At 37.5% G+C, this 57,671-nt stretch carries 47 protein-coding genes and 2 pseudogenes (2 of these 49 cut by a window edge); 27 read left to right on the top strand and 22 right to left on the bottom strand.

Translation table 11 applies throughout. The annotated features are described in order from the left end of the window. Window positions 1–549, top strand: partial view of a serine/threonine transporter SstT gene (sstT, locus tag H4J73_RS08645; RefSeq protein WP_182180262.1) — the 3' portion only. Its footprint begins 693 nt before the window's first position; the window shows 549 of its 1,242 coding nt (coding positions 694–1,242); the start codon falls outside the window, past its left edge; the stop codon is at window positions 547–549. A 164-nt stretch (window positions 550–713) separates the two neighbouring features. Then, complete coding sequence (locus H4J73_RS08640) at window positions 714–1,283, top strand: alkylphosphonate utilization protein (protein ID WP_182180264.1); 570 nt, start codon at window positions 714–716, stop codon at window positions 1,281–1,283. A gap of 128 nt (window positions 1,284–1,411) precedes the next feature. Here the strand turns inward: H4J73_RS08640 and H4J73_RS08635 are convergent, their stop codons facing one another. Further along, complete coding sequence (locus H4J73_RS08635) at window positions 1,412–1,864, bottom strand: isoprenylcysteine carboxylmethyltransferase family protein (RefSeq protein WP_182223158.1); 453 nt, start codon at window positions 1,862–1,864, stop codon at window positions 1,412–1,414. Between the two features lie 181 nt (window positions 1,865–2,045). On the opposite strand from H4J73_RS08635, the gene H4J73_RS08630 reads away from it, so the two are divergent. Further along, the gene (locus tag H4J73_RS08630) at window positions 2,046–2,492 is read left to right on the top strand and encodes a GNAT family N-acetyltransferase (RefSeq protein WP_259367893.1); all 447 of its coding nucleotides are present in this window, start codon (window positions 2,046–2,048) and stop codon (window positions 2,490–2,492) included. 187 nt (window positions 2,493–2,679) lie between these two features. Here the strand turns inward: H4J73_RS08630 and H4J73_RS08625 are convergent, their stop codons facing one another. The 4 genes from H4J73_RS08625 to H4J73_RS08610 form a co-directional block, all read right to left on the bottom strand. Next, a complete protein-coding gene (locus H4J73_RS08625; protein ID WP_182180266.1) occupies window positions 2,680–4,044 on the bottom strand; it encodes a M20/M25/M40 family metallo-hydrolase in 1,365 nt (454 codons plus the stop codon). 16 nt (window positions 4,045–4,060) lie between these two features. Continuing rightward, window positions 4,061–4,594, bottom strand: coding sequence for a YaeQ family protein (locus H4J73_RS08620; protein WP_182180267.1), 534 nt, complete (start codon window positions 4,592–4,594; stop codon window positions 4,061–4,063). 81 nt (window positions 4,595–4,675) lie between these two features. Beyond that, a complete protein-coding gene (locus H4J73_RS08615) occupies window positions 4,676–5,053 on the bottom strand; it encodes a ribosome recycling factor family protein (protein WP_182180268.1) in 378 nt (125 codons plus the stop codon). 74 nt (window positions 5,054–5,127) lie between these two features. Beyond that, complete coding sequence (locus H4J73_RS08610) at window positions 5,128–5,895, bottom strand: hypothetical protein (protein WP_220460054.1); 768 nt, start codon at window positions 5,893–5,895, stop codon at window positions 5,128–5,130. Between the two features lie 324 nt (window positions 5,896–6,219). Between H4J73_RS08610 and cysB the strand changes: the two genes are divergently transcribed. Next, window positions 6,220–7,194: an HTH-type transcriptional regulator CysB gene (gene cysB / locus H4J73_RS08605; RefSeq protein ID WP_182180269.1), complete on the top strand. Its 975-nt coding sequence runs from the start codon at window positions 6,220–6,222 to the stop codon at window positions 7,192–7,194. Window positions 7,195–7,411: 217 nt separating this feature from the next. Here cysB and H4J73_RS08600 read toward each other — a convergent pair whose 3' ends face one another. From H4J73_RS08600 to pabB, 3 genes are all read right to left on the bottom strand, one after another. Continuing rightward, on the bottom strand, window positions 7,412–8,803 hold the full coding sequence (locus tag H4J73_RS08600; RefSeq protein ID WP_182180270.1) for an L-serine ammonia-lyase: 1,392 nt from the start codon (window positions 8,801–8,803) through the stop codon (window positions 7,412–7,414). A gap of 132 nt (window positions 8,804–8,935) precedes the next feature. Then, the gene (locus tag H4J73_RS08595; RefSeq protein WP_182180272.1) at window positions 8,936–9,505 is read right to left on the bottom strand and encodes a CoA pyrophosphatase; all 570 of its coding nucleotides are present in this window, start codon (window positions 9,503–9,505) and stop codon (window positions 8,936–8,938) included. A 51-nt stretch (window positions 9,506–9,556) separates the two neighbouring features. Continuing rightward, window positions 9,557–10,978: an aminodeoxychorismate synthase component I gene (gene pabB, locus H4J73_RS08590; protein WP_182180274.1), complete on the bottom strand. Its 1,422-nt coding sequence runs from the start codon at window positions 10,976–10,978 to the stop codon at window positions 9,557–9,559. 168 nt (window positions 10,979–11,146) lie between these two features. Between pabB and H4J73_RS08585 the strand changes: the two genes are divergently transcribed. From H4J73_RS08585 to H4J73_RS08570, 4 genes are all read left to right on the top strand, one after another. Beyond that, a complete protein-coding gene (locus tag H4J73_RS08585) occupies window positions 11,147–12,670 on the top strand; it encodes a fumarate hydratase (RefSeq protein WP_182180276.1) in 1,524 nt (507 codons plus the stop codon). Between the two features lie 131 nt (window positions 12,671–12,801). Continuing rightward, window positions 12,802–13,020, top strand: coding sequence for a TIGR02922 family protein (locus tag H4J73_RS08580; protein WP_182180278.1), 219 nt, complete (start codon window positions 12,802–12,804; stop codon window positions 13,018–13,020). A gap of 110 nt (window positions 13,021–13,130) precedes the next feature. Further along, window positions 13,131–14,609, top strand: a complete 1,479-nt coding sequence (locus H4J73_RS08575) for a DNA recombination protein RmuC (RefSeq protein ID WP_259367932.1) — start codon at window positions 13,131–13,133, stop codon at window positions 14,607–14,609. Window positions 14,610–14,652: 43 nt separating this feature from the next. Beyond that, window positions 14,653–15,852 carry a GGDEF domain-containing protein gene (locus H4J73_RS08570; protein ID WP_259366723.1) on the top strand — a complete coding sequence of 400 codons (1,200 nt, stop codon included), beginning with the start codon at window positions 14,653–14,655 and terminating at the stop codon, window positions 15,850–15,852. Between the two features lie 80 nt (window positions 15,853–15,932). On the opposite strand, the gene H4J73_RS08565 is transcribed toward H4J73_RS08570, so the two are convergent. Further along, window positions 15,933–17,270 (bottom strand): sodium-dependent transporter, encoded by a 1,338-nt coding sequence (locus H4J73_RS08565; RefSeq protein WP_182181519.1) that lies wholly within the window; start codon window positions 17,268–17,270, stop codon window positions 15,933–15,935. A 211-nt stretch (window positions 17,271–17,481) separates the two neighbouring features. Here H4J73_RS08565 and H4J73_RS20455 point away from each other — a divergent pair. The 3 genes and pseudogenes from H4J73_RS20455 to H4J73_RS08550 form a co-directional block, all read left to right on the top strand. Continuing rightward, window positions 17,482–17,786, top strand: a pseudogene (locus H4J73_RS20455) (ion transporter); the annotation flags it as partial. A gap of 998 nt (window positions 17,787–18,784) precedes the next feature. Continuing rightward, complete coding sequence (locus H4J73_RS20450; protein ID WP_259366722.1) at window positions 18,785–18,988, top strand: hypothetical protein; 204 nt, start codon at window positions 18,785–18,787, stop codon at window positions 18,986–18,988. A gap of 1,342 nt (window positions 18,989–20,330) precedes the next feature. Continuing rightward, window positions 20,331–21,050, top strand: a complete 720-nt coding sequence (locus H4J73_RS08550) for a hypothetical protein (RefSeq protein WP_182223195.1) — start codon at window positions 20,331–20,333, stop codon at window positions 21,048–21,050. 1,557 nt (window positions 21,051–22,607) lie between these two features. On the opposite strand, the gene H4J73_RS08545 is transcribed toward H4J73_RS08550, so the two are convergent. Then, window positions 22,608–23,402, bottom strand: coding sequence for an ion transporter (locus H4J73_RS08545; protein WP_182181522.1), 795 nt, complete (start codon window positions 23,400–23,402; stop codon window positions 22,608–22,610). Between the two features lie 935 nt (window positions 23,403–24,337). On the opposite strand from H4J73_RS08545, the pseudogene H4J73_RS20770 reads away from it, so the two are divergent. The 3 genes and pseudogenes from H4J73_RS20770 to H4J73_RS08535 all read left to right on the top strand — a co-directional run. Continuing rightward, window positions 24,338–24,433, top strand: a pseudogene (locus H4J73_RS20770) (ion transporter); the annotation flags it as partial. A 15-nt stretch (window positions 24,434–24,448) separates the two neighbouring features. Next, window positions 24,449–24,598 carry a hypothetical protein gene (locus H4J73_RS08540; RefSeq protein ID WP_182181523.1) on the top strand — a complete coding sequence of 50 codons (150 nt, stop codon included), beginning with the start codon at window positions 24,449–24,451 and terminating at the stop codon, window positions 24,596–24,598. 101 nt (window positions 24,599–24,699) lie between these two features. Continuing rightward, window positions 24,700–27,567 carry an ATP-binding protein gene (locus H4J73_RS08535; protein WP_182181524.1) on the top strand — a complete coding sequence of 956 codons (2,868 nt, stop codon included), beginning with the start codon at window positions 24,700–24,702 and terminating at the stop codon, window positions 27,565–27,567. Window positions 27,568–28,022: 455 nt separating this feature from the next. Here the strand turns inward: H4J73_RS08535 and H4J73_RS08530 are convergent, their stop codons facing one another. From H4J73_RS08530 to H4J73_RS08520, 3 genes are read right to left on the bottom strand one after another with little or no spacing between them, the layout of a single operon-like run. Then, complete coding sequence (locus tag H4J73_RS08530; RefSeq protein ID WP_310649676.1) at window positions 28,023–28,331, bottom strand: DUF962 domain-containing protein; 309 nt, start codon at window positions 28,329–28,331, stop codon at window positions 28,023–28,025. Between the two features lie 24 nt (window positions 28,332–28,355). Continuing rightward, window positions 28,356–28,991, bottom strand: a complete 636-nt coding sequence (locus H4J73_RS08525; protein ID WP_182181525.1) for a LysE family translocator — start codon at window positions 28,989–28,991, stop codon at window positions 28,356–28,358. Window positions 28,992–29,022: 31 nt separating this feature from the next. Beyond that, on the bottom strand, window positions 29,023–32,727 hold the full coding sequence (locus H4J73_RS08520) for a hybrid sensor histidine kinase/response regulator (protein WP_182181526.1): 3,705 nt from the start codon (window positions 32,725–32,727) through the stop codon (window positions 29,023–29,025). Between the two features lie 345 nt (window positions 32,728–33,072). On the opposite strand from H4J73_RS08520, the gene H4J73_RS08515 reads away from it, so the two are divergent. Next, on the top strand, window positions 33,073–33,768 hold the full coding sequence (locus tag H4J73_RS08515; RefSeq protein WP_182181527.1) for a pseudouridine synthase: 696 nt from the start codon (window positions 33,073–33,075) through the stop codon (window positions 33,766–33,768). A 160-nt stretch (window positions 33,769–33,928) separates the two neighbouring features. Continuing rightward, window positions 33,929–34,225 (top strand): hypothetical protein, encoded by a 297-nt coding sequence (locus H4J73_RS08510; RefSeq protein ID WP_182181528.1) that lies wholly within the window; start codon window positions 33,929–33,931, stop codon window positions 34,223–34,225. 13 nt (window positions 34,226–34,238) lie between these two features. Here the strand turns inward: H4J73_RS08510 and H4J73_RS08505 are convergent, their stop codons facing one another. The 3 genes from H4J73_RS08505 to mfd form a co-directional block, all read right to left on the bottom strand. Next, on the bottom strand, window positions 34,239–34,526 hold the full coding sequence (locus H4J73_RS08505) for a DUF1244 domain-containing protein (RefSeq protein WP_182181529.1): 288 nt from the start codon (window positions 34,524–34,526) through the stop codon (window positions 34,239–34,241). Between the two features lie 14 nt (window positions 34,527–34,540). Then, a complete protein-coding gene (locus H4J73_RS08500; RefSeq protein WP_182181530.1) occupies window positions 34,541–36,112 on the bottom strand; it encodes a CsiV family protein in 1,572 nt (523 codons plus the stop codon). A gap of 111 nt (window positions 36,113–36,223) precedes the next feature. Continuing rightward, entirely contained in the window at window positions 36,224–39,763 is a 3,540-nt protein-coding gene (mfd, locus tag H4J73_RS08495; protein ID WP_182181531.1) for a transcription-repair coupling factor, read from the bottom strand. 179 nt (window positions 39,764–39,942) lie between these two features. Here mfd and H4J73_RS08490 point away from each other — a divergent pair, with 179 nt between their 5' ends. The 3 genes from H4J73_RS08490 (at window position 39,943) to glnS (ending at window position 44,697) form a co-directional block, all read left to right on the top strand. Next, window positions 39,943–40,599: a DUF1456 family protein gene (locus H4J73_RS08490; RefSeq protein WP_182181532.1), complete on the top strand. Its 657-nt coding sequence runs from the start codon at window positions 39,943–39,945 to the stop codon at window positions 40,597–40,599. Window positions 40,600–40,898: 299 nt separating this feature from the next. After that, complete coding sequence (locus H4J73_RS08485) at window positions 40,899–42,752, top strand: DUF885 family protein (protein WP_182181533.1); 1,854 nt, start codon at window positions 40,899–40,901, stop codon at window positions 42,750–42,752. A 274-nt stretch (window positions 42,753–43,026) separates the two neighbouring features. After that, entirely contained in the window at window positions 43,027–44,697 is a 1,671-nt protein-coding gene (glnS, locus tag H4J73_RS08480; protein ID WP_182181534.1) for a glutamine--tRNA ligase, read from the top strand. 158 nt (window positions 44,698–44,855) lie between these two features. Here the strand turns inward: glnS and trpA are convergent, their stop codons facing one another. The 6 genes from trpA to H4J73_RS08450 all read right to left on the bottom strand — a co-directional run bounded on the left by trpA (window position 44,856) and on the right by H4J73_RS08450 (window position 51,781). Further along, on the bottom strand, window positions 44,856–45,710 hold the full coding sequence (gene trpA / locus H4J73_RS08475; RefSeq protein WP_182181535.1) for a tryptophan synthase subunit alpha: 855 nt from the start codon (window positions 45,708–45,710) through the stop codon (window positions 44,856–44,858). Beyond that, a complete protein-coding gene (gene trpB, locus H4J73_RS08470) occupies window positions 45,710–46,954 on the bottom strand; it encodes a tryptophan synthase subunit beta (protein WP_182181536.1) in 1,245 nt (414 codons plus the stop codon). The genes trpA and trpB overlap by 1 nt, the downstream gene beginning before the upstream one ends. A 93-nt stretch (window positions 46,955–47,047) precedes the next feature. Next, window positions 47,048–48,436 (bottom strand): bifunctional indole-3-glycerol-phosphate synthase TrpC/phosphoribosylanthranilate isomerase TrpF, encoded by a 1,389-nt coding sequence (gene trpCF, locus H4J73_RS08465; protein WP_182181537.1) that lies wholly within the window; start codon window positions 48,434–48,436, stop codon window positions 47,048–47,050. Window position 48,437: 1 nt separating this feature from the next. Then, window positions 48,438–49,469 (bottom strand): anthranilate phosphoribosyltransferase, encoded by a 1,032-nt coding sequence (trpD, locus tag H4J73_RS08460; RefSeq protein ID WP_182181538.1) that lies wholly within the window; start codon window positions 49,467–49,469, stop codon window positions 48,438–48,440. Next, window positions 49,462–50,124, bottom strand: a complete 663-nt coding sequence (locus tag H4J73_RS08455) for an aminodeoxychorismate/anthranilate synthase component II (RefSeq protein ID WP_182181539.1) — start codon at window positions 50,122–50,124, stop codon at window positions 49,462–49,464. Before H4J73_RS08455 ends, trpD begins: the two co-directional genes overlap by 8 nt. After that, window positions 50,117–51,781, bottom strand: a complete 1,665-nt coding sequence (locus H4J73_RS08450; RefSeq protein ID WP_182181540.1) for an anthranilate synthase component 1 — start codon at window positions 51,779–51,781, stop codon at window positions 50,117–50,119. Before H4J73_RS08450 ends, H4J73_RS08455 begins: the two co-directional genes overlap by 8 nt. Before the next feature lie 330 nt (window positions 51,782–52,111). On the opposite strand from H4J73_RS08450, the gene H4J73_RS08445 reads away from it, so the two are divergent. From H4J73_RS08445 to H4J73_RS08410, 8 genes are all read left to right on the top strand, one after another. Further along, entirely contained in the window at window positions 52,112–52,984 is an 873-nt protein-coding gene (locus H4J73_RS08445) for an RNase RNM (protein ID WP_182181541.1), read from the top strand. Between the two features lie 27 nt (window positions 52,985–53,011). Next, window positions 53,012–53,632, top strand: coding sequence for an L-threonylcarbamoyladenylate synthase (locus H4J73_RS08440; RefSeq protein ID WP_182181542.1), 621 nt, complete (start codon window positions 53,012–53,014; stop codon window positions 53,630–53,632). A 72-nt stretch (window positions 53,633–53,704) separates the two neighbouring features. Next, window positions 53,705–54,502, top strand: a complete 798-nt coding sequence (locus H4J73_RS08435) for a ScpA family protein (protein ID WP_182181592.1) — start codon at window positions 53,705–53,707, stop codon at window positions 54,500–54,502. Beyond that, window positions 54,499–55,080, top strand: a complete 582-nt coding sequence (gene scpB, locus H4J73_RS08430) for an SMC-Scp complex subunit ScpB (RefSeq protein ID WP_182181543.1) — start codon at window positions 54,499–54,501, stop codon at window positions 55,078–55,080. Before H4J73_RS08435 ends, scpB begins: the two co-directional genes overlap by 4 nt. Window positions 55,081–55,190: 110 nt before the next feature. Continuing rightward, a complete protein-coding gene (gene rluB / locus H4J73_RS08425) occupies window positions 55,191–56,051 on the top strand; it encodes a 23S rRNA pseudouridine(2605) synthase RluB (RefSeq protein ID WP_182181544.1) in 861 nt (286 codons plus the stop codon). An 18-nt stretch (window positions 56,052–56,069) separates the two neighbouring features. Next, window positions 56,070–57,209: a ribonuclease D gene (rnd, locus tag H4J73_RS08420; RefSeq protein ID WP_182223196.1), complete on the top strand. Its 1,140-nt coding sequence runs from the start codon at window positions 56,070–56,072 to the stop codon at window positions 57,207–57,209. A 52-nt stretch (window positions 57,210–57,261) separates the two neighbouring features. After that, window positions 57,262–57,561, top strand: coding sequence for a YcgL domain-containing protein (locus tag H4J73_RS08415; RefSeq protein WP_182223197.1), 300 nt, complete (start codon window positions 57,262–57,264; stop codon window positions 57,559–57,561). 1 nt (window position 57,562) lies between these two features. Beyond that, a protein-coding gene (locus H4J73_RS08410; RefSeq protein WP_182223198.1) for a lytic transglycosylase domain-containing protein crosses the window boundary here: on the top strand, window positions 57,563–57,671 show its start. Its footprint extends 947 nt past the window's final position; 109 of the gene's 1,056 nt are visible here — the first part of the coding sequence; the start codon lies at window positions 57,563–57,565; its stop codon lies beyond the right edge, outside the window.

The raw sequence follows: 57,671 nt of genomic DNA, 5'->3' as shown, positions 1-57,671 counted from the left end.
ATTATTGCGTTGGTGGTTAATCCTATTATTGTTTATTTTATTATGCGTAAAAATCCTTATCCGTTAGTACTCACGTGTTTAAAAGAATCAGGCATTACTGCGTTCTTTACGCGTAGTTCGGCGGCAAATATTCCTGTGAATATGGAATTATGTGAAAAGCTTAACCTACATGAAGACACTTACTCCGTTTCAATCCCTTTAGGGGCAACTATTAATATGGCGGGAGCCGCGATTACTATTACCGTTTTAACACTTGCCGCGGCGAATACTTTAAATATTGAAGTTGATTTTGCGACGGCTATTTTATTGAGTGTTGTTGCTTCGATATCAGCTTGTGGTGCTTCTGGTGTGGCAGGTGGGTCGTTATTACTTATTCCATTGGCTTGTGGTTTGTTTGGTATCGATAGTGACATTGCGATGCAAGTTGTCGCAATAGGTTTTATTATTGGTGTTATTCAAGATTCTGCTGAGACGGCGTTGAATAGCTCTACAGATGTTATTTTTACCGCAGCAGCCTCACACCATATCACTAAAAACTTAGATCAATAGCTTTTACCCTTAATTTAAAGACGGTATTGTAATGCCTAACGTACTGTCTTTAAATGAAAGGGGAGCGCCATTTACCTTCAGTGATTAATCAGCACTTTTTAAATCACTTCATTAGGAGCATAATGGCGAAAAATTATCTTCCCAAAAATTAGTGAATTAATATTATGCCTACCGAAAATGCATTAAAAGCACGCAGTAACACTCGCTGTGAATTGTGTACCTCAATCGACAAACTAGCGGTATTTCCAGTCCCCCCAACCAGTGATTTAAGTGCTCAGCAGTGTATATATCTCTGTGCTACTTGTATGGCACAAATTAATGGTGAAGCAGAAATAGATGTTAGTCACTGGCGTTGTCTAAATGACAGTATGTGGAACCAAGAACCTGCCGTGCAAGTAATGTCGTATCGACTGCTTCATAAGCTTTCTGCAGAAAGCTGGGCACAAGATGCACTTGAAATGATTTACATGGAAGATGATGTAAAAACCTGGGCAGAGCAAGGTATCGCAGCCGCTGAGCGCGAAGGACCAACACGAGACAGTAACGGCACTGAATTACAAGATGGTGACGATGTTACCCTCATTAAAGATTTAAAAGTAAAAGGCGCTAATTTTACGGCTAAGCAGGGCACTATGGTGCGTGGCATCACACTAACAGATAACCCTGAGCACATAGAAGGTAAAGTAAATGGTACGCGTATTGTTTTAGTTTCAGCGTATTTGAAAAAAGCTTAAACATTCTCATGCTATAAAAAATCCCTTCAAATGGAGGGATTTTTTATGTTCAACTCTTTCTCATACACTCTGTCTTCCGGTGCATTAGTGCATCGAAAACGTAGATAAATTTATTTTTAAGGAATGGGTTATAACCACCGCCTAACTTTTGTCTGGTAATCTTTATACTGCTGACCAAATATCTTCATTAACATCTGTTCTTCTGGAATAATTTGATAACGCGTCATGTAACTTATAAAAATGAGTATCACGGGTAAGCACATCAAATGCTGTAAGTAATAAGTGAGAGATACGAGAGCTATAAGCATGGCTAAATACATAGGGTTACGAGAAATAGCATAAATGCCTGAACTGACGACTGTTGAACTTGTTTCTGGCTTTGTTGGGTTAACCGTTGTTTTATGTTTTTTAAAACTGACTATGGCTGAAATACCCACACCCACCGAAAGTACTAATAACAATAGAGCAACTATCAGGTACGCTGGCCAATTGAATGAAAACATAGGCCACAATTTACTGAAGGTTATCATCAAGATAACAGCGAATAGTACTTGTACAACAGGTATTATCTTCAACTCCATGATTTTCCTTACTGTGAAAATATTTTATTAAACGTTATGTTAGCAGACTGCGTTGCTTGTTAATCATCATTCATCGATAAATTTATCATTAGCCGTTATAGGTTCTTTAGTAGACACGATTAGTGGTTTTTATGTATTGTATTGAGTCGTGGGTAATTCGTGATTAAAAAAACGTAAAAATATGCAAAATGATGGAAAAGTAACAATAGGATTTCGACAAGCACAGCGAAGTGATATTCCCTATTTACTGCAATTAAGAAAAGCCTCAATGGGAGATCATCTTGTAAGCGCGGGACTAAATTTATCTGATCAACAGCACCTCGAACGGATCAATGAGTTCTTTGCTGATTCATCTATTATTTTGATAAATAAACAGCCCATAGGATTGATAAAATTGGGTGTTTTAGCTGATAAATTACATATCAGACAGTTGCAAATATCTCCACAATATCAAGGAAAAGGAGTGGGCAGTAGAGTTTTAGTGTTAGTCAAAAAAAAAGCGAAGGAACTTAAGTTGCCATTAACTTTAAACGTTTTGTTGGCAAATCCGGTGATCTCTTTATATTTACGCCATGGTTTTATTGTTACTGGGCAGAGTGAATTAGAGTACCAAATGCGTTGTGATTGATAAGATCTAGCCAGCTTTTTATGTTCACGATGAACGGTCATTATTTATGTTCTATAAAATCATAAAATCATAAAATCATAAAATCATAAATACCTACATCCTTGTAGGCATCCATTTCTTTACGACAGTATTACATCCTCGTACGTCGATGACAAACAGTGACAATGTTTAGAATGAATGGCAATACTTAGTAAATTTTTCCACTTGCTCGAACGGTACTTACATCGATACGTGTTGGCGTAATACTGCCATCGACTAACCCTTGAGTCGCTACGGATAACGACTCTATAACCTCGTACATCGAATCTAAGTCTAGGCTATTGATATCATCAGATATTTGATGATAATGCTGATCTTTATCAAGTTGTGTGCTACTAAAACTATGGGCTGGAACACCTAGTCTGGCGAGTGTCGCATTGTCTGAACGATAAAATAAACCTTGCTCAGGGTATGGGTCTTTGTAGACTTTCGTGTTTTTTTCCTGCAAGCTGGCGTTAAGTAATTCGCCTAAGTTTGAACGTTCCATTCCTGTCATCCACATTGTACCCGCACCAAATTTTGAAGGTTTACCGATCATTTCAATGTTGATCATTGCCACGACATCATCAGGGTTCAATTGTTGTGAAAAATATTTCGAGCCAAAGCCACCAATTTCCTCAGCAGTAAAAGCGCTGAACATCAATGTTCTTTTATTAGTACCTTGGCTCGCGTAATGCTGTGCAAGGTTAATAACAGCTGAAGTACCTGATGCATCATCATCAGCACCATTAAAAACCTCTTTACCATCTGCGCTTAACCCTAAGTGGTCGTAGTGAGATGAATATAAAACGACTTCTTTTGCCTTGTCTAGATTTTTATCTTTGCCTGGGAGTATCGCAACAATATTGGTTAACGTTTTCTCAGTAATGCTCGTGGCCGCATTAACCACTAGAGAGGTTATTTCACTGTCATCAGCTAACACCATAACAATAGCACCTTGGTGCTTAAGACTAAGCTTAGTTAAGCCTCGTTTAAAGTAACCTTGATAACCGGCAAACGTTTTCGCGTGAGCTGAATGAATAATAACAAAGTGTTCGCCGCCCTCATTATTGATTTTACCTAAAGCCGCACGCATATTGTCAGTTTCGCCAATAATATGGGTATTAACATCTTCTGCACTGTTCCATGCAAGCGTCGCGATGGTGCTTGCCATACCTAATTGGGCGACCTCAATGGCATTACCGTTTAATGTTACCGTTAAACTGCTGGGCATAATGCTGGTGACTTTAAAGGTTTGCTTGAAGTCTTTATTCGTATCAAGTGGAGTTAACCCTATTTCTGTAAAACGTTGGCTAATATAATCAGCGGCTTGATCAATTCCTGGTGAAAAGCTTGCTCGCCCTTTTAGATTATCGCTCGCTAGGTAAGTGATATCTTTCACAACTTGTATTGAGGTCATTTTAGCAATTTTCACCGCAGGTGTTGGTTGTTCACCACAGGCTGAAAGCAAGGTTATTCCAGCGAGCAGCGCTAAGGATAAACAGTTTTTTTTAAGGTTGTTTTTTATTATCATTATTTGTCCTTAGTTATTATTGTAATGTTGTCGTTTCAATTAAAAGGGTTTCATCGCCTGCGGTTAGCCATAACTGGCCATCTTGAATACTGCATTGAAAGTCCATTGAGCGTCCAGCGAGTTTTGCTAATGCCTCACAGGTTTCTTGACTAACCATCTCGACGGAAAGTTTATTCAGTAAGCGCAATTTATTTTGTGATTGTTTCCACCATGTTTCCGCACTACTACCATAGGTGTAAAGAATAACTTTTTGGGCACGATTACATGCTTTTTTAAGACGTTTTTCATCAAGCTGGCCAAGCTCTATCCATAATTCAATGACTTCTGAGTAGTTAATTTGCCAGATAGCGGCTTCCTCTTCGTCACTAACGCCTTTACCAAACTGCAAATTTTCACTTGCGTTTAAAATGAAGGCTAACAGACGAACCATCATGCGGATATCTGTTTCCGAAGGGTGCTGGGCGATGGTTAAATTGAGGGTGTCGTAGTAATTTCTGTCCATATCAGACAGCTGTATACTGGCTTTATTGATTGTTGCTTTTAGTGCCATGATTTTCCATAAAGTAAGTAATGCTAATCTAGCTATAGTACTCGTTCTAATAGAGGGAATACAGCTTGTAAGTCTTTTATTCTACTGCCATTCTAATTCATCTATCACTTTTCTTGCTTCAATAATCGTACAGTCAGTGCGAGCCATTAACTGGTTAACAGTAAGAGGAGACTTTAATTGGGCTATTCGCATAAGTTCATCATGACTGAGGGCTTGTCGTTGGCTCATTAAATAACTGACTAGCCACTGCCAGCTGGGTTCTTCTGAACCTTGTATAAATGCGACAACCGCTTCTAATTGCTCAAAGCTCGCTTTTAGCTGCCAATTACGAGAACGACCAATCCTATAAAGTTCACAGCCACATGCTCTTATACCGGCTTTAAGGGCATAAGCTTTTATAATTTTTCTCAGCAATGAGGGGAGGTTAATGACAGGTATATGACTGGGCGATGTTTTCATGAGTTAAATCGGCTGTTAAAAGAGAATAAAAAACCAGCAAAATGCTGGTTTGAATCTTTACTAAGGGTAGATTGTTACCATTTTTTCTTTGGTTGAAATAACATATCTATATCGTCTTCTTGATCTTTAGCTTTCTTGGCAGCATCTTTAGCGTTTGTGGTTTTAAGTGCATTGGTTATTTCTTCGAGTTTAATCTCAACTTCAGCTTTTTTATTCGTTGTATATTCCGACTGCAAAGGGTGCGATGACAATGTTTGTAGTGTTTTTTCATAATATTGGCGGGCTGAACCTAACATCTCTTTTTCATGAGCGATATTACCACGCTTTAACAAACTTTCCACACCAATTTGAAGTTGCATAGTGTCGAGTTTTTTATCTTCATGAGTGAATGTTTGTGCGTCTAATGCACCTTTGGCTTGCTCTGATTTTAAGGTAAGTCGTAATTTTTTAATAGACTGTAAAATAGCAACAAGTTGTTGTTCATTATCAGGAAGAATGAATTGTTCTTCTTGTTCTGGTTGCGAAGCTGAAAGTTCTTCAGAGGCTTTTAACCTTGATTCTATTTCATTTACCTTATTTTTTATTTGCTTTGATTCAGGTAAAATAGACCTCATCATTTTTGCAGCGGTTAGGCTGCGACGATTAAGAATATTGACAATATTAGGGTTGCTTGGCAAATTAGCAAGTTTAATAATAAGATCTTCACTTTCATCTATAATTGCTTTTTGCTTAGCTGCTTTTGTTCGTTTTTCTTTATCTTGTTTTTCTTTGTGTTGCTGAAATGCACTAACAGCTACAACAATAATGATTAATGCAATAATTAAAGCAATGATAATGCCCATAATATTAACTACTCGTCTATGAAAATGAAAATGTCTTTAACGCAGTCTACAAAAAATGTACACATTAGCATAGCCTTATATGAACCTTTTATCAGTAAGGAGTGTTTAAGACAGTTGATATGTTTTTATTTTTAATTAAAAATGTCATTTGAAAATATCACCGCGGCTTCATGTGACTTTTTGGTATTATTGTTGTAATAATCCTACATTTTTAAAGTTAATCACAAAAATTAGCATATTAATTAAAATTAATATGGAATAAGTTTTCATTTAAGTATATATTTTTTGCATAAGCAATCAGTATAAAAATTTTGAAGTATAATTATGAAACTGCAACAACTGCGCTACATTGTTGAAGTACTCAACAATAATTTAAATGTGTCTGCAACAGCCGAAAGCTTATTTACCTCTCAACCGGGCATAAGCAAGCAAGTTCGTATGCTAGAAGATGAACTCGGTATTCAAATATTTGGACGTAGTGGTAAACATTTAACTCATGTTACCGCGCCAGGTAACGAAGTGATTAACATAGCTACAGAAATCCTCTCTAAAGTTGAAGCCATAAAAGCGGTTGCCCGTGAGCATACTCAGCCAGATGAAGGAAAATTACGTATAGCAACAACGCATACCCAAGCGCGTTACGCCTTACCTGAAGTCATCAAAGGTTTCATGAAAAAGTACTCAAAAGTTTCTTTGCAAATGTCACAAGGTACTCCCTCACAAATAAGTGATGCTGCTGGAAAAGGCGATGCGGACTTTGCGATAGCGACAGAATCATTGCACTTATATAACGATTTAGTCATGTTACCTTGCTATCACTGGAACCGCAGTATTATTGTGCGACCTGATCACCCTTTAGCGAAGAAACAAGGCATCACCATTGAAGACTTAGCAAAGTATTCTTTAGTGACTTATGTTTTTGGTTTTACTGGCCGTTCAGAACTCGATACCGCCTTTAATAGTGTGGGTATGGAGCCTAAAATAGCGTTTACAGCAACTGATGCTGATGTGATTAAAACGTATGTTCGTTTAGGTGTTGGTGTCGGTGTCATTGCAACAATGGCAATAGACTCTCGAATTGATAGTGATTTAGTGGCTATCGATGCAAGTCATCTATTTAATTCAAGTACGACCAAAATAGGTTTTAGACGCGGTACTTTTTTACGGGGATATATGTTTGATTTTATCGAGCGGTTTGCTCCTCACTTAAATCGTGATTTAGTAACTAAAGCTGTCTTATTGAAAAACAATAATGAAATAGATGAAATGTTTGTTGATATTAAATTACCTATTCGTTAATAAACGCGTGATTTAAGCTCAAAAACCCCCAATAAAAAAGCGACTGGTATTAGTCGCTTTTTTATGTTCAGGATGAACGGTATGCCGTGGTGCCATGGATGGCAAGGAACGACGAATGTTCAGGATGAACGGTATGCCGTGGTGCCATCGATAGTAAGGAACGAAAATGCTCTGCCATCAACCCTTTGTCTGTTGACGCTTTGCGATTAAAAATGTCTTAACATTCAGTAATGTTCACCGCTAAGCCGCCACGTGAAGTTTCTTTATATTTAGTTTTCATATCGTTGCCTGTTTCCCACATGGTTTTAATCACTTTATCCAGTGGTACCTTTTGATTCCCCGTTCCGCGTAATGCTAAGCGAGAGGCGTTAATCGCTTTAACCGAGCCCATTGCATTACGTTCAATACAAGGAACTTGTACTAAACCACCAACAGGATCACAGGTTAATCCTAAATTATGCTCCATACCTATTTCTGCTGCGTTTTCTACTTTACTTGGCGTGCCTCCCATAATTTCAGTTAATGCACCTGCAGCCATAGAGCAAGCAACACCCACTTCGCCCTGACAACCCACTTCTGCACCAGAAATTGATGCATTTGTTTTGTACAAAATGCCAATGGCTGCTGCAGTTAGCAAGTAGCGAACACAAGTGTCTTCATCAACGGGTTTAACAAATTTATCGTAATAACACAGCACAGCAGGAATAATACCAGCGGCGCCATTAGTTGGGGCAGTAACTACACGGCTACCGGCGGCATTTTCCTCGTTAACCGCTAATGCAAATAAGTTCACCCAATCCATAGCAATAAGTGGATCATTATTATTCTCAACTGACAATGCTTTAAATAGGGCCGGGGCCCTGCGCGCAACTTTTAAACCACCAGGTAAAATGCCTTCTGTTTTAATACCACGGTCAACACAATCTTTCATTGCTTGCCAAATATCAACTAACTTAGCTCTAACTGTCGCTTCATCAGCTAAGCACTTTTCATTGTTCATCATGATAGTACTGATCCTGAGGTTTTTTTCATTCGCTTCGTTAATCAACTCGGTTGCTGATGAAAAATAATGTGGGCGTTTTATATTATTATGAAGAGATAGTGCTTTGTCTTTTTCTTTTTCAAAGTCGCGTGCGTTAACAATAAAACCGCCACCAATTGAATAGTATGTTTGTTCGAGTAATAAAGTACTTTCTTTCCCTGCAATTTCTGCATAAGCGAATATAGTCATCGCATTAGAGTGAGCCGGCAACGTTTTACGACGATGATAAATAATAGCGTCATTTTTAGGAAATGAAACAACGTGTTCGCCATTAAGTGATATGTGTTGGCTACTAACCACAGCTTCAAGAATTGAATCAATATCTTCTACGGCAATCGTGTCAGGGTTTTCACCAGACAAGCCTAAAATAACAGCTTTACCGGTACCATGGCCAATACCTGTTTGCCCTAATGAGCCAAAAAGCTCGCATTTTACGCGCGTTGTTTGGGTTAATTTATTCTCATTTTTGAGCTGTTCAACAAATAACTTCGCAGCTTTCATTGGACCTACGGTGTGGGAGCTTGAAGGGCCAATGCCAATGGAAAACATATCAAATACACTAATCATACTTAAAACCTGCATTTATTTTGTTAAAATTAACAAAAGTTGGAATTATCTTCGGTAATTGTAACTGAAAGCTATCACCATGAAAAACAATAATAGCTTAATTATAGGTGATATTAGGCATACATTTAAACGTTATGATAATTGAATGGCTAAATCTTTAAGCATGACGGCGGTTGCGCCCCATATGTTATGGTGCTCAAAGGGCGTAAAGTGAATTGAAAATGGTTTTCGATGGCGCTCTATGGTAACGGTATAATGATTACTAATGTTGAGAAAGTGCTGTAAGGGTACGTGAAAAATTTCAGCAACTTCATTTTCATCCATTACATAATGTTGTTTCTTGTCAATAAAAGCGATAATGGGGGTAACCACATAGCCGCTGATTGTTTCATAAGGGAGCAATTGACCGACAATATTTATGTTGTCACTATTTAGGCCTATTTCTTCTTCAGCTTCTCTAATTGCCGCGCTAACGAAACCTGCATCAAAATCTTCCATTTTACCGCCTGGAAAACTAATTTGTCCTGGATGATGCTTTAAATGGCTGGCGCGTTTGGTAAGCACAACAGATAACTGTTTATTTTCTTCAATTAAGGCAATAAGAACGGCTGCAGGTTTAAGCGTCGCATGGTGCTGATATTGATGAAGTGAATCGTTGAGTATTGATAACTGAAATTTTTGCAGAAAATCATGCTTTGTCATTATAAATCCATCCATTGCGAGTAAAGCTAAAACAGCAAAAGGAGCGAAAAATTAAAGTGCTGATAACACAGGTAATATTTTATTTACTTTATCAAAGGTTTCTTGATATTCACAGTCTACCTTTGAATCTGCAACCACACCACCTCCAGCCCAGCAATAGAGGGCGTTTTCTTTTGTTACGATGTTTCTTTCACATAATAAAGTACGAATGGTAATACTCGTGTCCATGTTTCCACAAGCCGAGATATAGCCAACAGAGCCACAATAAATACTGCGTTGATGGGGTTCTAATTCGTCAATAATTTCCATGGCTCTTATTTTTGGGGCGCCGGTAATTGAGCCACCAGGAAATGATGCAGCTAATAAGTCTGTCGCCTGATACTGCGGTGCTAATTCACCTTCAACAGTACTCACTAAATGATGAACCGCAGGAAAGCTTTCAATGTTAAACAACTTAGGAACTTTGACTGAACCGGGCATACAAACTTTACTGATGTCATTTCTGAGTAAATCTACAATCATTAAGTTTTCGGCGCGATCTTTCTCTGAATGCTGTAAATCAATCGAATTTTGCAGGTCAATGGTCGCATCATCGCTACGTGGTTTGGTGCCTTTAATGGGCTTACTTTGTACTTTATTCGCTATTTTTTGTAAGAATCGTTCAGGAGAAATACTTAAAATACTTGCATTATCAAACCGTAAAAAAGCAGAAAATGGTGCTTTGTTTTTCTCACGAAGTGCACAATAAGCGTCAAATTCATTACCTTGATAAGTCGCTTTAAAACGCTGAGCTAAATTAATTTGATAACAATCACCGGACAATAAATAGTTTTGTACTTGTTGAAATTTTTCATCATAACTGGCTTTACTCATATTCGATTGCCACGTTGACGTTAATGAAAACTTTTCAGTTGCTTGTTGGCATTGAGCGGCTAAAGCGAGTTGCTCATTTATAGTAACGGTTAAGCTTTTGCGAAGTGATTGTGGACAAACAAGCCAGAACTGCTGCTGTTTGTGATCAAAAATTAAAGCGTGTAAATAGATGCCAACTGACATTTCAGCTAAATCAATATCATGGGTGGTTAGATTAGGTAGTGCTTCAAAGCGTCGACCTAAGTCATAAGAGAAATACCCAAGACTGCCACCATTAAAAGGCAGATGGCTACGAGTAACGTTAATATCACTAAAACACTGTTGCTGAATATTTTTAATAAGTGTTAAGGGGTTTTCATCACTAATTTCTTTCTTGTTATCTTTTAGCCAATGTATTTCAGTTTGTTCACCGTGTGTGGTTAGTGTGACTTCTGGTTGCCAAACCATAATGTCAAAATTACTATCAACGTGAGAAGGCGCCTTTTTATTCCCACAGGAATCAAGCCACATCGCCCAAGGCTGTTGACTAAAAACTGAGAATAGTGCGGCTACATCAATCGATTTGTCTACAGTAAAGTGCTGGGCAGAAATAGTGAACATGACAGGTTATACTCGATAATATTGTGGTAGCTCGTTAACAAGAAGGGTATGATATCTGCAAATTCATAACTTTCAACCCTTTTTAACGACCCGATATTATCTGTAATTTCAGGGACGTAGGAAAATGCGGTTGGACTACATATGTAGATCTGCATAAAAGAGGCCCTCATGACTATCATTAAACAACAAGATTTAATTGAAAGTATTGCTGATGCATTACAATATATTTCTTATTATCACCCGTTAGACTTCATTCAAGCACTTGAAAAAGCTTATCATAAAGAAGAAAGCACAGCAGCGAAAGACGCTATTGCTCAGATCTTAATTAATTCTAGAATGTCAGCTCACGGGCAGCGCCCAATTTGTCAAGATACGGGCATAGTGACATGTTTTGTAAAAGTCGGAATGGATGTTCAATGGGATAAAACTGACTTAACCGTCCAGCAAATGGTTGATGAAGGTACTCGACAAGCTTATTTAAATCCAAACAACCCTTTACGCGCCTCTATTGTTAAAGACCCCGCTGGTGCACGTATTAACACCAAAGACAATACACCATCAGTTGTGCATATTGATATGGTGCCAGGCGGTGGTGTCGATATTATGATTGCTGCAAAGGGAGGAGGCAGTGAAAATAAATCTAAAATGGTAATGTTAAACCCAAGCGATTCAATTGCTGACTGGGTCGTTAAAACACTACCAACAATGGGCGCAGGTTGGTGTCCACCGGGCATGTTAGGGATAGGTATCGGTGGTACGGCTGAAAAAGCAGGCGTGCTTGCTAAAGAAAGTTTGATGGACCCTGTTGATATTCAAGAGTTAATTGACCGTGGTGCAGAAACAGCAGAAGAAAAGCTCCGTTTAGAAATTTTTGAACGCGTAAATAAACTCGGCATTGGCGCACAAGGCCTTGGTGGTTTAACAACGGTTGTTGATATTAAAATCATGTCGGCGCCAACGCACGCCGCATCAAAACCTGTGGTCATGATCCCTAATTGTGCAGCAACTCGTCACGTACACTTTCATTTAGATGGTTCAGGACCCGCTAATTTAACGCCACCTAAGTTAGAAGACTGGCCAGAAATTACTTGGGAAGTGGGTGAAAACGTTCGCCGTGTTAACGTTGACGATTTAAAGAAAGCCGATATAAGCTCATGGAAAACCGGTGAAACCGTTTTACTGAGCGGTACGATATTAACTGGACGTGATGCTGCTCATAAGCGTATTCAAGAGATGTTAGCAAAAGGCGAAAAATTACCTGTAGATTTTACGGATAAGTTTATTTACTACGTAGGCCCAGTCGATGCTATACGTGATGAAGCCGTTGGCCCCGCCGGACCAACAACAGCAACACGTATGGATAAATTCATGGAAATGATGCTTGCTGAAACAGGTTTACTTGGCTCTATTGGTAAAGCGGAACGTGGTGCGGCTACGGTTGAAACAATTAAAAAGCATAAGTCAGTGTATTTAATGGCTGTAGGCGGCGCAGCATACCTCGTATCAAAGGCCATCAAAAAAGCTAAAGTGGTTGCTTTTGAAGATATGGGTATGGAAGCTATCTATGAATTTGAAGTTGAAGATATGCCAGTAACAGTTGCTGTTGATACTCAAGGCGAATCTGTTCATGTTACTGGACCGGCTATTTGGAAAGCTAAGATTGAAGTACAAGATGCTCAGTCAAAAAGCTAATTGATGGCGATTTTGTGGTAATCAATTTATAGAAAGCGCCTCAGGGCGCTTTTTTATTACCTACAGTAATGTTCGCTTTTTCAACTACACTGATATAACACTGAAAAATAAAGCCTGAAATATCCTTAATTATGACTAACACTAAGCTACGTACCGTTACTATTATTTATTATTGTGATAACTCACTTGAATTAATGCACTTTATTGGTCAGTTTCCACAAAATGCCAGTGGTCGCGTGATTATTTCAGAAAAATTTAAGGAGGAAAAATCAATTATTGCTGTTTGTGATGGCGAAATTACTATTCTTAATAAAATGGGGGATCGTATTCATTTAATAAATGATTATTAAATGATTATTAAATATTCACTGTTTAATGATAACGCTAGAATAAACTTAACCTGAGTATATTTCTATGCTTTAATACTGATAATATTTACAGTGTTACTGATGTGTTCCTTATGTTTTATATGATACTACCTGCTTTTTTAGAAATAATTCCTGCTGAGCTTTTTATTTTTTTGAGCGTTATTTTATCGGTATTTTGTTTTTTAATTAGTTTGATCTTATTGTTTAAAATAAAAAAAATGTCATTGCGACTGACCGCTCAAAATGAAAAATCCCAACTCTTATTTGAAAAATTATCGGTCGATAGTGAAGTTTCAAAGAACTATCAACAACAACAACAACAACAATTAAGTTTTAATCACCAACAGCTAGCAAATCAGCAAGCCGAGCTAAAAACTTATTTTGAACAACAAATATCTGATTTTAAAATTAAACTCTTGTACCAGCATGCAGAGCAGGGTGAAAAACAAACATCGAGTTTGCATGCGAGTAGTGAGAAGTTAAATAAAGCGCTACATGAACACCAAGTGGTTTTTAATCAAAACCAACTAAAATCGGTTGATCAACTTGTAGAGCATCTAAATAGAGTGACTCAAGTAAGCCGAGAAGACTTAACGAAGTCATTGCAGGCATCGAGTGAGCAAATGGCTAAACGCATTGATGAATTAACGGTATCAACAGACAATCGTCTGAAAGAAATTAGTGGACAAGTTGAAAAACGATTGGCGGAAGGTTTTGATAAAACAACAAAAACCTTTAATGACATATTACAGCGTTTAGCATTGATTGACGACGCGCAAAAGAAAATTACCGAACTTTCATCCAACGTAGTGAGCTTACAAGAAGTATTAAGTGATAAACGTTCGCGTGGTGCTTTTGGTGAAGTGCAGCTAAATAGTCTCATTCGTAATGTTATTCCAGAGCAAAATTTTTCCTTACAGCATACGTTGTCAAACGGAAAAATAGCTGATTGTATTTTATTTTTACCTGAGCCAACGGGTAATGTCGTCATCGATTCTAAGTTCCCGTTAGAGAATTATAAAAAAATGTTAGATAACCAACTGGGCGATCATGACCGAAAAGCTGCTGAACGCCAGTTTAAAGTTGACATAAAAAAACACATTAATGACATTAGTGATAAGTACTTAATTGAAAAAGAAACGGCTGATGGCGCAATCATGTTTATTCCTGCAGAAGCTATCTTTGCTGAAATTCACGCCCATCAAGGTGATCTTGTTGACTACGCGAATAAAAAACGTGTTTGGTTGGCGTCTCCTACGACATTAATGGCGATATTAACAACCTCAAGATCTGTGCTAAAAGACGAGGCTACTCGAAAGCAAGTTCATGTTATTCAAGCACATTTGTCACATTTATCTCAAGACTTTGGCCGTTTTAAATCTCGATTTGCGAATTTGGCAAAACATATTGATCAAGCTGCGACTGATGTTAAACAAATTCATACTTCGGCGGATAAAATATCATCACGCTTTGACAAAATTGAACAAGTTGAGTTGAAAAAAGAAGACGATGCTGTGCCAAGTGAAATTGAAAATCAAAAAGAAAACAATGAAGCATTACCTGTTGCGTAAATTATTTAATTGCTCAAATATCATCTAATTTAAGGAGCTAACGTTGTATCAAAGAATTAAGACGCTAAAAACATTGTTTTTTAGTGTTGTCACTTTTACTTTCGTTTATTTTTTGGTGGTGCAAAGCCAAGTATTTTGGCTAAAGCAAATCGCTATTATCGCCCCCTTGCTGATTGTATTACTGGTAGTGGTTACTGTTTTTGCGAGTTATTTTAATCGAAGCCGTTTAGCTTATTTATCGTTATTGTGGTTGCTTTACTATGGCAGTATCACTTTTTCTCCCCCTTGGGCGAATTGGTTAGCAAAACAAAATGATTGGCTAACAATATTTGGCTGTTTTACTTTACTGCTCTTTTCATTAACAAAAGACCGTGGTGTGATTTCAATTCATGGTGTTTATCGCTTGTTCTCTATTTTTTTAGCAGGCGTGGTTGCATTGTTTTGGCTGGAGATTAGCGGATCAGTTATCGCTTTTATTGAAGGCTTTGCTAATACCGAACTGCTTAAAAAAACGATCCGTTTAGAATTACCTCTTCTTGTGTGCAGTGTAGTGATTGTTCTGCGGGCAATGATTAAAGCAGATTTAGTGACCTCAGCTATTTGTATTTCCTTGCTTTTTTGGCTTTGTAATCAATACCAATTAACCCCGCTACCAATAATGTTAATGCTGATATTACTCAGCTTGTACTATGTGTTAGTGATTACTATCGATGCTTATTTCCTTGCTTATCGCGATGATTTAACCGGACTACCATCACGGCGCGCACTAAACCAATTAGCGCTGTCACTTGGGCGAAAGTATACTGTCGCCATGTTAGATATTGATCACTTTAAGAAATTTAATGACACTTATGGCCATGATATAGGCGACCAAGTATTAAAATTAGTCGCGAAAAAAATTGGCGGTGTTAAAGGGGGAGGTAAAGCGTTTCGTTATGGGGGAGAAGAGTTTACGGTAGTATTCCCCCGTAAAAATATTGACCAAGCATTGCCTGAATTAGAAGCTGTCCGTGAAGCTATTGAAAAATATAAAATTGTTATTCGACACCCTCAGCGTAAAACAAAGCAAGCGCGAAAGGTAAAAAAAGGCAACAAGCAGAGTGATTTTAAAACGGTGAATGTCACTATATCAATAGGTGTGGCGGCTAGAGAGAACAAGCAAAGCTTTGATCAAGCGTTAAAATGCTCAGATCAAGCGTTATATAAAGCGAAGAAGAAAGGTCGGAATAACGTGAGCTATTAAGGTGAGGTGCATTGGCTTTGGTCATACACACAGAAACGTAGTATGACAAAGCCAATATTAGTATTATGTTAATAACAGTCTTAATTTAAAATTGCCACATTAACAAACACAACGGTTAGTAACAAAGGGCAAACAAAACGGAGGTAATTTCCCCAAATTGGCAACCACTTCCTTCCTTCTTGTAACGACTTATCACGCAGCTTATTACCACGATTCCATAACCAACCAACAACGATAAAGTAAAATAAACAACTTAATGGTTGTAAAATAGTCGTTAATAACCGAATAACTAAGCCAAACAATTCATCGAAAAAAGCAATTAACAACATGCTGGCACAAAGCACAACGAATGAGACTAACCAAGTCGCTTTTGAACGAGTAAAGCTTTTATCTTCCATTAAATAAGAGACGGGGACTTCCGTTGAGGATATGGTTGATGTTAATGCGGCAATTGACAATAATAAGAAAAAACAACTTGAAACAATCAAGCCAACATCACCCATAGAATTAAATAATTCAGGCAAAATTTTGAAAATTAACTGCCCCTCCCCAATTAATTCATTATTACTAAAAACTTTAACACCTGCTTCTTGAGCAACAAAAAGCGCAGGAATAATTAAAAGACCCGCCATAAAAGCGATAAAGGTATCTAGTGCGGTGATTGACAGTGCTAATTTACCTATATCTTTACCTTTTTGCATATACGAGCCATAAACCATCATGCCGCCTACGCCAATAGACAATGAAAAGAAGGCCTGTCCCATGGCTGATATAATGAGTTTGGGGTTGGTGACTTGTGAAAAATCAGGAATTAAATATAGCGCTAAACCTTTCTCAGCCCCAGGTTGACGTAAAATATAAATAATTAAGCCAATAAGCATCACTAATAATAAAGGCATTAAACGTGCTGACCACTTTTCGATACCTGCATTAACACCCTGATGAATAATAGCTGCACCGAGTAAAATAAAAAGTGGAGTGAATAATAAATTACGCTCGGTACTTGATGTCGCTAACCATTGCGAGATACTGCTTAAGCCTAAGAGTTCTGTAAATGCAGAAAGTGCATGCGCTAACATCCATCCCGCAACGATAGTGTAAAAGCTGAGCATCATAATCGCGCCGCATAAACCGATTATCCCTGCGTATTTCCCTACTTTTGGCAGGCTGTTTTGGCAAGCGTCTTTTAAAGCGGCAACCGGATTTTTTTGTGCTTGGTTGCCAATATATATTTCTGCGTACAATGCAGGAAGTGCGAGAAGTAGGGTGACTAACAAATAGACAAACAAAAATGCACCGCCCCCATTATTAGCTGCCTGTGTAGGGAATCCCCAAATATTCCCTAAACCAATTGCTGAGCCTGCGGCGGCTAATACAAAACCGATACGGGAATGAAAGGAATCTCTAGTGTGTGTCATATATTATTGAATGCATATTGTTTTTATTTGCACAAGAGCTTACCGAGTTCAGATCATATAGCAACGATTTTTTAAAAAATTGTTTTTAAGAAAATATAAACTGTGTAAACCGCACAACTAATAACCTAATAAATTTGCTTTCAACAATATCATCCCGATATATGTTGAAGTTAAATTATTTGTAATGATAAGTTTTTCTAAAAATGCTCGAATTGTCATTGGTAGTTTAATACCTAATCGCAGCTCAGGGGTATTATTAGCACGTTTATTAAAAGTATGTAGGGTTTTACGTTTAGTTTCTCTGTTAACAGAGTTAGGCTTGCTGATTAACTCTCTCCTAAGCGCTATCACACGCATGGGATCTTTTGCGTAGCTCATGTTTGTTATTTATTATCTTTATGTTGCATTAGGCAGTATGGTTTTTAATACTATTAATAAAGAGCTTTGGGGGATGTTTCAATCTCCATGCTGACATTGTTTCGTTTCGCGATGTTTGAAGATTGGACAGATTATCTCCCTTGTTCTTTTTAGTATTTTTTGTTGATAACACTTATAAATATCATTGTATTTTATGACTCTGAAATATCAATGTATTTCATGGTGTTATCAGTTTTTTGAGGTGTAAACGCATTGTTAAGTTACTTTCGCTTTTGAGTGGTCGCTTATTTATTTTGTGACAAAAGAATAAAAATTTTCAATTTATAGATGTAGTTATGTGGAGAGAATGTTTACTATTTTCTTCTGCAAAAATGCTGTAGAAGTAAAATAAAGATCAAAGCAAAATTCTATGCAAGCCTACTTAATGCCGTTGAGAAAAAATGGACCTTTGTGAATAAAAATAGAAATAAATGTGGCAGTAAGTCTTATTTATTAAAAAAGGATCCAAACACTTCAAATAAAGTTGGAACCTGACTTCAACGGGTATAAGTGAACCTTCATCATTATTCGAAACATATCATGAAATGACGGTGTAATGTTTTTTGCATGCGCTCAGTGGAACTCCTTATTTGATAGTGTCAGTTTTTTTATAGTCTGCTATGGGATAATAAGCAGACTGAGCACTTTATCTTTTATGTTTAGCGACAATAAGCATAAACTTTGGTCTGACAAGTGCACATTCAAAAAGCTAATTTTTTAAGTTACAGGATTTTTATACCTATTACCGCTTTGCTGAGAAACAGTCGTTCGAGCTATTTGAATTACAACCGTATAGCCCCCAAAATCGGTTATTAAGGCAGTGTTGAAGTCAAACGTATTTAGGGACCAATTACGTCATTTAAAGGGGGGTAATAAATCAACCATATTCTACGCGTAGCGACGGTCATCAATACTAAATGAGCTATTACCCCCCGCATTAATAGACGCCACGCTTACTCGGCTAAGTAAACAACGCAAATGACCTATATCTAACGAATTACTTAGCATTTTGGTGAAGCTCACTCATATGCTGGTATGCCTGCCGTTTTTTTTCATAATTTTATGATGTTAAAAATAATCTTACGATAGATTTACTGGTGAAAAGCTATTCAATAAAAGAGCGTGAAATGGCGCTAAAGCATTTAAATAAAACCCAAATAGGCGATTTAGCCGTTTATGACAGAGGTAATCCTGCCGTTTGGTTTTATAAATATCATGGGCTAAAGAATGTTGATTTCTGCATGCGCATTGTTAAAGCTTTCTTAGAAAGTGGGAAATATACTGATATCGTTAATTTTTGATGTATTGAGAAGTCTCTTCGTTGATGGAGAAAAGATAAAATATCGATTGGAACACTACATTTAAGATTAGTGCTAGTTGACCTACCATCTGGTGAATCAGAGATTTTAGTTGCATCATTAACAGATTTGAAAGCTTATCCTACTTCTATTTTGGCTGATTTATATCATCAACACTGGGGAGTTAAAGAGGATTATAACGTATTGTAAAATCGTCTCAATATTGAGAATTATTCAAGTGTTTGTGTCGAAGGTGTTTTACAAGACTTACACGCTAAACTATTGACTAAAAATCTGCCGCTTGAGCGATCCATGATGCAAACAATAAAGGATCCTAAAAATAATAGAGTCTATGAATATAAAATAAATTTCACCTTTGTGATAAATCAGTTTAAAGATAATGTTGTCAGGTTCACGTCAAACAAGTCTCCTATGAGTTATAAACGTATGTGTTAATTTCTTAAGTTAATGACATTGCTTCGCTCATTGCGCTCTTTGCGATCGTTCACAGCAAAACGTTGACTGAGTTAGTCGAACGTAAAGGGAAACAACAAATAAAGCTCGTTCGATGGTCTGCACTACTCACAAAGTAGGGAGTCAGGGTTATCGCATAATTTATAAATTTTTTAGATACTGGGTAGCGATTTATATTGTCGTTATTGCCGCCATGGCGAGTATGAGAATATTCAAGCATTTTAATCTTTTAGTCACCGGTCCTGACTTATAGAGGCCACTGGGTTGGTCATCTATTCTTGTCCATGCGCCAACGCTATATAAACAGTAGACTCAGTAGGCTTGTTTCTCTCTCAGGGGCGAAGACGCAGAAGAAAATTGATAAGTAACATCGACTTTCCTTCACTTATTAACTTGTTCGGAGGGATAGGGTGCAGTGTCAGGATTTTTTACACCTAGCACAGAGTGAACTTGGCTTTTTAAAATGATTTGCCCTTGGTAATAGCAAAGTCAAATATATCGCCATCACTGTCAAGGCATTTGCCCAATAGGCTTGTAAGCACCACAATGCAAGCCTTGCAGGGTTGCAATGATGTTTTTGTACGTCAAAGTGGATTCAGTCTTATGTAACGCTTTACTTACATTATCTCCTTCAATGTCGATGGCTATTTTCATGCTTCAGTGTTGTACAACACTGATATTTAAGTGATTAATAGCTAAATTTAAAAATATTAATGTCATTTTTTATAAGTTAAGAAAATAGTTTTTTTAACTTACTGATATTATTGTATATAACTATTTGGCTCAATTATTGTTTAAGACCATTCAAAAGGTGATATTTAACTTTTGAGTTACCATTTTCAATTTTGGGAGTGGGTAAAAGGAATAACGCATGACATTTAAATTTTTAAAAAGGGTTTTAACAACTTTCAGATACGCAATGTTCATAATCTTCGGTGTACTGAGTGTTTCTGGCACAGCATCGGCCACACTAATAGAGGCAATAGCGAACCTAAATGAGGGTGACAATTACAGGGTGGTGTTTGTTACGAGCACCGGTCGAACTGCCACTTCGACCGACATCAACGTTTACAACAATTTTGTGAGTAATGTAGCTCGAAATGGCTCGGTCACGAGTACCTTAGGTTTAGAGTGGGCAGCGTTAGCGAGTACATCGACTATAAACGCACAGGTAAACACCGGCATTAGTAGTTTGGATAATAGAGCTGTTACGATATTTAGCACTTTTGGAGACATAATTGCGACATCGGGTCAGGATTTATGGAACGGTACTTTAATGAACCCGATTATTTACAACGAGGCAGCGATTCGAGGACGAGGTACATACGTTTGGACGGGCATTAACAGCATTGGTGCTTTTATGTCTGATTACGAACTTGGTTCACTATACCCAATGAGTGGCGATTCTGGTGAGGATCATCACGTTTGGAGCTCAACTTATAGGTTTCATCAATTATATCCATGGAGTCTTTACGGCATATCAAATGAGATCACGAAGCCAATCGTTAATGTACCCTCACCAGGAACAATTATTTTGTTATCAATGGGCTTAGCTGGCTTGTCATTTACTCGATACCGAAGACAATCTTAATTGGCTTGTCATCCATCCCTGCAAGTACCCATCGTAACCAGCGGGTAATATAGTACATCAAGTACAACGGCTCTTTTGGGAGCCGTTTGCTTTTACTCTCTCTTCATAAATAAAGAGGCTCTCAGTAAAATTGAACAAAGTCAGCGTGATCAAAAAATATTACATAAACTGACTGTTAGTAGCAAAACAGAAAAAAACCACAACCACTTGACCGTGATCGTAAAAAGGCAGCGAGGGGTCAATCGAGAGTACTGGCCCTAGTGTAAAAAATAGTTGAACTCAAGGCTAAGCTAGCATTTAAAAAAGTAAAATAGGGTGCTTCTCAGAGCTTATTAGCGTTTATGAAAAACTGAAAAAAATTGAATGAATACAGTTTATGAAATAGAAACAACTGTTCGCATAACAAAAACATTTCATAATTATAAAAAAGTGACAAATCTATCCATTTTAGTAGAGTAGTTAGTCGATTCCATCACTCACATCGTCACTAGCAAGATTGACTTTTATACCATAAAACCCCTAACACTTTTTCACCAGAGCCATGTGTAGAAAAAGTATAGGGCTAAAAGGGAATGCAACAGTTGAACGTCTAGAAAGCTTTTGTGGACGTTATCTTATAAATATGTTGTTGATACAGCAGAATAGATATCGTCTAAAAATCTTGTGGATTTTATGTCTTTTCTCGCTAAGAAGTCTCATTTTTAGACGTTGGATATTCATTAGACGACAAGATGTGGAGGGCTTTTAATAGCGATATCTACAATACCCTAAAGTATAAGGATATTGAGAAATTACTTACGATCAAAGTTATGTGGTAAGCGTCTGCTGAAAGTTTGATCTCTGGTTACGATAAATTCTCTTATGTAAAATATTCAACATTTTACCGAAAAGAAGACCCCGGTCCCAATCCAAAATAGAATTTACAAACTTAACAAAGGAAATAAAGGCGGAATTAAATACGACACCAACCCTGTGAGCATGATCAATCCAAACCCACTATGCATTAAGCACCTTCGGCATCACATTTGAAGATAACGACATAATCGCAATGGGTTGCTTTGATATACAATAAAACGATCCACGGCGTTTTACTGCGGCGATCACTCAATGCCTTAAAAAAGTAGGAAAGAATAGGAATACGTAGCAATGCATAAGAAAATAGCTAAGGGGTTGAAGGAGCTATTGGTTGATAAAAATTTAGTAACCAAAAAATTAGCTGGAGGGGGTGATAAAAGAAACTTCATCATCTACCCTACATCAGGCATTTATTAATTTACACTTACCTATATAATAATGTAAAACCTAGTTGTTAAGCGACTAGTGTCTCTACACACAGAGGGTTAGGTCTTTAATGAAGTAGAGAATAAGGCCTGTATTGACGCCTTTAAGCTAAATAAATTTGTTCTTCGGCCTTAGCAAAAAAAAGCTATAATGACCTCAGTCAGTTATGTAGCAAACCCTAAACCTCACACTCTGCTGGACCTTTTTTCTATGCTTGATTTTTGTTCAAACAATTCAAAACAGTTGTATGAATAGCCGCTTAGAAGCAATTTTTTATTACTTTTTTTGTGCAATAAGCAAGGCTTTTATTTCTTTCAATTCTTGTTGCAGTTCAATAAGAGTAGGTTGTTTTTCAGCTTTTTCATCTCTGGCTGCTTGGTGTTCTTCTTCCATGACATTAACAACAATACCAATCACCATATTTAAGAATGCAAAGGCGGTAAAGAAGATAAATGTTAGATAAAATATCCAACTATAAGGATAGACTTCCATTGTTTCGTATTGAATGTCAGTCCAATCCTCGAATGTCATAACTCTAAATAGTGTTAACATTGATATTGCTATATCACCCCAGAGTTTTGGATTGATCTGACTAAACATGAAGCTGCCAAATGCCGCATATATATAGAAAATTATAAACATCAATAGAACTACATAACCTAATTGTGGCAAGGCTTTTATGAGAGAGTTAATGAGAATTCGCAACTCTGGTACAACAGATATCATTCTTAGTACACGAAATATACGGACAAGGCGAGCAAGAAGAGCCATTTCACTATTATCTATGGGTATAAGACTTATCATTACGACAAGAGTATCAAAGACATTCCAACCTTTTTTCAAGAATGAACGTTTATCATCATCTCCAATAAAGCGAACAGTTAACTCGAAAAGAAAGAATATGGTTATAAAAACGTCTAATATTTCAGCAAGCGAAACTGCACTATCTGTTAATTGAAATGTTTTTGCACCTATTTCTAGTGCGGAAAGAATAATAACGGAGACAACGACAAGCTCAAAAATCTTGTTGTTTTTGAGTGTATTCAACTTCATTTTTAGGGATTTATACATAGTTTATTCTGTTAACGTCTCTATCGAGTGCTCTTAAATATTGGGTGGGGATTATACGCAATTAGCGTATTATTACCTTATAATTATTTTTAAGAAAGTCTAAACACATTTGCCAAGAAATAAACAATAATACCCAAGGTTACAATTTCATGAGTCATAATGTTGCTATAGCATTTGAAGGTTTTTACTTTACTGCAATCCAATCATGGGAGGCTTTATTGAAAAAGGTTGTAGGTAATGGAGTAACAACTTCTACGCTGAGAACTTCCTTTGAATGAGAAAGCAACTTTTAAACATTATTAATCGACATTGAGTTAGCGCTCTTTACTCTTAAACATTATAGAAAGATAAATGTCTTTTACGATGGAAAATCCATTCAAAATACTTCTTTTGATCAGAGCTGCCACCATTCTTGCATTGATAATATTAGGGAACACTATAATAATTATCGATGAACCTTCAGTGCACTTGAATAGCAACTTACTGGCTAAATATCTTGTTAAGTTGGTAAAGAGAGTCAAAAAAATCGACAACTGATTTTTGCGATATATGATGCTAATTTTGTTGTTAATGGTGATTCAAAATTGATTCATATACTATCGATGTCAGATTCTAAGATAACAAACTCTAGTGAAACCTCTATTAAGAATCTTAATTATCGAGCACAACTTTTTTCACTTAAAGGTGGCTCCCTTGATTTAGATAGAGTGAGAAAAAGACTTCCCGCAAGTGGCTTGAGGCTAGGAATAAATGCAGACGTTAACTATATTTTGTTAACAAAAGTATTTTGTGGCTATTATTATTTTATATAATATAACTTTGTCAAAAATCATATGTTTACAAAGGATTATTGTGAGCACTTTTTTGTATGAGTCTATTGTTAATAGATCTCGCCACTCACTCATGTCAACATTTTATAGTGAGGTAATGGATATGTAATGTACGAAACGATGGCGGTTTATCTTCTTCACTGGGTTTATTATTTGACCTTTATCTTTTTAACTGCGTTTATATTTTTGGACATGATGGTGTGAACTCTCTTAGAAGTGATAGGACAAGAAAACGAAAACTATAGAGCAGAGCAACATAGTGAAATGGGGGATGGTGGAAAACGCGCTAATCGCGCCGAAATTGAAAACGTTGAAAATGAGTTAGTAGAAATTAAAGTTTTATTGAAAGAAAAACTCAGCCACTAGCGTTAATTATTTAAAGTTTAAATAACACTTGTGGGATTTAATGAAATAAGATGTTATAAAAGTAAAAATCATATTTAATTCAAGTGTTTTGGTTGTTCTTAATGATTGCTTTTAAGCGAATTGTTTATTTTTTTGTCGTTTTTATCGTTCAAACGTTATTCTTTTCGTCTGTAACTTACGCAGTTGATAAGCGTGAGGTGCTCAGTAGCGATAAAAACATATCACAAAAAATTGAAACTCTTAGTACTATAGAAGACAAACAGGCAGCGGTTGACTATTCAATCTCACTATTAAATCGCGCTGACTTAACTCCCCTGCAAACTATCGCCATTTTAAAAATACAAGAAAGTCATTATTATCAACTAAGTGAACTTAGACTTGCATTAGCCGCTGCTAAACATGTGCGATTAATCGCGGCTAAAAATAACTTTAAAAAAATTGAAGCAGACGCTAATAAAAGTATGGGTATTTATCATTATTTAAAGGGGGAGTTACCGCAGTCAGTTGAAGCTTCAAAAGCCTCATTAGCCTTCTATTTAAATTCAGGCAAGCCCTTAATACTCGCTAATTTATATAATAATATTGGTTTGGCTTATATTGATATGGGCAATATAAGTAGCACTTTAGAAAATTTTCAAGCAGCTGAAACTATTTATCAAACCTTCGGTAGCAAAGCAGATCAAATTGATATTCGTTATAATATTGCGGGTATGTATTTGCGTATAAAGCGATACGATGCCGCGGCAGAGCTGTATGTAGATGTTATTGAAAAACTAGCCGATGTCGATGACAAACTCACGTTAGCGAAAGCTAGAGGGGAATTAGGCACGGCATATAAGTATTCTGGAGAGTATCAAAAAGGTCTGGAATTACTTTTACAAGCGATTGAATATTTCGAACATTCAAATAATCAATATTACTTATCAGCCTTTAGTCATAACATTGCCGGTCTTTATAATATAATGAACCAGCCAATCAATGCCATGAAATATGCAACTCAAGCCGTGAGTATGGGCAAAAATTCGGGTAATAGTATTGCTTATGCTGGTGGGCTTCACAGTTTAGCCCAAGCGCAGTTTTCATTAGGTTATGTCGAAAAAGCTTATGTAAATATACTTATTTCTGATCAACTCGCTCATAAAATAGGTCATGAAGAGCAAATGATTAACAATATGGCGTTACTCGCTTTAATTTATTCCGCACAAAACAAACAAAGTGCCGCATTTAAAACCCATCAAGAATATATCAAAAAAACAAGAGAAATTGCGAATAATAAGCTTAATATTCAGTTAGCAGACTTTGAATCTGAGAAATTAAAACAAGAAAATAGTCAACTCAAACAAAACGAAAAACTTCAGCAATTACAAATAGAGCAGGCTGATCAAAAACGTAATTTTAGTTTAGCGGCTGCTACTTTTATTATTGTACTCGTTTTATTTATCTTGAATCGTAATATTGAACGTCGCTCAAAATTAAAGTTATCTGCGCGAGTAAAAAATCGCACACAAGAATTAGAGCTACTAACCAGTGAATTAGTGAAGGCTAATGCGATTAAAAGCCAATTTTTAGCCAATATGAGCCACGAAATCAGGACTCCTTTAACCTCAATTATCGGCCAAGCTGAGGCGATCACTAATGGTGATATGGATGAAAAATATTTACATAAAGAAGTCGAAATCATTCATGGAAATAGTTTACATTTATTAGAGCTTATTAATAACATTTTGGACTTAAGTAAAGTTGAAGCCAATAAGTTAGAGTTGGAATTAGTCGAGCAAGACTTGCAGATTATCTTACATGACCTGGCTAATCTGTTTATCAAATCAGCAAAAGCTAAAGGGCTACATTTTGAGATTATTCATACCTTACCTAGCTCCCTTCTCCTCAGCATTGACGGCTTTCGTTTAAAACAAATTTTAATTAATTTATGTTCAAATGCGATTAAGTTTACCCACAAGGGATCTGTTACGTTAAATGTATCGATAAAAGACGCGGCACTCACCATTGCTGTCAGCGATACGGGTATTGGAATGAGTGAAACGCAGTTACAGGAAGTATTCACAAGTTTTACTCAGGGTGATAGTAGCATTAGCCGACGCTTTGGCGGTTCAGGCTTAGGTTTATGTTTGTCTGAACAATTAGCAAAATTAATGTTAGGAAAAATATCAGTAACAAGTACCTTAAATAAAGGGAGTACATTTACGTTAGTTTTACCCTGTAAACAACTTGAGTCGATACAATTATCGGATATTTCCCCAACAAAAATTGTTGCTACTACTTTAGTGCCAGTCACCCATGAGACTAAATTTGATGGACAAGTGTTACTTGCTGATGATCATGATGATAATAGACGTTTAATCGCTCGGTTATTAACATCATTAGGTTTAGATGTTTTGTGTGCGAGTAACGGTCGAGAAGCAGTCAAACTTTACTTGGAAAGTAAGCCTAAGCTTATTCTTATGGATATTCAAATGCCAGAAATGGATGGCATTGAAGCTTTTAAAGTCTTGCGTCAGCAAGGTTGCGTTCAGCCTATTGTTGCATTAACAGCTAATGCGATGTCCCATGAAGTGGACAAATATTTAGCACTAGGCTTTGACGGACATTTAAAAAAGCCTATTGAACGAAAATTATTTATTGCCACCATTGCAAGATACTTTGGTGAACATGTTGATGAAAATACAGCCGTAAAGGCTATTGCTTCAGTTGACATGTCTGATTTGGTGATTGAATTTAAATCTAACCTAGTACTAGAGCAGCAAGACTTGATCCTCCATATTAAAAATAATGAATTAATAAAGCTTGCTGAGCTTGCGCATCGCATTGCTGGAGCCGCACAAATGTTTGGTTTTTCACTTGTTTCAGTCAGTGCGATAAAATTAGAGAAGCATATTAAAGCGGGCTCTTCTCATCTCATTAGTGAAGCAGCGCAAAGCTTACTTAATGAAATAGACCAAGTGCTTTGGTAGTTATTTATAGCACCTGGCTTTATGGGGCTTAGCTTTCTTCTTTCATAAAGAACACTTGCTTCATCGGTTGTTCAAATAGGTTGGCAATTTTGAAAGCGACTTCTAATGAAGAGAGTATTTTCCTTTTTCAATCGCTGCGATTGTTTACCTAGAGACCGAAACGGCATCTGCAAGTTTCTGCTGAGCCACTTATTGATGCGAAAACCCTAATATTTAATATTATTGGTAATTATTTTTGCGGTATTCATAACCCCGACGATAAGATATTAAATTTACAAACGCGCTAATAATCTCTACTAATAAAGTAATAACCAAATGCAGAATCTCATATTTTTTAGGTAAACCAAGCATTGAAAATGTAAATTGAAACACTCGTAAAAATAAGATGCAAAAAACACCTAAGGCTAAACATTTATAGGCACGATTTTAATAAGTAAGAAGACTCAATCGCTTAACTAAAACTTAATTTTTCTGGTCAATATATCCGTAAACATCACCCAGTCGCCTACAAGGCTATAGATAGGATAGGTAAATGTTGCAGGTTTGTTTTTTTCGAATATAAAGTGACCAAGCCAAGCAAACCCATAGCCAATAAAAGGAATGAACCATAAACCTTGCCAGTGACTATAATTAATACAATAAAAGATGAGCAATAATATGAGTGATGAACCGATAAAATGTAACCGCCGGCATGTTCGGTTCTGGTGTTGGCTTAAATAGAAGGGGTAAAATTCTGCAAAAGATTGATATTTTTTTATAGTCACTGTTTACGCCTCAACTTTATAGTACTAATTAATTTTACTGGTCAATATTTTAAAACCAATCAGTATCATTGCACCGCCTAAAATACGGTCTATCCAATGACCTAAACGCTGAAATTTCTCATTTATTTTGGGTTGGGATAACAACATCACTACGGATGAGAACCATGCAAGCTGTATTGCCATCATCCAAAGTCCATAAATAACTAAATGTAATAAGGGTAAATTGGGAGAAAGTACGACAGTAAAAAGTGCAACGAAATAAATAGGTGCTTTGGGGTTTAAGGCATTACATAAAAATCCAACACCAATGTTTTTTAAAGATGAACGTTTAACCGTCGCTTGTAACTTAACTTTTGTGGCTGTTGTCGACGAGGCTTTTGCACGGATCCCCTGAACTCCTAAATATAATAAGTAACTTCCACCTAGTATTTTAATGATCCATAAAGTCGCTGATGAATTGGCAATAATTGCCGCTAAACCTAAGGCAGAATAAATAATGTGTATAGATAAGCCCAACGCAATACCAATACTGCACATTAAGCCCGCTTTTTTCCCTTGGCTTAATGTTTGCTGAGAAACTAAAATAAAGTCAGGACCTGGCGAGGCAGCGGCTAACAGGTGAATTGAACTAATTAACAGTAAACCTTGTAAGAGTTCCATGATATTTCTCGTTGATATTATTTATGAAAATTTAATGTTCTTTTAGGTGATTAGCAAGTAATGAATTAAAAGTATCTAAAGCCAGATAAAGTTCAGGAATACTTTTGTTCAGTAACGTTATATCTTCTTCTTTAGATAACGTTTCTATTGAACTCACTAAGCTTTGTACTTGAGACCCCCCTAAATTACCTACAGCCCCTTTTATTGAGTGCAGGTTATAATTTATTTGCTGCCAGCGCTCTTCCTTGATGGCATTTTTTAAATCGAGTATTTTCTCTTCACAATCATCTAAGTAACATTTTACTAATAGTGTCATTTTTTTAGGGTTACCTCCGAGCCTTCTTAATAGTGCCGATTGCTGCCAAAGAGAGTCATCTTCGCTTGCTGACTTTTCTCTAGAGCCCAGGCTCAGCGTTAAGTGGTCTGCATTTAATGTATGGGTATCTAAAATAGTTGTTTGCTCTGCTTTAACACCTAACCATAACTTCAATTTATTATTGACGTTGCTTGGCTCTATAGGTTTGGTTAGATAGTCATGCATGCCAGCGATTAAGCACTTTTCTTTATCACCTTGCATTGCATTAGCGGTCATTGCAATAATCGGTACTAATTTATTTTCTTCTCCTGCTTCACCAAGACGTATACGTCGCGTTGCTTCATAGCCATCCATCTCAGGCATTTGGCAATCCATAATAACTAACGAGTAGGGATGGCTTTTTAATGCCTCTTTTAAGCTTGTTAACGCCTCTATGCCATTTGCTACGGCATCAGCAAGTAATCCCAATCCTTGTAAAACACCCAAAGCAACCATTTGGTTTATACGGTTATCTTCAACAACCAATATCCTGGTGTTTTTAGGCCAGCTACTGGTTAGTGTTTTTGTATTATTGGTTTCTACAGTATTCATCGCGTTTAAATAATGATGAGTAAGCAAAGGAGAGGCTTGTTTTAGAATTTCACCACCGTGGGCAACAACAGACAGTGTTTTAAAGAGATCTGATGTTGTTGTCGGTTTCGGAAAATAAGCACTAAAGCCAATATCTGCAAAATATTTTGCATCACCTCTTTTACCCATAGATGTCATCATGACCAGCTTCATTGCTTTAAAGGCAGGTTCACCTTGAAATATTCTAGCTAACGATTCACCTGACATATTAGGCATTTGCATATCAAGCAAAGCAATATCAAAAAATGGCAGATTCTTATCTTCTTCTCTTTCTTTACATAGCGCTAATGCTTCTGCGCCACTGCTCGCTTCCTTAATATTTGCGCCCCACCGTTGTAATTGAGAGCGCAGTGCATCTCGATTAGTTTCATTATCATCAACAATTAAAATGTGCAGGGTTGAAATATCGACTGTGGGTATAACAAGTGTTGAACGGTCACTCTTTTCAACTAATAAGGTAAATTCAAAACAACTACCTTCTCCCTCTTTATCAACAACTTTTATATCGCCATCCATTAAATTACACAGTTTTTTTGTAATGGTTAGTCCAAGACCGGTACCGCCATATTTTCGAGTCGTTGAAGAATCTACTTGATTAAATGCAGAAAAAAGAGACATTTTTTTCTCTTCGGGTATACCAATGCCGGTATCTGAAATACTACATTGTAAGATTAATTTCTTGTCATTATTCATATTTTCTGTGATCAGTTTCGCCTTAATCACTATTTCGCCGTAATGAGTGAATTTTATAGCATTACCTAAAAGGTTCGTCAGTATTTGCCTAATTCTGCCCGGGTCAGATTTGATCATCGAGTCTTCTATACCGGCTAAATCAAGTACTATTTCTAACCCTTTTTCTTGTGCAGGTAAGGCCATCGATTCAGCAAAATAACCAAATAAGTTTCTTAAATTAAAGTCTAAGTGTTCTAATTCTAGTTTTCCAGCATCAACTTTTGAAAAGTCTAAAATATCATTAATTAAAGTTAACAAAGAGTCTGCACTTGATTTAGCGATATTAACTCTGTGTTTTTGCTCTTCATCTAAATTACTATTGAGTAATAATCCGAGCATTCCTAATACGCCGTTCATGGGGGTGCGTATTTCATGGCTCATATTTGCTAAAAACTCTGATTTTAGTTTTGCGGCTTCTTCCGCTTTTTTAAGTGCTGCGATCCTTTCTTGATATGAATCATTAATATTTCGGCTGGTAACGAGTAAAAGAGCACTAACAAAGAGGCTGAGAAACAGAGCGATGGCCGCGGTAATATATGACTCATTTTGCTTTTCTGTCAGTAAATTATTCAGCTTATTTTGTATTTGTTGACTAAGGAAGTTTTCAATATTCTGCAGAATTACACTTTTATCCTTAAGCACACCTAAAGTATATTGCGGATCCGTTTCCCATAAGCTGTTTTGTAAATACTCTAAAGCTTTACTCGCGGGAGCGTCGTCTATCATAACAAGCTGATCAATTTCAAAAACAGACTTACCTTGTTTTCTATATTGACTAATACTAGAGAGTTTTTGTTGATACTGGTTGATTACCGCTGAAAATTCATCAAGGTGGAAAAGTGCTTTTTTATTGTACTGATTGATATCTCGTAAGTTGTCTATAATTTTTTCTACATCATGGTATAGCGTTAAATAATTGACTCGGTATTTTTCATTATCACGTAGTACATAATTCTTAAATTGGTGAATAAGGCCATTATAACCGATTGATGCTTTTAGTTGAGCGACAAGCTGTTCGGTGTTTTTTTCGAATAACACGTTTTGAAGTCGGGAAGCTTCTTTTATTGTGGTGTTATCAAGTAATTGCATGACATGTTTTTCATCACGTTTAAAGAGTGATGAAATAAATATATCATTGTAGAGTTTTTCCTGATTATTTTGCTGGTGGATTCTGAGCTTAAGGGGCCGAATATCGAGCGTGTTAATATTTTTTTTTTCATTTTCAAAAGCGATAAGCCAAATAGAGTTACTCAGTAGGTTTAAAGATTTTAGTTTTAATAACGTAATAAAATTACTGTGCATTCTCCCGATGTCTTTATGGCTAATTTGGTCTGAAAATGTTTGTAATCGACTTAAAAACTGATCTTTCCAATCAATATAATAACTAATGACTTGCAGCCAAGATACATTCTGTTCATCAATCGCATGTCTGATATCTAGTAAGTCGCTTTTAAAGCGGGCTATATATTGTTGATTAAACTCACCTACCTCTATGTGCTTAGTGGTGATCCCTTCTTTCAATGACTGAATTAACGTATCAACAGTTAAGCGAAGGGCTTTTAGTTGACTTAGTGGCTCATTATTTGACTGTTTTTTTTCTGGCGTAGCAGAGTATTCATTCAATAAAAGGGCGCTAAACTCTAATTCTTGGTTAGTTGCATCGATCAGTTGAGCAATCTTTATATCGAGTTTAATGATGCTTTCGGTATGGTTTAAAATGGCTATGTCATCTTGATTTTTATTGACGATATTTAACATCAATGCAATAGCAATAATAAGGGGTAAACCAGAAGAAACTATCAGTTTTTTGCGAATATTAGAGCCATCTGATGAAATATTAACAATATGTTTTCTAATGAGTAAGTAAACGATAGGAGTGATAGATAGGCTTAATAATAGCGAATCTAACAGTGCTTCTGGTAAATAGGGAAATATGGCTTGTAGCCAAGGTAAAAACTGCATGATTAAAAACTCAGTAAAACCAATGGCAACAGCTAATAGTATAAGAATAATGACAATATTATTTTGACGATGTTCACTGTTTGATACGAGACTCAAGTTATTTTACCGCGCTGTTAATTTATGTCTAACAAAGTATAGACACAATTTTAAGTCTTTCATAATCAAGACTTAAATTTTTTTAAGTTATCCCCATATTTATAGGTTAATCGTTAACGGCTATGTTGTGTATTAAAAATAACAGCCAAGTCATTTTAGGACACGTTCTAGACATTAATCGCTACTTTTAATGCTAGCTAAAAGCAAAATTGAATTGATTTTTAACAATAACACTTATAAAGGTATGGGAATCTTATTCTCTTTTTCTTTTTCTTAGTTGATTCTGGCGAGCTATTAAGGATAATAGCCGGCCTAGTCATAACTAACTACAGAATCCAATTAACTATGCGCATTGATAAATTTATATGTAAAAGTACCGAACTCACCAGAAGTGAAGCTAAAAAATTACTAAAAATGGGTGAAGTGCGCGTCAATGGTGACGTTATTAAAAATGCGGCAACACAAGTACATGAAAATAACAGCGTCACCGTTGATGGTGCTGAGCTTACTGCGCGCAGTTCTCGTTATATTATGATGCATAAACCCCTGGATACCATTTGTTCTAATGTTGATGAAGTTTACCCGTCATTACTCCATTATATTGAAGTAGATAAAGCGTTTGATCTTCATATCGCAGGTCGTCTTGATGCAGATACAACGGGGTTGGTACTCGTTACTGACGATGGCCGCTGGTCACATAATATTATTTCACCCAAAAAAGAGTGTGCTAAGGTTTATCGCGTTAATTTACGCAATGCAATATTGTCAGAAAAGTCAGTAGAGTTAATCGAACGGTTCAAATCTGGATTACAATTACAAGGTGAAGACCAACTAACGCTACCCGCTATATTAGACATCATCAATGAAAAAGAAGTGCTACTCACTATCACTGAAGGTAAATACCACCAAGTTAAGCGTATGTTTGCCGCGGTTGGTAACAAAGTGGTTGGTTTACATCGCCAGCAAATTGGCAAGATCAACTTAGATGTTGAACTAGGTACTTGGCGCTACCTCACTAATGATGAAGTTAATAGTTTTTAGTAAAACATTAGGGTTAATAATACACAGAAGACACGATAGAAAAAGAAAATAATTGTTTGATGGTATTATTTTAGGCTTAAATTTTACTAAAAATTAAACTTTTATTTTAATCTGCCGATTAAATGTTCAATAAAAAAATACTAACGATTGGACAAGTAAAGTGGATGTACTTATAGATTTATTACCTTCTGTCAATCAAGTTCAAACAGAGCGTTCAAAGAAAGATAAGCGACAACGTAATAAATACAGCCGTCAAATGAACTCAGCCGTAAACCATGCGGGTGTGTCTAGTGGTGTTGAAAACAGTGCGGCGATAAAACACGTTTTTTGGAAAGGGTACGAACGTCGTTCATCGGTTAATCGGCGTAAGTTAAAAGATAAACGGGGCCGTTGGCTAGAGTCGCGCGACAGAAGTGATCGTCGAGCGACTAAACATGGCATTTCAGTAAAAATTTAGAAGGAAAAAGTCTCTATTTTTTCTGTAACTGATTAAACTTTTCCATTTGTTCAGGTGTTGCTGGTAATTGGTGCTTTTCTTTCCATTCGCTGTAAGGCATACCGTAAATCTGTTGACGAGCAGTATCGATATCTACTTCAACGCCTAACTTTTCAGCCTCTGCAACCGTCCATTTAGAAAAGCAGTTACGACAAAAACTCGCTAAATTCATTAATTCAATATTTTGCACATCTTTTCGGTTGTCTAAATGAGCAAGTAAACGGCGAAAAACAGCGGCTTGTATTTCAATTTCTTTATCCATAATTATCTCTATATTTAATGAAGTGAAGCGGACTCTTCAACTTCCTTAGTGGGTTTCTGATAAGGTAAAATCCGAATTATCATGCCCATATAAGGGTGATCAAAATAGTGTATTTCGGTACTTCTTACGCGTCGGTCTTGTTTAAAGTTTATGGTTTTTAACTGTGCAGATTGCTGTTTTTTACTGCCAGGTAATAATTTTTGTGTTGCTTGTTCGGCTAACGACATATTCATGACATTAAAATCAGCAGTAATGTGTAAATAAAAATCAACCTCCACTTTCAATAAACCTTCAATAGTCCAGTCCTGAGGGGGTTCAATGGGCGCTATTTGCATATTAGTTGAATTTAATATGCTGTGCGTATTGTTTATATCTTTGTCTATTTCGGTTAATAAATTGCTTTTTTCTACAGGCAAACTGGGTAACTTCACGATAAGTTCTTGCAAACGTTCTTTTACTAATTTTTGTTGCAATGCTTCTTCTGAAAGGCCTATTAAAGGAGAGCTTTGCTTATAAATGGCTTTGTGTAGAAGCGCTTCTTGTGTCTGCGCTTGTTTAAGTTGATGCTGAAATTGCTGTAACTCTTGTTGATAATGAACATTAAAATTTTCACCGGCAAATACTTTCAGTGGTATTGCTAATTGTTTTGTTTTTGTTTTTTGACGCCAGCCAAAATGCATTAACGGTTTGAAGTTCCTACTACGCGCTATTTCTTGAACGATATCGTCAAGTTGTAACGATGCTTCACTGAGTAAATAGTCTTGATCAAGGTAGATGTTTTCATTGTTATCAATAGTTGACGGTACGTTGCTAAGAGTAAAAGCCGTATAACTTTCGTAAACGTTTCGGTTTCTAGATTGGTTGAATTGGTTAAACTGCTCAGGAGTAATGGTACACATAGCTTGAGAAAATGAAGCGATTTCATCTGCATAATTCAATTGAATAGCCGAAAATTCAGTCGCGGCTTTTTCGAGTAACTCTGTACGTTCCGCTAATTCTTTTGCACTTACTATCGGTGGCTGATCTATTACCTCTAGGGCATTATGGCTAATCAGAGGATCCGCTTCGCTTGATATTTTTTGTTCAATCAACAGGCTGTTTTTTGCGTAAAAATCATCTTCAGTATTCGCAACAAGCTTGCTGTTTTGTGCTTCGTTAGCTTTATCGTTGCCATCGCTAGAATGTGATATTGGCGTGCTTGAACTTGTATTATTAATCGATTGAGCTGTTATTGCTGTAAAATCAGCCAAGCTTTTTACGGCGAAGTAAGGCTGTGCTTTTATTGTCGTTATCGCTTGATCAATAAATGATTCCGCGTAAACAGGCGTATCACAACTAGGCAATAGCTGTTTTAAACTAGTAATATCAGGATTAAGGTAAGGGCCTAATAAGTCGATGAAATTTCGATATTCGGGTAAAGCAGTATTATCTGGAAAATTCTCTTTTAACAGGGCTTTGTCACCTAACTGACTAAAGAGGATCACTTCCACTTCAAACCAACGGTCGGTATTATCTTCACCCACTGCACTCGCTTGCTGTGAAAATATGAATGCTGTTGATAACAGCATTAAATGTTTTAATTTCATTAATCATCCATTCGGTAATGTTTCACACTGACTTATCACATAACGTTATGACTTGAAGCCATTTATTGAAAAGGCAAATTCAAGTGCAATGTTCATTGTCCTATCTTACGGTTATTTTTTCGTTTTTACTAAATCATTTAACATAGAAGTCACTAAAATAAAACGCGACTTGCTGTCTTCAGTCGCAATTTTAAATTGGAGTTTATTGGCACCAACTAATTTATAAACGAGCGGCTGTTGCTGAATTAAGCCAATAATAAGCATGGGGTCTACTTTTGTCTCGTTACTAAATTCAATTGAGCCACCAGTAGGGCCTGCTTCAATTCGAGAAACCCCTATTTTTTGAGCTTTTAAACGTAATTTAGCAATGTGGACTAAATTTTTAGCGGCTTGCGGTAACAAACCAAAACGGTCGATGAGCTCAACCTGAATTTCGTCAAGTTCATTTTTATTGCCACAACTGGCAATACGCTTATAAATGCTTAATCGTAAACTTACGTCAAAAATATAATCATCGGGTAGCAGTGCCGGTACACGCAATTCAATTTCAGTTTGCTTAGCCGTCATATTTTCAAGCGATAACTGTTTACCTTGTTTTAAGGCCGCAACGGCTTGGTCAAGCATTTCCATATAGAGGGTAAAACCAATCTGACTCATCGAGCCACTTTGTCCTTCACCTAATAATTCACCTGCACCACGAATTTCTAAATCGTGAGTGGCTAAGGTAAAGCCAGCACCTAAATCTTCAAGTGAGGCAATTGCGTCAAGACGTTTTTTCGCATCTTTAGTGATACGCTTAACATGAGGCGTTAATAAATAAGCATAAGCTTGATGATGTGAACGACCGACACGACCACGTAATTGATGGAGCTGAGCTAAACCCAAGTGGTCGGCTCTGTCCATAATTATTGTATTGGCGGTGGGTACATCAATACCCGTTTCTATAATTGTTGTACAAACTAATACATTGTAACGTTGATGATAGAAGTCACCCATAATACGTTCAAGTTCTCGTTCACGCATTTGCCCATGAGCTGTGGTTACTTTGGCTTCGGGCAGCAATTTTTGAATATCTGCGGCGGTTTTATCTATAGTGTCTACATTGTTATGTAAAAAGTAAACCTGACCACCACGCAGAATTTCACGTAAAATAGACTCGCGAATAAGGGCATCGTCACGTTCACGAACAAATGTTTTTACCGCTAAACGTTTTGCTGGCGGTGTGGCAATAATTGATAAGTCGCGCATTCCACCCATAGCCATGTTTAAGGTACGCGGAATAGGGGTTGCGGTTAGCGTTAATATATCGACATTACTGCGTAATTGTTTGATTTTTTCTTTTTGTTTTACGCCAAATCGATGTTCTTCATCAACAACTAATAATCCTAAATCTTTATATTTTATGCTGTTTTGTAATAGTTTGTGCGTGCCGATAAGAATATCTATTTTACCTGATTCAACATCAGCAATAACAACGTTTTGCTCTTTAGCTGTTTTAAAGCGTGACAATACTTCAATAACAACGGGTAAGTTAGCAAAACGATCGCGAAAGTTTTCATAATGTTGTTGGGCGAGCAAGGTTGTTGGGACTAAAATAGCAACCTGTTTACCATCATTAACCGCAACAAAGGCGGCACGCATCGCGACTTCGGTTTTACCAAAACCCACATCACCACAAACAAGTCTGTCCATGGCCTTATCACTGAGCATATCAGAAACAACGGCTTTAATGGCTTGCTCTTGATCGAAGGTTTCTTCAAAGGGAAAACTGTCTGAAAAGGCTTGGTACTCGGCTTTGTCACGTTTAAATTGATAACCTTTGTTATTTGCTCTACTGGCATATATATCGAGAAGTTCAGCAGCAACATCCCGTACTTTTTCAGCGGCTTTTTGCTTTGCTTTGCTCCAAGTATCATTGCCTAACTTATGTAGAGGCGCACTTTCTGCGTCAGTACCAGAATATCGGCTAATTAAGTGTAATGAGCCAACAGGGACATAAAGCTTTGATTCACCGGCGTAAATTAAAACCAAAAACTCAGTGGTTATGCCACTATTTTCGATGGTTTGTAAACCCATGTAACGGCCAATACCGTGTTCAAAATGTACCACAGGTTGACCGATTGAAAGCTCGGCTAAGTTTTTGAAAATAGCGTCTGCTTGAATATTTTGCTGTTTAGTGCGGCGGCGACTTTGCTTTACGCGCTCACCCAAAAGTTCATCTTCGGTGATTAAGGCAATAGCATTTTTCTTGGCAGAGCCTTTACTTTGAAAAATAAAACCACTGTTAAGGGTATTAACGGTGATGCCCAGTTTTTCTGAGCTTGCTACAAAGCTTTCAATATCATCAAAATATTGTGGCTTAATATGGTTACGTTCTAATAGCTCTAAAACACTTTCTCGGCGGCCTTCACTTTCAGCCACAAATAAAATTTTATCAGGTGTTTCTTTGTGGCTAATAAAGTTATTAATTAATTCAAAAGGGTGTTTTAGTTGATGATTAACCGTAATATCAGGTAAGGGCGTTACATCAAAACGGATATGCCCAGCTTTCGATTTCGCCTCATCGTTAGTATCCGTTAGTTGTAATGTGGATATTACCGGTGTTTTCTCTATTGAAATTCGGTCAAAAGGTTTTAACGCACTATAAAATTCGTCGTTATTTAAAAATAGTTTTTTGGGCACTAATAACGGTCGTGTTAAATCATAGCGGCGCTCTTCAAAGCGGTAATCAATATCAAGCCAATATTGTTCAATCGCTTTATCAATATCACCACTGAGCATTATTCGGGTATCATCACTTAAATAATCACATAAGGTGCTTGTTTCATCGAAAAACAGGGGTAAGTAATATTCAATACCTGCCGGTAAAATGCCATCACTGACTTGATGATATATTGATTCTTTGTGGATGGTCTTTGGAAACGCTTCCCGATATTGGCGGCGAAATAAATTAATTGCTGTTTCGTCGGTAGGAAATTCGTGTGCGGGTAATAAATTGATTTCATTTATTTTATCACTTGAACGCTGGTTTTCAGGGTCAAATAAGCGAATATCATCAATTTCATCATCAAAAAAATCTAAGCGAAAAGGCGTTTTACAACCCATCGGAAATATATCAAGAATGGCACCACGTGCTGAAAACTCGCCATGCTCCATCACTTGTTCAACACTGCGATAGCCGCTGGCTTCAAGGTTTTGGCGCATTAGATGTAAATCTTTTTTGTCACCTACTTTTACGACCAAGCTATTCGTGCGTAAATACTGAGTTGGCGCTAGGCGTTGTAATAATGTCGAAACAGGCACAATAATGATGCCGTTTTTCATGTTCGATAATTGATAAAGCGTTGCTAATCGCTGGGAAATAATGTCTTGGTGTGGCGAAAAACTATCATAGGGGAGTGTTTCCCAATCGGGAAATAAGCAAATAGGCAGTTGCCGCTTTTTATTTAAACTTTTTAGCTCTTGCTCAAAACGCAATGCCGACTGGGTATCGTTGGTTAATAACAACACTGGGGCATCGGCATTGAGGGCACCATGGTAAATCGCTAACGTATCACTACTGCCTAATAAGTTAGTCCAATGCTTTTTATCAGCATGTTTGCCGCGACGTTTAGTTAATACCGGTTCAAATAAGTTAGCAGTTTTACTCATGATTTCTCTATTAAATATTTTGTTGTTAATAAGGCGCGCTAAAACAGCGCATTATCTTAGCATGACTTAACGGTAAATTTTAAGAACGAGTAAATACTTTTTTGTTTAAAAAACTATAGTGATATAATAACGCCCAGCTTTACATTGGGTAGGGCCTGCTGTTTTTTTTGGAGAGTTTTGTGACCAATAATGATGTTTTACGTCGTTTAAGATATACCTTTAATTTTAATGATCAAAAGATGATCGACCTATTTAATTTAGCAAAGTTAACGGTAAGTCGTGAACAAATCAGTTATTGGTTAAAAAAAGAAGATGATCCACAAGTTATTAACTGCAGTGATGTTCAACTAGCCACTTTTTTGAATGGTTTAATTATTGATAAACGTGGCGCCCGTGATGGTGAAACACCGCCAGCTGAAAAACGAATGAATAACAATCTTGTGCTCAACAAATTAAAAATAGCATTAGCGCTGCGCGCAGAAGATGTTCTCGATATGATGTCTACGTCAGGTATACGTATGACTAAGCCAGAATTAAGTGCGTTTTTCCGTAAGCCCGATCATAAACATTACCGCGAGTGTAAAGATCAGTTCTTAAGAAACTTTATCCAAGCTATTGATACCAAATATCATGTTAACCGCCCTGAAAAATTCACCCCAAAACGTGCAGTCGAAGCGGTAAAAAAACCTGAGTTACCTAAAAAAGACTATCAAGCCGCTAAGCCTAAAGTGAGTAAAATATACATAAACCCCAATGCCACTAAAGCAACAGACAACGATGATAAACCTAAAAGAAAAGTGTTAAAACTTAAGCCTTCAGATATTTATAAAAATTAGGTTTTACGCGTGGTTATTTATATTCTGTAAGACTCGATAATAAATTTTCCTATGTTAAATCATAAAAGTATAAATTTTACTTTAATTGAAAAGAGCTTTTACCTCGGTATAAGCTCTTTTTTTATGTCTGATAAAAATAGCCGAGGTAAAGTTCCTTTTACCGTAATTACAACGCGATTTGTCGAACAGCTATTGCCAACACTATCATTTTTGATCAAGACTAGATCAAAGAATTTTTAATTCAGCACATTTACAGTTATTCCAATGTAACTATATATTCCTATATAAAAGAGATATTTATGACTTTCAAAAGTACATTACTGGTGGTGGCTATTTCTAGCTCATTACTGGCAGCTTGCACAGAACAAAAAGGTATTGATACACCACAAACAAGCTCAAAAGAAGCTGAGAAAAAAAGTGTAATTAACGCATTGTCTGAATCAGAAAAAGCTAACCAAATATTTGATGCTATTTTTGATGAAGGTGTTGCACGAAGCCCGATGATGCAAACTTATTTAGGTATAAAAACTGATTATGATAAATGGGATGATATTTCAGAAGAAAACACGCTAAAAGAATTAGCGATTACTCATGAAAACCTTCAGCGTGTTAAAGCTATCGATAGTCGCAAACTCGATGAGCAGACAATGATCAGCTATCACTTATTGGTACAAAAATTAGAAAATAAAATTGCTGACCATAAGTGGCGTTTTCATAACTATCCTGTAAATCAAATGCGTGGCTTGCATTCGAGTTTACCTGCATTTTTAATTAATCAGCATTCCATTAGCAATGTCAAAGAAGCACAAGATTATATTGCTCGAGTGCAGGGGGCTAAAGTACTTTTAGAACAATTAACGACACAACTAAAATTGCGTGAAGACCTAGGTATTATCGCTCCTAAGTTTGTTTTTCCTCATGTTATTCGTGACTCACAAAATATTCTTGCAGGTGCTCCATTTGAAGACGGAAAAGACAGTACGATTTTAGCTGACTTCACTAAAAAGGTGAATAAACTTGAGATCAGTACCGCTGAAAAAAGCACGCTCTTAACAGAGGTTAATACCGCATTAATAACCAACATAAAACCTGGTTATCAGCAATTAGTCAGTTATTTAGAAACGCTAGAAAAAAAAGCAGACAATAGAGATGGCGCATGGAAATTTCCAGAAGGTGAAGCATTCTTTAATAATGCATTACAACGCACCACCACAACAGAGTTAACCGCTAACCAAATTCACCAAACTGGGCTAATTGAGGTGGCTCGAATTCATGGTGAAATGCGCGTAATTATGGAAAAGGTTGGCTTTAAAGGCGAACTTGGTGAGTTTTTTGAATTCATGCGTAATGATAAACAATTTTATTACGCTGCTGATGAAGCGGGTAAACAACGTTACTTAGATGAAGCTGTTGCTTTAATTGATGATATGGAAGGACGTTTAGACAGTTTATTTTTAACCAAACCTAAAGCTAAGCTAAAGGTTAAAGCGGTTGAAGCTTTTAGAGAACAATCTTCAGGTAAAGCTTTTTATCAACAGCCTGCACCTGATGGCTCTCGTCCAGGGGTTTATTATGCCAACCTTTACGACATGCAAGCGATGCCAACATATCAGATGGCTGCACTGGCTTATCATGAAGGAATACCAGGTCATCATATGCAAATAGCCATTAAGCAAGAGCTTACAAATATTCCAAAATTTCGTAAATTTGGTGGTTACACGGCTCACACAGAAGGTTGGGGTTTGTACTCAGAAATGATCCCGAAGGAAATTGGTTTATACCAAGACCCTTATTCTGATTTTGGTCGTTTAGCTATGGAGTTATGGAGAGCTTGTCGTTTAGTCGTTGATACCGGTATTCATACACAGAAATGGACGCGAGCTCAAGGTATTGAATATTATGTAGCAAATACGCCAAATGCTAAGTCTGACGCTGTAAAAATGGTAGAGCGCCATGTTGTTATGCCGTCACAAGCAACCGCATATAAAATTGGCATGTTAAAAATTATTGAATTACGAGAGAAGGCTAAAGTCGAACTTGCTGAGAAATTTGATATTCGTGAGTTTCATGATGTGGTACTTCGTAATGGTCCAGTACCTTTAAATGTTTTAGCCCAATTGGTTGATACCTATATAGCAAATAAAAAAGCTTAAGTTAAAGTGTTATTGCAGTAAAAAATCTTTATAAAAGAGAAGTGCCGTTTGGTACTTCTCTTTTTTATGGGGATTAGGTAAATACCTATTGATAATAATCAGACGTTAATTTATTTTTCTAGGAATAACCCGATCTTTATTTAATTTGTAAGCAACTTTTACCCTTAATGCGTAAAATTTATAATTTGCCGAGATAAGCGCTATTCCCTTTGATTAACAGTTGTTATAATGTCGAAAAATAACGTAGTTTAAATTCTTTTTAGAGGTTTTGTGGATGTCGGAAGCTGAAAAACGCCCAACAAATTTTATTCGTCAAATTATCGATGCGGATCTTGAAAGTGGTAAACATTCGAGTGTGCAAACTCGTTTCCCACCTGAGCCCAATGGTTTTTTACATATTGGCCATGCGAAAGCAATTTGTTTGAATTTTGGTATTGCTCAAGATTACCAAGGTTTATGTAATTTACGCTTTGACGATACAAACCCTGAAAAGGAAGACATCGATTACGTACACTCTATTGAAGCTGACGTAAAATGGTTAGGCTTTGAATGGTCTGGAGAGACTCGTTATTCCTCTCAATATTTTGATAAATTGCACGGCTTTGCTGTTGAATTAATCGAAAAAGGTTTGGCGTATGTTTGCTTCTTAACGGGTGATGAAGCACGTGAATACCGTGGTTCATTAAAAGCACCGGGAAAGAATAGTCCACACCGTGATAGCAGTGTTGAAGATAACCTAGCGCTGTTTGATAAAATGAAAAATGGTGAGTTCAAAGAAGGCGAATGTGTTCTGCGTGCGAAAATTGATATGACATCAAGTTTTATGTGTTTGCGTGATCCGATTCTTTATCGCGTGCGTTTCGCGCATCATCATCAAACGGGCGATAAATGGTGCATTTATCCGATGTATGATTTTACTCATTGTTTATCTGATGCCATTGAAGGTGTTACCCATTCACTTTGTACGCTAGAGTTTCAAGATAACCGTCGGCTATACGATTGGGTGCTTGAAAACGTATCTATTGATGTTATTCCACATCAGTATGAATCTTCGCGTTTGAACCTTGAATACACAGTAATGAGTAAACGTAAACTTCATACATTAGTTGAAGAAAAATTAGTTAATGGTTGGGACGATCCCCGTATGCCAACCATTGCTGCATTTCGCCGTCGTGGTTATACGCCAGGATCATTGCGTGAATTTACCAAACGCATCGGTGTGACTAAAATGGACAATACCGTTGAAATGGGGGTGTTAGAAGCTTGTATTCGTGAAGACTTAAACGATAATGCGCCACGTGCAATGGCGGTACTTGACCCGATTAAGTTGGTCATCGAAAACTACCCAGCGGGACAAGTAGAAGAATTAAACGTCAAAAATCATCCAAGTGATGATGAACAAGGTACTCGCATTGTGCCTTTTGCTGCAGAACTTTACATTGAAGCGGAAGATTTTCGTGAAGAAGCCAATAAGAAATATAAGCGTTTAGTGCTTGATAAAGCCGTTCGTTTACGTGGTGCTTATGTTGTTACTGCGACACGTTGTGATAAAGACAGCGAAGGTAATGTAACCACAGTTTACGGTAACTATAATGCTGATACTTTAGGTAAAAATCCTGAAGATGGTACTAAGCCTAAAGGGGTTATTCATTGGGTTGCTGCTGAGCAATCAATTGATGCTGAAATTCGTTTATACGACCGTTTATTTAACGTGCCAAACCCTGCAGCTGAAGAAGACTTTCATCGTGTGATGAATGAAGGTTCATTAATTACTATTAGTCACGCTAAAGTAGAACCTTCACTGGTCAATGCGAAACCTGAACAAGCCTTTCAATTTGAACGTCAAGGATATTTTTGTCGCGACAATAAAGACTCACAAGGTGACAAGCTTGTGTTTAACCGTACGGTAGGTTTACGCGATACTTGGGCTAAAATGGATAACTAATTAGCCACTTGGTTATAGTAAAAACCTTTATATACCGTAGGAAACTTACTGGGATATAAAGGTTTTTTTTCAGTTGATTTTTGCTAAAAATTAACACGTTGTTACAGGGTAAAGCCGTTAATACTAATAATCATGCTTCACCTTGTCATAGTGTCTGACTAGCGCGTTGCCGCTTTCATTTGTTGAACAAAACTTGTTAATGCCGCTAACATGGCTTGGCTATCATCAAGATTATTTTCAATGATTTTAACTACGGCTGAACCGCTTATCGCGCCAGCGGCACCTGTAGCTAAGGCCGCTTTAACTTGTTCTGGGTTAGAAATACCAAATCCTATCACCCCTGGTGAGGCATTATTTGCTTTTAGCTTTTCAATTAAATGAATCGCAGGATTAGCCTCACCTATCGATGTACTGTTAGAAGTATCCATACCCGTTACACCCGCACGACTTAATACGTAAGTGTAGCCGTAGCTGTACTGTGCAACCTGTTTTAATGTTTCTTCACTGCCGTTAGGCGGCGCTATAAATATTGGCGCAACACCATATTTTAAGGCGGCCTCACGAAAGGGAGCACTTTCACGCAAAGGTAAATCGGCAATTAACACCGAATCAACACCAGCAGCAGCCATATCTTTATAAAAAATATCAATACCACGAGCAAAAACTAAATTCCCATAAAGTAATAAACCGATAGGGATTTGAGGCGCGTAAGCGCGAACTTTTGCTAAAATAGTTAAGCAAGCATCTGTGTCTACTCCTGCGTTCAGTGCGCGCAGTGCTGCTTTTTGAATGGTAATACCGTCGGCACTTGGGTCTGAAAATGGGATACCTAACTCTAACGCATCGGCGCCAGCATCGATTAATGCTTTGATTATTTCAAATGATTGCTCAAGGTTTGGATCGCCTATTGTCACAAATGGAATAAAAGCGCCTTGATTTTTTTTTGCTAATTGATCAAAAGTTTGCTGATAACGTGTGGTGATCTGCTGGTTTGACGTTGCGTCTAAGCTCATTATGCTTCTCCTTGATTTTTTTTGTCTTCTTCAGCTTGTAACACTGTTTGCACATGCGCTAAATCTTTGTCACCTCGCCCTGATAAATTAACAAGGAATACCGTTTCCTCGGTAACTGCTTCTGCCATTTTAATGGTGTGGGCAAGGGCATGAGACGGCTCAAGCGCTGGAATAATACCTTCATTCATTGCTAACAGTTTAAAAGCTGCTAACGCTTCATCGTCATTAATGGGCACATATTGAGCACGCCCCGTATCTTTTAAAAATGCATGCTGAGGACCCACCGCTGGGTAGTCTAGACCTGCTGAAACCGAGTATGATTCCTCAATTTGCCCTGACTTGTCTTGCATAATATAAGTATAATTTCCATGTAACATGCCTTTTGTTCCCGCAACTAATGTAGCGCCATGCTGGCTGGTGTCTACACCTTTGCCACCCGCTTCAACACCAATTAATTTAACGCTGCTTTCTTTAATAAAATCATGGAAAATACCAATGGCATTCGAACCACCACCGACACAAGCAATGACATAATCAGGTAAGCGACCTTCTTGTTTAAGGATTTGCTGTTTGGCTTCCTCGCCAATCATTTTTTGAAATTCACGAACGATAGTTGGAAACGGGTGAGGCCCCGCAGCTGTGCCTAGTAGGTAATGAGCATTTTCATAGTTTGCAGACCAGTCACGCAACGCTTCATTAACGGCATCTTTTAAGGTACCTGAGCCTGCAGTAACAGGAATAACTTCTGCTCCCATTAATTTCATGCGAAATACATTAGGTTGTTGACGTTCACAGTCTAATGCGCCCATGTAAACCCGACATTTTAAACCTAATAATGAACAAGCGATAGCTGAAGCAACGCCGTGTTGCCCAGCACCTGTTTCGGCAATAACTTCTGTTTTACCCATACGTTTGGCGAGTAATGCTTGGCCAAGTACTTGATTGGTTTTATGTGCGCCGCCATGCAATAAGTCTTCGCGTTTTAAATATATTTTAGCGAGTGGGTTTTTACATAAATTACGGGTTAAGGTCAGTGGTGTTGGACGACCCGCGTAATTTGTTAAAAGATCATTAAACTCGGTTAAGAAACTTTCGTCTTGTTGTGAGTCAATAAATGCCTGTTCTAATTGTTCAAGGGCAGGTACTAATAATTCTCCAACAAACATGCCACCAAATTCGCCAAAATAGGCTGGTAAAGTTGCTTTTACTTGGGGCGTCGCTTGTTTAATTGTTTGGTCTGTCATTTTCTTTATTCCTAATGCTTTATACGAGTTACATGAATTAAGTGAGTTATTTATAGCTTATAAATATTCACTTAATTTGTGTGTTCGGTCTTATTAATAGTGTCTAATGCCGGCGAAAACCTGTTGAAGTTTTTCGCGGCTTTTAACGCCTGGGCTTGTTTCAACGCCTGAGTTGAGATCTAAACCGAATAAATCTAGTGTTGTTTTCTGGCTAACCGCCTGCGCTATATTATCGATAGACAACCCGCCCGCTAGAAAACAATGGCTTAAGTCTTGCCCAGAATCGGCTAACGCTCGCCAATTAAAGGTTTCACCACTGCCGGCATTTTTGCCGTCTAAGACATAAAACTGCGCATTACTCATCAACTCAGGTACTTCGTCTTCGACCGGCAAAGCTTTCCAACTTTGGCAGCCTTTTGGAAGTAATGGTTGCAAAGAAGCGATATATTGTTGAGTTTCATTGCCATGAAGTTGCACCGCAAATAAGTTTAGCTTGTGTGCAAGTTTCGCCACTTCTTCAATGGCATGATTAACAAACACGCCAACGTAACGTAAAGAGGGAACCTGCTCGACAATTATTTTTGCTTGTTGTTCGTTAACATACCTTGGCGACTTTTCAGCGAAAATTACCCCCCCAAATTGTGCGCCGGCATCAACAGCACTTTGGGCATAGTCAACGTGTGTTAAGCCGCAGACTTTATTATTGCCATAAATGAGTTTACGACAAGCTAAATCAATATCATCTTCTGCCATGATTGAACTCCCCACTAAGAAGCCATCAACCGCAGGCGCTAACTCACGAACTTGCTCGTTAGTATAAATACCCGATTCAGAAATTATGATGCGATCAGCGGGCAATGTGGGGGCATAATCAAAGGTTCGAGCGATATCGGTGGATAAATCGCGTAAATCTCGGTTGTTAATACCAATGAGTTTCGCGCCTAAATCAATGGCTCGGTCGCGCTCTTCATCGTTGGATATTTCAGTTAAGACCGCTAAATTATATTGTTCAGCAATAACCGATAAGTCTTTATATTCTTGGTCAGATAAAACACTGAGCATTAATAATATTGCATCAGCACCGTAATATCGTGCTAAATAGACTTGGTAAGCATCAACGAAGAAATCTTTATTAAGTACCGGACAATTTACCGAGTCAGTCACGATTTTTAAATACTCAAAAGTACCTTGAAAGTATTTTTCATCGGTTAAGACAGAAATAGCGGCGGCATACTTGTCATAAATTTGGCAAATAGCTTTAGGGTCAAAATCTTTGCGTATTAAACCTTTTGACGGAGAAGCCTTTTTACACTCTAAAATAAACCCAGCATGCGCGTGGCCTTGTTTTCTATCAAGTGCGGCATACATATCTTTTTGAGTCGGAATTAAGGTGTCAATAAATTCACTCAATGGAAAATCAATTTTACGTTGCGCTATTTCGATACGTTTATCAGCAACAATTTTTTCTAATACATTTGCCATGTTATGCCATTGCCTTTGAGTCTGAATTTGAGTTTGAAATCACGACCATGTTTTCTAAAGTCGTTAATGCTTTACCTGAAGCTAATACTTCACTTGCCATCTTAGCGGCTACTTTTAAATCACTCGCTTTATCATGTAGATATAATAATGCGGCGCAATTAATAATGACGGCGGCATTATGAGCAGGATTGCCATTACCGCTAAGAATGGCGCGAATATATTCGGCATTTTCTTGTGGCGTACCACCTTTAATATCTTCTAACGTGTAACTTGCTAAACCAAAATCAGCAGGAGAAATTGTCCGCGTTGTACACTCTCCCTTTGCTATCTCGCTAATTTGTGTATTGCCGTGTAGGGCAATTTCATCTAAACCACTCCCGTGAACGACCCAGCCACGTTTAACCCCCGTTAACAGTAAACTTTTTGCCATAACATCGATAAGCGCTGGTGTGTAAACACCGAGTAGCATAGTGCTAGGTGAAGCGGGATTTACTAATGGCCCTAATATATTAAATAAAGTGCGCACCCCCATAGATTTTCTAACTGGAGCTGCATGTTTAAAACCCGGGTGATAAGCCGGCGCATATAAGAAACATAAATTTGTTTGCGCTAAACACGCACTTGCTGTTGCTGGCGACATCATCAGATTTACGCCAAATGCTTCAAGTAAATCTGCGGAGCCAGACATGCTAGAAACACTTCGGTTACCGTGTTTTGCCATTTTTAAACCACATGCCGCAGCTAATATTGCCGCGGTAGTTGATATATTAATGGTATTCGCGCCATCGCCACCGGTACCTACACAGTCAGCGACGTTATTTTCTTGCTGCGGAAATGGTGTTGCTGAGCCTCTTACCGCTAAGGCCGCACCTGAAATTTCGTTAGCCGTTTCACCCTTTATTTTTAAGGCAGTTAATACGCTCGCTAACAGTACGGGCTCAACTTCACCTTTGATCATATTTTTAAAAAAATCTTCAGCTTCAGTCTGGCTAATATCATTTCCGTCAACGAGTTTTTGTAAAATTTTACTCATAAGAACCTTCCGCTGCTTTCTGTGATGAGGCCAGTAAATAGTCAATGGTTTGTGCTAATAACGTGCCGCCATAAGTCGTTAGAATTGACTCTGGATGAAATTGAAATCCTAAAGCGACATCCGCTTTATGCTCAATGGCCATCGGTAAGTTGATTTGTTCAGGTGTTATATATTCAGCAATAATATCAATGGTATTAGGGACCTCACTTGCGATTAGTGAATGGTAGCGAGCCACAGGTAGAGGATAATTTATCTTATCAAAAACACCCGTTTGACGATGGGTAATGCTAGAGGCTTTACCATGGACAATTTCAGGTGCACGGACAACTTTACCGCCGTAGTGTTCAACTAAAGCTTGATGACCTAAACAAATACCTAATATGGGATATTTACCGGCGCATTTGGCAATTAATGCCATTAAACAGCCTGCCTTACTGGGTTCACCTGGGCCAGGCGATAATACCAATAATACCTGGCCAGTCGATTTTTGCATTTGTTCAAAGATAAAATCTGCTGATAGGGTATTTCGATATATGGTTGGTTCAAACCCTAAACATTGAAATTCATCGACCAAGTTGTAAGTAAAAGAATCAAGGTTGTCGAGCATGAAGATTTTAACCTTGCCATTAACACGGCTTTCTTGATGACTAGGCATGATTGTTCTCCTTGCACTTGTTGTTTAGGTTAGCGTCGTCGTTATTCTGGGCTGCACTAATCTTAACCGTGAACAGTTCTGCATGTTGGATGGCATTAATGACTGCTTGCGCTTTTTGTTTGGTTTCATTGGCTTCTGACTGTGGATCTGAGTCGTAAACAACACCGGCACCCGCTTGAACATGCGCTATACCGTGTTTTACAAAAGCAGAACGTATAACAATACAGGTATCCATTTCACCGTCACCAGTTAAATAACCAACCGCGCCGCCATAACTACCGCGACGTTGGCCTTCTACTTCTCGAATTAATTGTGTCGCTTTTACTTTTGGCGCACCCGATAAAGTGCCCATATTCATACAAGCTTGATAAGCGTGCAGGGCATCAAGGTCAAGCGCTAAAGTACCGCAAACTCTAGACACTAAATGCATTACATGAGAGTAACGGTCAACTTTAAGTAAGTCAGCAACATAGCGAGTACCTGCTTGACTAACGCGGGCAATATCGTTGCGGGCTAAATCAACCAGCATAGTGTGCTCGGCTAACTCTTTTTTATCTAAACGTAGTTCGAGTTCAATTCGACTGTCTAAATCAAGCGAAATTGAACCATCTTTATTGAGTCCGCGTGGACGTGTTCCTGCTATTGGGTAAATTTCTACTTGACGATTTTTATGTTGATATTTTAAGGCAGATTCTGGAGAGGCGCCAAAAATACAAAAGTCGCTATCTTTCAGGTAAAACATATAAGGGCTAGGGTTACTTTGTTTTAACGCTTTATAAGCATTTAAGGTATTTGAGCACTTTAGCGAAAAGGTACGTGAGGGTACCACTTGAAAAATATCACCAGCGCGAATATTTTCTTTTAATTGATTAACCGTGTCACAGAATTGTTGATCTGAGATATCGCTAATAACCTCATTTTTTTCAATCTGTTTGTCGTGAGGTACTTCTTGAGCAATATATTGCTGGGCCAAGATATTTTTTATATCAGCTAACCGTTGACGAATAGTCACAAGATTATTATTGGCATCTTCTCCTGAGAAAATATTACCGATAACTTCAGTTGATTGCGCTTCATGATCAATAACTACAACGGTTTCAGCTAAATAGTAGACAAAGTCTGGACAGGTATTGTCGCCATTACTTACCGTCGGTAACTGCTCAGTCATCGACATCATATCAAACGCGAATACGCCACCTAAAAATATGGCAAAAGGGTGACGGTTGCTATTATCTAGTTTGTTGAATAAACGCAAACTTTGAAAAGGATTAATAGCGAGTAAGCGTGAATTTTCATCAAGTTGTTGAGTTAATTCGGGGAAAACAGCGTTAAGTATTTTATCTTTAACGGTTAACGTCGCGTGTGCAGCGAGTTGCTGCTGCGCAAACTCAAGGGCAGCTTGTCCATTGTTAGTTAATGCTTCAAAAGTGACAATATTACCATGACAGGTAATTTTTAATGCCGCATCGGTGAGTAATAAGCTTTTTAATTGATGTTTTTTATCAATTTCAGCAGATTCTAATAATAAGTTATTGTCGCTGTTTTGGCTTAACTGGTGAAATATCGCCAAGGGATCGGTCTGATATTTTACGGTTTCTGACAGGGTGCTAACACTGCCAGTTTGCTTATCTATTGTAAGCATATTCTGAGGGTTCATATTCTTTCCTAGCTTTTAACGTCTAATTTTAATTAATGGTCAACCTGCATAGATAGGCAGTAGCCACCATATAAACCAACTTTTAACACGGGTTGTAATCATTATTTTTCTCTCAAAGTTCTTTAGCGATATGCTAAAAAGTAAAAAGCCCACTTATCTCTAAAATAAGCAGGCTTTTTGAATTTTTACGTACAAGTAAACATCACAACCCACTTATGTAGAGTTATGCCACCAAAAAATCATCAAAATAGTTTGTTTTACTTGTATCATTATTGTCTTCATCTCAGTAAAATTGCATGAGCAATTAATTCCCCTATAGAAGAACCGATTATGACTGTATTGTCAACCTCTGATTTAGCTGATTATTATAGCCTGCGGGTTGATTTACACAGCCATACAAAATGTTCTGACGGAACCTTAACGCCGCAAGAGCTTGTTGAACGGGCGGTAAACTTCCAATTGAATGTTTTAGCCATTACTGACCATGACACGGTAAAAGGTTTATCTATAGCTAAAGATTATATTTTAGAAAAAAATCATCCATTAACATTAGTAAGCGGTATTGAAATATCAACCAGTTGGCATGGTTTTGAAATTCATATTGTTGGTCTTAATATTGATGTTAACAATATTGAGTTACAAACCTTAATTAGTCGCCAACAAGCAGCAAGAGAGTTACGAGCAACCAGCATGGGTGAAAAACTGACAAAGTGTGGTTTCCCAGGTATTTATCAACAAGCGAAAGATTTAGCGGGCGAAGGCTCTATTACCCGCGCACACTTTGCTAAAATATTATTACAAGAAGGGCATGTTGATCATATGCAAAAAGCCTTTGATAAATATATTGGCAAAGGGCAACGTGCTTTTGTAAAGCCAACGTGGTGTTCTATTGAAGAGGCGGTTGCGGCTATTCATCATGCTGGCGGTAATGCTGTTATTGCGCATCCAGTTAGATATGACTTATCAACCAAATGGTTACGTCGTTTAGTGGTGCAGTTTAAAGCCGCAAAGGGTGATGGTTTAGAAATAGTATTACCGCAAATGGCTAACGAACAACGAAAATTAATGCTAAGCTTTTGTTTAGAATATGATTTACATGCGTCTATGGGCTCCGACTTTCATTATCCAACCCGATGGAGTGATTTAGGCCGTAATTTACGCATGCCAGATACAGTAAAGCCTATTTGGGATCTTTGGCATTAACATTAACACCTGCACTGGAGTAAACTTATGAGTCAGTTTTTTTATGTACACCCAGATAATCCGCAAGGTCGTTTGATGAAGCAAGCGGCGGCAATTATCCAACAAGGTGGTGTTATCGTTTATCCTACCGATTCAGGATATGCTTTAGGTTGCCATATCGGTGACAAAAAAGCGCTTGAGCGTATTTGTAATATCCGAAATATCGGCAAAGATCACAATTTTACACTGGTGTGTCGTGATTTATCTGAATTATCTGAATATACCCGTGTGGATAACAGCGCTTATCGGTTATTAAAAAGTAATACCCCAGGCCCATATACTTTTATTTTTAAAGGTTCAAAAGAAGTGCCAAAGCGCTTATTAAACCCTAAAAAGAAGACCATCGGTATTCGTGTACCTGATAATGCCATTGTGCAAGCTTTATTGGCTGAGCTACAAGAACCTATTATGTCGACAACGCTAATAATGCCGGGTGAAGAACGAGCTGAATATGACCCTGAGCATATCCGTGATATTTTAGAGCACCAAGTTGATTTAATTATTAATGGCGGGCATTTAGGTGAGCACCCAACAACCGTGATTGATTTTTCTGAAGATGAAGTGAATATTATTCGGGTGGGTGAAGGAGACCCAACACCTTTTGAATAACATGACCTTGTCAGTGGTAAATAAACAGTGAGTCAGCCCGCTAGTCAACATAAAGCCAACCTACCTCGTGATATGGTGCAGCAGGTTTTACCCTTAGCATTGATCCGTGGTGAAGTTGTGGTAAACAAGCCACAAGACTTATTTATTCCGCCCGATGCCTTAGAAGTTATTTTAGAGTCGTTTGAAGGGCCGCTTGATTTATTGCTATACCTTATTAGAAAACAAAAATTTGATATTCTCGATATGCCTATTGCGCCCATTACCACACAATACATGCAATATATTGAATTAATGAAAGAAATTAAAATGGAATTAGCGGCCGAATACTTAGTCATGGCCGCCATTTTGATGGAAATTAAATCACGCTTATTATTACCTAAACAAGCGGTAGTTGAAGAAGACGAAGACCCTCGCGCCGAATTAGTGCGTCGCTTGCAAGAATATGAAGTGATTAAAAATGCGGCGCAGCAACTTGATGGAATTCCTCGACTCGAACGTAATACTTTTCAAGCGAGTGTTGAATTGTCTGAAGACTTTCAAACGGCTGTTTTTCAAGCGGATGTTGAGTTAAATGAGTTGGTGAGTGCGCTTCAAGGCATACTTAAACGAACCAAAGCGCTTGAACACCATCGTATTGAAAAGGAATTTTTGTCAACCAGAGAACGAATGTCTGCGATACTCGCGCACTTAAAACGTGCAGCGACAACAGCTAACGCTTTTGTTGAATTTAGCGCGCTATTTTCCGTGCAAGAAGGTCGACAAGGTGTCGTGGTCACTTTTTTAGCTATTTTAGAGCTGATCAAAGAAAGTTTGATAGAATGCATGCAAACAACCATCTTTGGTCAATTAAGAGTGCGTTTACCCGCATGACAACAAGTGAACAAGCCATATTATCGAAACTTATTGAAGCGGCTTTTTTTGTTAGTGATGGGCCTCTGAGCGTTAAGCAAATTAAAGTAGAGTTGTTAGTTAATTATCAAGTCACTCACCAGCAAATTCGTGATGTGATCAACCAATTGGTGATAAAATATAAACATTCAGGCATTAATTTGGTGCAGGTGGCTTCAGGTTACCGGTTTGAAACAATTAATGAACTTAATGAAGATCTAGCTTTATTTGTCGCTAAGCTCACTAAAGAAAAAGCGCCTAAGTATTCTCGGGCACTTTTAGAAACACTTGCACTTATTGCGTATAAACAGCCAATAACACGCGGCGAAATAGAAGATATTCGCGGAGTCGCGGTAAGTAGTTATATAATGAAAACATTGTTAGAACGAAACTGGGTAAAAGTGGTTGGTAACAAAGAAGTGCCCGGTAGGCCTTCATTATATGCAACCACCAAAGTGTTTTTAGATTATTTTTCATTAACATCATTAAGCCAGTTACCCGATTTATTGCCTATGGCTGATTTAGGCGTTATAGATAGACCTACTCAAGAAGTGGTTTAGTTATAGCAACAGCACCGTATTGATAGAAATATATAAACACTATTTATTATAGAGCCAGCAACGTAGCGGTAAATACCGTGAAGTTACTGATGTAAAGAGAGTTAAACCCCATGTCTGAAAAATTACAAAAAGTCCTTGCCCGTGCCGGTAAAGGCTCACGCCGTGAAATGGAAACCTTTATTAGTGCTGGTCGTATCAGTATTGATGGAAAAACCGCTTTTTTGGGTGACCGCATCGAAGGAACCGAGCAAATACGTCTCGATGGTCATATCGTCAAGTTAAAACCTAAAGAAGACGACTTATGTCGTGTCATTATGTACAACAAGCCTGAAGGCGAAATGTGTACCCGTAAAGATCCTGAAGGCCGCCCAACGGTTTTTGATCGTTTACCTCCTTTAGAAAATAGTCGCTGGGTTGCCGTTGGTCGTTTAGACATCAATACCTCGGGTATGTTGTTATTCACTACAGACGGTGAACTTGCTAATCGTTTAATGCATCCTTCACAAAAAGTTGAACGTGAGTATGCCGTACGTGTTTTTGGCGACGTTAATGAAGCCATGCTGCAAACATTGCGTGCGGGTGTTAAATTAGAAGATGGGCCGGCTAAGTTTCAAAAAATCACTTATAAAGGTGGCGAAGGCCGTAATCATTGGTTTCATGTTGTGCTCTCTGAAGGACGAAACCGTGAAGTTCGTCGTTTATGGGAAAGTCAAGAAGTTCAAGTCAGTCGTTTAATTCGTGTTCGCTATGGTGACATGGAAATGAAGCGCCAATTACCTAATGGTGGTTGGACAGAGTTAGCGTTACCTGAAGTGAACTATTATCGTAAATTAGTGAATCTGCCGGTAGAAACGCAAAGTAAAGTAAAAGTGGATGAAAAAGTGATGGATAACGCTAAAAGTCGTCGTATTCGCCGCTCAGTCAAAAAACATCAACAAAGAAGTCAACAAGCAACACGTCGTCGTCGTTAGTTGTAAGGGATCAATAACTTGAATAAAACATACATAGAAGATCATGCCTCATTGGTAACGCTTTGTCAGAAGCTTGCAAAAGCAGACTTTTTGGCAATAGATACCGAATTTGTTCGTACGCGTACCTTGTATCCTAAATTAGGTCTTATTCAAGTGAATGACGGGGAAAATTTAGCGCTAATTGACCCCGTTGCTATAGATGACTTATCACCTTTTTGGCAGTTATTAACCGATGAAAATATTTGTAAGGTTTTACATGCCTGTTCAGAAGATTTAGAGGTTTTTCTAACCGCTGCCAATTGTCGTCCTGTTAACTTAATTGACAGCCAAATAATGATGTCGTTCCTCGGACATGGTTTGTCGATGGGGTACGCGGCTATGGTGAATCATTATTTAGACATTGAAGTTGATAAATCAGAATCAAGAACTGATTGGATGAAGCGTCCTTTAAGTGCTAAGCAACTTGATTATGCACAAGCTGATGTTGAGTATTTATTTCAACTTTACCCGCGTATTCACCATGAGCTCGAACAAGCCGGTTGGCTTGATGCGGCTAAAGAAGAAAGTGAGCTGCTGATTGAGAAAAAGTTCACCCCCATTGATGAAAGTAAACTATATCGTAATATCAAGTTAAGCTGGAAGCTTAGCCCTAAGCAACTCTATATATTGCAGTATTTAGCCAGCTGGCGTTTTCAGCAAGCCAAAAGTCGTGATATGCCGATAGGGTTTATTGCCAAAGACCATACCTTGTTCGCGTTAGCCGTACATAACCCAAGTAACGTGGGCAGTATGGCAAACCTTGAAGGTGTTGAAATGTTAGATGTTCGACATAAAGGTAAATCAATGCTGATGGTGTTGAAAAGAGCAGAACAAGAAGATTGTGGAGAATATCCAGAGAAGATCCTACGGCTTGATGAATACCCAGGTTACAAACAAATATTTAAAAAAGTAAAAAATTTCGTTGCTGAACAAGCTCAAAAGATTGACGTTTCACCCGAGAATTTAGCGTCTAAAAAACAAATCAATCAATTTTTGTCAACGCACTTTGCTTTAACGAATGCGCCTGAATATAGCCAATCCATTGATATATTATCGGGCTGGCGTAAAGTACTGTTTGGTGACCAATTAACAGAATTCGCCAATAATGATTTTAAATAAAAATATCTATAAGACACTTTTAACCCTTGAACTATAAACATAGGTCTCCTTTATGCTGTGTACCATTTATAAAAGTACTAAAAAAGCCCAAACATATCTTTTTGTTAAACAACGTAATGACTTTTCTGCTGTGCCAGCACCCTTAATGTTGATTTTTGGTAAACCTACACTTGTTACTGTGATGAATTTAGCCAATAAAGAAAAACTTGCTTTAGCAGACATTGAAAAAGTTAAAGCAAATTTAAATGAACAAGGGTTCTATCTGCAACTGCCTCCGCCTGTGGAGAACTTACTTGATCAACACAAAGAAGAAATGAATTTAGAAAACAACAAAAAAGATGAAGGAGCGTAGCATGACTCTATTGTTTGAAATCAATAAATACAGCACATTCATTGTGTTTTCTTTATTACTTAGTTTAATCAATCCTGCGCAGGCCTCAACTAAAGAATTGACGGAAGCAG

Origin of the sequence: Colwellia sp. MB3u-41, assembly GCF_014076845.1 — a bacterium.
Classification (GTDB): domain Bacteria; phylum Pseudomonadota; class Gammaproteobacteria; order Enterobacterales; family Alteromonadaceae; genus Colwellia_A.
The sequence above is the reverse complement of the archived record's forward strand: the minus strand, read 5'-3'. Positions and strand labels throughout refer to the sequence as shown.

Coding starts and splice junctions, on each gene's coding strand:
- H4J73_RS08550 (WP_182223195.1), top strand. CDS start 20,331: ATGACATTTAAATTTTTAAAAAGGGTTTTAACAACTTTCAGATACGCA.
- H4J73_RS08565 (WP_182181519.1), bottom strand. CDS start 17,270: ATGACACACACTAGAGATTCCTTTCATTCCCGTATCGGTTTTGTATTA.
- H4J73_RS08505 (WP_182181529.1), bottom strand. CDS start 34,526: ATGGATAAAGAAATTGAAATACAAGCCGCTGTTTTTCGCCGTTTACTT.
- H4J73_RS08595 (WP_182180272.1), bottom strand. CDS start 9,505: ATGACAAAGCATGATTTTCTGCAAAAATTTCAGTTATCAATACTCAAC.
- pabB (WP_182180274.1), bottom strand. CDS start 10,978: ATGTTCACTATTTCTGCCCAGCACTTTACTGTAGACAAATCGATTGAT.
- H4J73_RS08635 (WP_182223158.1), bottom strand. CDS start 1,864: ATGGAGTTGAAGATAATACCTGTTGTACAAGTACTATTCGCTGTTATC.
- scpB (WP_182181543.1), top strand. CDS start 54,499: ATGACAACAAGTGAACAAGCCATATTATCGAAACTTATTGAAGCGGCT.
- H4J73_RS08535 (WP_182181524.1), top strand. CDS start 24,700: ATGATTGCTTTTAAGCGAATTGTTTATTTTTTTGTCGTTTTTATCGTT.
- H4J73_RS08455 (WP_182181539.1), bottom strand. CDS start 50,124: ATGCCTAGTCATCAAGAAAGCCGTGTTAATGGCAAGGTTAAAATCTTC.
- H4J73_RS08525 (WP_182181525.1), bottom strand. CDS start 28,991: ATGGAACTCTTACAAGGTTTACTGTTAATTAGTTCAATTCACCTGTTA.
- H4J73_RS08615 (WP_182180268.1), bottom strand. CDS start 5,053: ATGAAAACATCGCCCAGTCATATACCTGTCATTAACCTCCCCTCATTG.
- H4J73_RS08640 (WP_182180264.1), top strand. CDS start 714: ATGCCTACCGAAAATGCATTAAAAGCACGCAGTAACACTCGCTGTGAA.
- H4J73_RS08440 (WP_182181542.1), top strand. CDS start 53,012: ATGAGTCAGTTTTTTTATGTACACCCAGATAATCCGCAAGGTCGTTTG.
- H4J73_RS08600 (WP_182180270.1), bottom strand. CDS start 8,803: ATGATTAGTGTATTTGATATGTTTTCCATTGGCATTGGCCCTTCAAGC.
- H4J73_RS08585 (WP_182180276.1), top strand. CDS start 11,147: ATGACTATCATTAAACAACAAGATTTAATTGAAAGTATTGCTGATGCA.
- H4J73_RS08485 (WP_182181533.1), top strand. CDS start 40,899: ATGACTTTCAAAAGTACATTACTGGTGGTGGCTATTTCTAGCTCATTA.
- H4J73_RS08500 (WP_182181530.1), bottom strand. CDS start 36,112: ATGAAATTAAAACATTTAATGCTGTTATCAACAGCATTCATATTTTCA.
- rluB (WP_182181544.1), top strand. CDS start 55,191: ATGTCTGAAAAATTACAAAAAGTCCTTGCCCGTGCCGGTAAAGGCTCA.
- H4J73_RS08625 (WP_182180266.1), bottom strand. CDS start 4,044: ATGATAATAAAAAACAACCTTAAAAAAAACTGTTTATCCTTAGCGCTG.
- H4J73_RS08620 (WP_182180267.1), bottom strand. CDS start 4,594: ATGGCACTAAAAGCAACAATCAATAAAGCCAGTATACAGCTGTCTGAT.
- mfd (WP_182181531.1), bottom strand. CDS start 39,763: ATGAGTAAAACTGCTAACTTATTTGAACCGGTATTAACTAAACGTCGC.
- H4J73_RS08580 (WP_182180278.1), top strand. CDS start 12,802: ATGACTAACACTAAGCTACGTACCGTTACTATTATTTATTATTGTGAT.
- trpA (WP_182181535.1), bottom strand. CDS start 45,710: ATGAGCTTAGACGCAACGTCAAACCAGCAGATCACCACACGTTATCAG.
- glnS (WP_182181534.1), top strand. CDS start 43,027: ATGTCGGAAGCTGAAAAACGCCCAACAAATTTTATTCGTCAAATTATC.
- H4J73_RS08415 (WP_182223197.1), top strand. CDS start 57,262: ATGCTGTGTACCATTTATAAAAGTACTAAAAAAGCCCAAACATATCTT.
- trpCF (WP_182181537.1), bottom strand. CDS start 48,436: ATGGCAAATGTATTAGAAAAAATTGTTGCTGATAAACGTATCGAAATA.
- H4J73_RS08610 (WP_220460054.1), bottom strand. CDS start 5,895: ATGGGCATTATCATTGCTTTAATTATTGCATTAATCATTATTGTTGTA.
- H4J73_RS08630 (WP_259367893.1), top strand. CDS start 2,046: ATGCAAAATGATGGAAAAGTAACAATAGGATTTCGACAAGCACAGCGA.
- trpB (WP_182181536.1), bottom strand. CDS start 46,954: ATGACAGACCAAACAATTAAACAAGCGACGCCCCAAGTAAAAGCAACT.
- cysB (WP_182180269.1), top strand. CDS start 6,220: ATGAAACTGCAACAACTGCGCTACATTGTTGAAGTACTCAACAATAAT.
- H4J73_RS08515 (WP_182181527.1), top strand. CDS start 33,073: ATGCGCATTGATAAATTTATATGTAAAAGTACCGAACTCACCAGAAGT.
- H4J73_RS08545 (WP_182181522.1), bottom strand. CDS start 23,402: ATGTATAAATCCCTAAAAATGAAGTTGAATACACTCAAAAACAACAAG.
- H4J73_RS08575 (WP_259367932.1), top strand. CDS start 13,131: ATGTTTTATATGATACTACCTGCTTTTTTAGAAATAATTCCTGCTGAG.
- H4J73_RS08445 (WP_182181541.1), top strand. CDS start 52,112: ATGACTGTATTGTCAACCTCTGATTTAGCTGATTATTATAGCCTGCGG.
- H4J73_RS08450 (WP_182181540.1), bottom strand. CDS start 51,781: ATGAACCCTCAGAATATGCTTACAATAGATAAGCAAACTGGCAGTGTT.
- H4J73_RS08435 (WP_182181592.1), top strand. CDS start 53,705: ATGGTGCAGCAGGTTTTACCCTTAGCATTGATCCGTGGTGAAGTTGTG.
- trpD (WP_182181538.1), bottom strand. CDS start 49,469: ATGAGTAAAATTTTACAAAAACTCGTTGACGGAAATGATATTAGCCAG.